This is a genomic window from Nocardioides sp. GCM10028917 (assembly GCF_042666175.1).
GTDB lineage: Bacteria > Actinomycetota > Actinomycetes > Propionibacteriales > Nocardioidaceae > Nocardioides.
Window position 1 is genome coordinate 281311 of the sequence record NZ_JBHTFL010000006.1, and the last position, 56658, is coordinate 337968.

Consider the following 56658-nt stretch of genomic DNA (forward strand, 5'->3'; position numbering starts at 1 on the left):
TCGGGGCCGGGCACCCCGCTGCCGACGCGGATCCTGCCTCGCAAGGTGTCCTGGTCGACCTACCGCGCCGCCGCCATCGCGGCCGCGACCGAGTGGCGCGAGGAGGTCGTTCGCGAGCGTCCACCGCTGGTCGGCCCCACCCCGCCGCTCCCCGCCTCGCTGGGCACCTCCCCCGCGGTGACCGTCGTGATGGCCGCGCAGGACGCCGGACCGCTCGTCCACCAGACGGTGGCGTCCCTGCAGGCCCAGTCCTTCACCGACTGGCACCTTGTCGCCGTCGACCGCGGGTCGGTCGACGACACCGCAGCCGTGCTGCAGGGCGTGGCTGCCTTCGACGACCGCGTCACCGTCGTGCGCGAGTCGCGGTGCGGGCTCGCCCGCGCCCTCAACGTGGCCCTCGAGCACGGCACCGGCGAGCACGTGGCGTTCCTGCCGCTCGGGCGCGAGTGGCTGCCCGAGATGCTGGGCGACCTGCTGGCGCACGCCCACCACAGCGGGGCTGCCGCGGTGGTGGCGGGCGCCGGGGCCGTCGGCCGATCCCGGCACGAGCTGCTCGGCGGGCGCCCCGTCGACCTCGCCACGGCGCTCCTGCGACGAGACTCCGTCAAGGACGTCGGGGGCTTCGACGAAGGCCTCGACGGGGCGGTGGAGCGTGACCTGCTGCTGCGGCTCACCCGCGACCACGAGCCGCTTGCCGTCGACGTACCCGTCCTGCGCCGGCCGGAGACCCCGCAGCCCGGCTTCGAGGACGACTGGGACTCCGTCGTCCTCGAGCGTCAGCTCGTCGACTGGGACGCGGCCGGGCGCCGGGAGACCGACGAGGCACTGGTCAGTCACGTCATGCCGCTGGGACCGGAGCCCCGACGCACGGTGGAATGGCTCGGCGCGGTGCCGCGCGAGGGCTCGGAGCTGGTGCTCGTCGGCGTCCGCATGCGCCGGGCGCACCACGTCCTGGCCGCCTCCATCGCGTCGGTGATCTCGGGCGCCCGCTTCATCTCGGTCCCTGCCCCGGTGTCCATGTCGGTCGCCACCAACGTCGGCGTCGTGGAGGCCGCGGGCAGCACCGTGGTGCTGGTCCGGCCCGAGGCCATGCCGCCACGCCAGCCCATCGCCGAGCAGCTCGCCGGGGTGCTGCGCGAGGCAGGGGCGGGGATCGCGCAGCCGCTGGTCGTCGATCTGGACGGCGTGGTCCTCAGCGCCGGTGCCCGCTTCACCACCGACAACCCGCACCCTGAGCTGTTCCTCGCCGGCCTGCCCACCAGCGACGCCGAACGGATCGGCCAGTGCGTGGTCGCCGCGCCCGCCTCACCCCTGGTGGCGCTGCGCACCGAGACCGCGGTCGCGCTGCGCGGCCTCGACCCGCGCTACCACTCAGTCCTCGCCGAGACCGACCTCGGGCTGAGGGCGCAGCGCGCGGGTCTCGGCGGATCGGTGCTCGTGCCCGAGGCGGTGATCACGTCCCGCACCGCCTACGCGGAGGCGGAGGCGCTGATCGGCGCGATGTCGTCGCTGCGCGCGACCGTGCTCGCCGGGCCCCGGCTGCCGGTCGACGACTCCCGCGCCCAGCTCGGCACCGCCGGGCTCGAGGTGACCGACGAGCGCAGCCGGATGGTGAGCGCCGACCCCGAGGACCGGAGCGCGCCGTCGGTCCTGGTGCCCGAGCTCGTCGTACGTGCCGTGGAGGGCATCCGCGAGTCGCCCCCGCGGCTGCGGTGGGCCGTCGACATCGCGGCGCCCGCCGCCCAGCGCGGCGACCGGTGGGGCGACACCTACTTCGCCCGGTCGCTGGCCGACGCCCTCGAACGACGCGGCCAGCACGTGGCCATCGACCGCCGCGACGCCCGGCACCGCGACTCGCGCGACCACGACGACGTGCTGCTGGTGCTCCGCGGCCTCGACCGCGTCACGCCTCGGCCCGGCCTGCTCAACGTCGAGTGGATCATCAGCCACCCCGACATGATCACGCCCGACGAGGTGGCCGGCTTCGACCTCGTCTACGCCGCCAGCACCAGCTGGTCGGAGCGGGTGAGCCGCGAGTGGGGCACCCCGGTCGCGCAGCTCCTGCAGTGCACCGACACGCGCTGGTTCCACCCCGACAGGGCCGAGCCCGACACCGGCCCCGCGCTGCTGTTCGTCGGCAACTCGCGTGGCATCTACCGCTACGCCGTCCGCAGCGCGCTCGCGATCGGCGCCGACCTCACCCTCCACGGCAACGACTGGACCGACTTCGTCGAGCGCGACCAGATCGCCTCCGGCGGTGTCGACAACCGCGAGGTCGGCGCGCTCTACGCCTCGGCGGGGATCGTGCTCAACGACCATCACCTCGACATGCGCCGCGACAGCTTCGCCTCCAACCGCCTCTTCGACGCCGCGGCCTGCGGAGCCCGCATCCTCAGCGACCGCATCGACGGCCTCGAGGAGATCTTCTCCGGCCTGGTGCTCCCCTTCGACAACGAGCACGAGCTGGCGCGCCTGGTGACGCCGCCGTACGACGCGTTCCCGGACGACGCGACCCGCCGTGAGATCGCGACCCGGATCATCGCCGAGCACAGCTTCGACAAGCGGGCCGAGACCCTCATCGACGACGCGGTGCGCGCGCTCCTCGCCCGCCGCTGACCGGCGACGCGCGCCGGGTCGTCAGCCGAGCAGGGCGTCCACGAAGGCGGCCGCGTCGAACGGCGCCATGTCGTCGGGACCCTCGCCGAGGCCGACGAGCTTCACCGGCACGCCGAGCTCGCGCTGCACCTGCACCACGATGCCGCCCTTGGCGGAGCCGTCGAGCTTGGTGAGCACGATGCCGGTGACGTCGACGATCTCGCTGAAGACGCGGGCCTGGATCAGACCGTTCTGGCCGGTGGTGGCGTCGAGGACGAGCAGCACCTCGGTGACGTCGGCCTGCTTCTCGATGACGCGCTTGATCTTGCCGAGCTCGTCCATCAGTCCGGCCTTGTTCTGCAGGCGGCCGGCCGTGTCGACGAGCACCGTGTCGACGCCGTTGTCCATGCCGTGCTTGACGGCCTCGAACGCGACGCTGGCCGGGTCGCCGCCCTCGGGACCACGCACCACCTCGACACCGACGCGCTCACCCCACGTGGCGAGCTGGTCGACGGCGGCGGCGCGGAACGTGTCGGCGGCACCGAGCGTGACCGAGAGATCCTCGGCGACGAGGATCCGGGCGATCTTGCCGACGGTGGTGGTCTTGCCGGCCCCGTTGACGCCGACCACGAGCACCACGCCGGGCTTGCCGCCGGTGCCGGTCACCTGCACGCGTCGGTCGAGGTCGGTGCCGACGAGCTCGATCAGCTCCTCGCGCAGCACCGCTCGTACGTCGGACGGCTGGCCACCCTCGACCCGCAGTCGGGTGCGCAGGCGCTCCACGAGCGCCTGGGTGGGCGCCACGCCGATGTCGGCGGTGAGGAGGGTGTCCTCGATCTCCTCCCACGTGTCCTCGTCGAGGCGTTCACGGCTGAGCAGGGCCAGCAGGCCCTTGCCGAGGCCGCCCTGGGAGAGGGAGAGCCGCTGGCGCAGGCGCACGAGGCGCGATGCCGTGCTCTCGGGCTTCTCGACGGTCGGGGCCTCGACGACGGGCTCGGCGGTGTCGACCGCCGGCTCCGGGGGCGCCCCGGTCGCGACCTCGCCCTCGGTCGGAGGCGGTGCGATGACGTCGGTGCGGCCGCTGGGCGGCGGCACCTCCTTCCGCCGTCGTCCGGAGGTCAGCAGCCCGGCGAGCGTGACGACGCCCACGACCGCGATGGCGATGATCAGATAGAGCCAGTCACCCATGGGGTCAATCCAATCAGAGGGGCACGGCGCGCCGAAGCCGGGTGAGCACACCGGCCGCGCGGCGGGCCTGCTCCTCGGCGAGACGGGCACGCAGGCCGTCGCGCTGGGCGACGAGTCGGGTGGCCCGCTCACGCTCGCGCGCCAGGCGGCCCTGCGCCTTCGCGAGGTCGGCGAGCACGGCGTCGAAGGCGGCGGTGAGGCCGGACCCGGCCCCATCTGCCAGCATCGGGGACGCACTCCCCCGGCCGGGGTGGGCGACCCACACCACCTCGTGGGGCATCAGCCGGAACCACCGCACCGCTGACTCCCCCACGAGCGCGGGCGGCGTGACCCGCACCGAGGCGAGGCCGGCGTCCGCGAGGCGGGTGTCGAAGTCGTCGCCGTACCAGCGCACGTGGTCGACCTGGCCGAAGCGGCGGATGCGCTCCTCCGGGGGCGCCGACGGGTCCTCCTCGGTCGCCACGCCCGTCTTGATCGGCACCTCGAGGAGCGCGATGCCGCGCGGGCTGAGCACCCGCGCGATCTCGCGCATCGCGGCACAGTCGTCCGGGACGTGCTCGAGCACGTGGTAGCAGACCAGGAGGTCGACCGAGTCGTCCCGCAGCGGGAGGTGGGTCAGGCTGGCCAACGCGTCGACGTCGCGGGCGTCGTAGCCGGCGTCCAGGCTGATCCGGCGCCGGGCCTCGAGCCGGTCGAGGAGCACCTTCGACTGGCGCGACGGCGCGATCTCGACCACCGTGTCGAGGTCGCGCAGCTCGGGCAGGAGGCTGCCGAGCAGCAGCGAGAGGAACCGGTGCCGCTCCAGGCTCCCGCACCTGGGGCAGGCCGCGTCGGGGCGACCGTCGGGTCCGGGCCGGAACTGGCGGGACACCGTCGCGCCGCAGGCCGCGCAGTAGCCCTTGGCGACGTCGTGGCGGGAGCCGGTCACCTCTCGCACGCTAGTCCGCGCGCGGGTCGGCGCGCGGCGCCACGCCGGAGTCACCCCCGGCTGGGGTCAGACGCGGGACTCCGAGTCCTCGAGGGTCGGCAGGGCGTCGACGCCCTTGCGCATGGCGTCGCCGAGCTGCGGCGCGACGGGCATCTCCTCGCCGCGGTGGGGGTAGGCGACGTAGACAGCCACGGCCGCGGCGACGAGCACGCCGAGGGACATCATCAGGATGATCGCGAGCACGGGTTTCCTCCGAGGTGGGCCGGTCGGGTCCCCTCCACGGTGGCACACGACGGCTGGCGCCCACGCATCCGCGGCCGCCACCGGCGGGTCGGGGTGAGGACGCTCACCCCTCCGGGCGGAGCAGGCGTAAGACGGCCGCGCGCACGACGTCGGGCATCGGGGTGACCGGCCGGGCGCCGGCGCCGTTCGAGTTGTCGACGTAGACGTGGACGAAGCGCCCCTCGGCTGCCGCCTCGTCCGAGGCACCCTGGAACAGGCCGATGCGGTAGACGATGGAGCTGGTTCCCACCTTGTCGACGACCAGACCCATCTCGATCGGCTCGGGAAAGCCGATCTCGCGGAAGTAGCGGCAGCCGGTCTCGGCGACGACGCCGATCTGCGGCAGGGCCCGGACATCGACGCCGGTCGCGTCGTAGAGGTAGGCGTTGACCGCCGTGTCGAACAGCTCGTAGTAGGTCGCGTTGTTGAGGTGGCCGTAGGCGTCGTCGTCGCGCCACCGGGTGGTCGCGGTGCGCCAGGCGACGTAGTCGGTCCGCGTGGGCCGCAGAGGACGCTCGCCCACGCCTAGGCCGACTCTGCGTCGCGGAGGCGCTGGCTGATGACGGCGGAGACGCCGTCGCCGCGCATCGTGACGCCGTAGAGGGCGTCGCCGACCTCCATGGTGCGCTTCTGGTGGGTGATCACGAGCAGCTGGGAGTTCTCGCGCAGCTCCTCGTAGATCTCCAGCAGCCGGCCGAGGTTGGTGTCGTCGAGCGCCGCCTCGACCTCGTCGAGGATGTAGAACGGCGAGGGCCGGGCCTTGAAGAGCGCGACGAGGAAGGCGACCGCGACGAGCGAACGCTCGCCGCCGGACAGCAGCGAGAGCCGCTTGACCTTCTTGCCGGGGGGCCGGGCCTCGACCTCGACGCCGGTGGTGAGCATGTCACCCGGGTTGGTGAGGACGAGTCGTCCCTCGCCACCGGGGAACAGCCGGGCGAAGGTCTGGTCGAAGGCCTTCTCCACGTCGGCGTAGGCCTCGGTGAAGACCTGCTCCACGCGGGTGTCGACCTCGCGGACGATGTCGAGGAGGTCCTTGCGGGTGCGCTTGAGGTCCTCGAGCTGCTCGGTGAGGAACTTGTGCCGCTCCTCCATCGCGGAGAACTCCTCCAGCGCGAGCGGGTTGACCCGGCCGAGCATCGACAGGGCGCGCTCGGCGGAGCGGAGCCGCTTGACCTGCTCCTCGCGCACGAAGGGCGTGGGGTCCGGCGGCTCCTCGCCCTCGGGCACCTCGCCGGTGAAGGGGATGGGCGTGCTGGGTCCGTAGTCGTCGACCAGGCCGGAGGGATCCAGGCCGAGCTCCTCGAGCGCCCGCTCCTCGAGCTGCTCGATGCGCATCCTCTGCTGGGCCCGGGCCATCTCGTCGCGGTGGACGGAGCTGACGAGCTCGTCGTGCTCGCGGCCGAGGTCGCGCAGGTGGGTGCGCACGGCCATGAGCTCCTGCTCGCTCCCTCGGCGGGACTCCTCCACCGCGGCGCGCTCGTCGGCGGCCAGCATGACCGAGCGCTCGAGCTGGTGGAGGACGACGCGGACGGCGGAGGACACCGCCGTCGCGGCGGCCCCCTCGCGGATCAGCCGCTCGCGGCGCTCGGCCGCGCGGGCGCGCGACTCGCGCTCGGCCTGCGCGGCGCGCAGGAGGGAGTCGGCGCGACCGTGCAGCGCCCGCGCCCGCTCCTCGGCGGTGCGCAGCGCGAGTCGCGCGTCCATCTCCGCCTGCCGTGCCTCTCGGGCGGCCTCGGCCAAGCGTTCTCGGTCGGCGGTGTCGGGCTCCTCGTCGGTGACGTCCTGGGCCGCGGCGAGGCGGGCCTGGAGGTCGACCAGCCCGGCGAGGTCGGCCTCCCGGGCCTCACGGGCGGTGGTGATGGCGCGCTCGAGCCGGTCGGCCTCGCCCTTGGCGGCGCGGGCCTGCGAGCCGTACTGCCCGAGCTCCTCGGCCACCGCGGCCAGCGTGGCGTCCGACTCGTGGAGCTTGGCGAGGGCGACGTCGACGCGCTGGAGGGCGTCGTGGCGGGCCGCCTCGAGGCGGGAGATCTCGAAGCCCAGCCGCTCCGCGGACGCGGTCGCCTCGGCGAGCTTGGCACCGGCCTCGTCGACGGCTGCCTGGATCTCGATCAGGCTCGGCTGGCTGGTGGATCCACCGGCCGCGAAGTGGGCACCGAGCAGGTCGCCCTCGCGGGTCACGGCGACGACTTCGGGACGATCGGCGACCAGCCGCCGGGCGGCAGGGAGGTCGTCGACGACGACGACCTGGTGGAGCAGGTGCGCCACCGCAGGGCGTACGTCGTCGGGCGCGGACACGACGTCGACGGCGTAGGCCGCTCCGTCGGGGAGCGGGGGCCGGTCGCGGTCGGCGGTCGGTGCGCCGCCCAGCAGCATCGCGGCGCGACCGAGGTCGTCGTGCTTGAGGTGGGCGATCGCCTCGACGGCCGAGGCGGCGTCGGAGACGACGACCGCGTCGGCCGCAGCGCCGAGCGCGGCGGCGACCGCGGTCTCGTAGCCGTGGTCGACGTCGAGGAGCGCGGCCACCGAGCCGAGCAGGCCGCCGACCTCGTCGGTCGCGGCGAGCAGCGCGCCGGCGCCGTCCTTGCGGTTGAGACCGATCTCGAGCGCGTCGCGGCGCGCGACGAGGCCGGCGCGCTCGCGCTCGGCCTGCTGGGCGTCCTCACGGGCCCGGGCGAGCTGCTCGTCGATCTCGTCCAGGGCGGACACGGCGCCCTCGTGCTCGGAGTCGAGGCCCTCCTCGCCGGCGTCGAGCCCGGCGACCCGGGTCTCGAGCGCGGTGAAGTCGCGCTGCGCCCGATCGGCACGGGCCACGGCTTCCTCACGCGCGTCGGTGAGCCGCTGGATCTCGGCGTCCGCCGCCTCCGCGCGGGACGTCAGAGCGTTGACCTGGCCGGTGAGGCGCGCGAGCCCCTCCCGCCGGTCGGCGGCCGCCCGCTGGAGACCCGCGATGCGCTTGTCCTCCTCGGCCGCGGCCTCCTCGGCCGCGCGCTTGGCGACCACGGCGGCGTCGAGGCCCGAGCGCTGCTGCTCGACCTGCTCGGCGATCTCGGCCTCCTGACGGCGCACCCGCTCGGCCTGGGCCTCGAGGTCGTCGGGGTCGCGGCCGGAGTCGACCGTGTCGCCCTCGGCCGCACCCGCCGCGTTGCGGATCCGCTCCTCGGCCAGCGACGCGGTGCCGCGCAGCCGCTCCTTGAGCCCGGACAGGGCGAACCACGTCTCCTGCGCCGCGGCGAGGCGGGGCAGGTCGTCGCGCAGCGTGGCCTCGAGCCGGGACTCCTTCTCGCGCCCGGCGGCGACCTGCGCCTCGACCTCCTGGCGCCGCTGCAGGAGCAGCGACTCGTCGGCCATCTCGGACTCGAGTGCGGTGCGGGCGGTGACGAGGTCGTCGGCGAGGAGACGCGCGCGGGCGTCGCGCACGTCGGCCTGGACCGTCTGCGCCTGCCGGGCGACCTCGGCCTGCCGGCCGAGCGGCTTGAGCTGGCGACGGATCTCCGAGAGCAGGTCGGCCAGACGGGTCAGGTTGCCGTCGGTGGCGTCGAGCTTGCGGAGCGCCTTCTCCTTGCGCTTGCGGTGCTTGAGGACGCCGGCGGCCTCCTCGATGAATCCGCGGCGGTCCTCGGGCGTGGCGTGCAGGATCGAGTCGAGCTGACCCTGGCCCACGATGACGTGCATCTCGCGACCGATGCCGGAGTCGCTGAGCAGCTCCTGCACGTCGAGCAGCCGGCACCCGGTGCCGTTGATGGCGTACTCCGAGCCGCCGTTGCGGAACATCGTGCGGCTGATCGTGACCTCGGCGTAGTCGATCGGCAGCGCGCCGTCGGAGTTGTCGATGGTCAGCTGCACCTCGGCGCGGCCCAGCGGGGGGCGGCCGGACGTGCCGGCGAAGATGACGTCCTCCATCTTGCCGCCGCGCAGGCTCTTGGCGCCCTGCTCGCCCATCACCCAGGCGAGCGCGTCGACGACGTTGGACTTGCCCGATCCGTTGGGACCGACGATGCAGGTGATGCCCGGCTCGAGCTGCATGGTCGTCGAGGACGCGAAGGACTTGAACCCCTTGAGGGTCAGGCTCTTCAGGTACAACGCGGGCTCCTCACCGGGTCGAGACGGCCACTGACAACTGGGGAAGCTCAGCGCGGCTCACCCTACGACACCCGCTGCCGCTGGCGGCCGTTGCACGCGGCGTGGCACCGGGCCATGCTGGGGCGATGCGGAGCCCGCTCGTCCCCCTCGCCGCGGCCCTGGCCGTCCTCGCCGCGCTGATCGCACCGTCGCCGGTGGTCGCCGCGCAGGCAACGCCCGAGCCGCTCACCCGGGAGCACCTCCTCACGCTCGAGGACCACGTCGTCGTCTACCCCGACATGCGTGATCCGCTGCGCACCGTGATGCGGTCCCCCGTCTTCGCGCCGCGGGGCTGCGAGGACCAGGGCATCGCGGTCCGCGGCAGCAGCGCGATCGAGGGCAGCGTCTCGCCCGACGGCCGACCGCGCTCCGTGGCGCTCGTCGACCAGAACCTCGTCCGGTTCGGCTCGGTGCGCAAGGCCCGCGCCCTCGTGCAGCGCTACCGCGACTTCAGCAAGCGCTGCGTCGGCGACGTCGACACCGACGACGGCGAGGGCGGCGACGTACATCTCAAGAACCGCGCGTGGTTGCCGCCGCTCGTGGGTGATGAGTCCGCCGGGATGCTGATCGGGTGGTTCCAGTCGGGCGTCGCCGACTGGCGCCGGGTGCTGGTGGTGCGGACGGGCCGCACGGTCTCGGTCCTCGACGTGAGCTTCACCGACGTGCGCCCGCCGATGCGGGGCGTCCTCGCGCTCGGTCGGCTGGCGGTCGAGCGGCTGGGCTGAGACTCCTGAGCCGTCAGAGGTCGCGCTTCATCTGCTGCGCCGTGACGACGTAGCCGAGGGAGTCGTAGAGCCGGATCGCCGCCGTGTTGTGGCCGAAGACGTTCAGCGCGATCGTCGTCGCCCCGAGGTCGCGTGCCGCGTCGTGCAGCGCCTCCATGAGCCGGCGACCCCACCCTTCCCCGCGGCGGCCGACGTCGACCTCTACGTCGTAGATCCACGCGGAGGTGCCGGACGCACGCCGGCGGAGCTCGATCCAACCCAGGCCGACCCGCTCACCCGCGCCGGTCTCCGCGATCCACAGGTGCATGCCGGGGCTGGCCGGCCCGTCGGGCAGCAGCTCGGCGAGCTCCCCCTCGGCGGTCGCGACGGCGTCCGCGGCGTCCAGGCCGCGCGCCTCGGCGATCTCGAGGGCGTACTCCTGCACGGACCGGGTGCGGTAGGAGTCGTGCTCCTGCTGCGTCATCGGACGCAGCACCAGGCCGTCAACCACGACCCAAGGCGTCCCGCAGCGCCGCGAGCACGAGCAGGACCGCGTCGGGTCGGGCGTTGCGGCCCATCAGGCCGATGCGCCACACGCTGGCGGCGTACGCCCCCGCACCGGCGCCGATCTCGATGCCGTGGCGCTCGAGCAGCTGCTTGCGGACGGCCGCGGAGTCGACGCCGTCGGGCACGTTGACCGTCGTGAGCTCGGGCAGGCGGCTGCCCTCGGCGGCGAACAGCTCGAGGCCCATCTCCTGGAGCCCCGCCTGCAGGGCGTCGCCGGCCTCCTGGTGGCGTGCCCACACGGCCTCGAGCCCCTCCTCGAGGATCCGGGTGAGGCCGCCGTGGAGGCTGGCGACCATCGCCGTGGGTGCGGTGTGGTGGTAGGTCCGTTGGCCGCCCTTGACGCCGGCCTCGCCGACGTAGCCGCCGAGCATGCCGAGGTCGAGGTACCACGAGCGGGGCGTCTCGACGCGGCGCTCGAAGGCACGGTCGTTGATGGTGAACGGCGCCAGGCCGGGGGCGACACCGAGGCACTTCTGCGTGCCGGCGTAGCCGATGTCGACGCCCCAGTCGTCGGCGCGCAGCTCGATGCCGCCGATCGAGGTCACGGCATCGGCGAGGAGCAGGGCGTCGCCCTTCCCGGCCCCCAGCGCGGCGATGTCCGATCGGACGCCCGTCGAGGTCTCGGCGTGGACCGCGGCGATGATCGCCGGGGACGGGTGCGCGGAAAGCACGCGGTCGACGTCGACCGGCTGCCCCCAGTCGTGCTCCACCGCCACGACCTCGGCGCCGCACCGGGCTGCGACGTCGGTCATGCGCTGCCCGAAGAGCCCGTTGACCGCGACCACGACGACGTCGCCGGGGTGCACGGTGTTGACGAACGCCGCCTCCATCCCGGCCGACCCGGTGGCGCTGAGCGGCAGCGTGCGGGCGTTGTCGGTGCCCCAGACGGTGCGGAGCATGTCGCAGGTCTCGTCCATGACCCGGAGGAACTCCGGGTCGAGGTGCCCGAGCAGCGGCTCGGCGAGCGCGCGCGTGGCCTCCGGGTAGGGGTTGGAGGGACCGGGACCGAAGAGGTGGCGCTCGCGGATCATGGCACCGACCGTAGACGACCACCCCACGACGTTCCTCTCCCCCGCTCCGCTCCCCCGAACAACGCCGCGGGGACCCCGGAAGGACGACCACCGGGCCTCAGAGCACCGCCCCCGGGTTGAGGATGCCGGCCGGGTCGAGGGCGTCCTTGATGCGCCGCGACAGCGCCATCACGTCCTCGCCGAGCTGGTCGGGCAGCGCCGCCTTCTTGGTGCGCCCCACGCCGTGCTCCCCGGTGATGGTCCCACCGAGGCGGATGGCCGCCTGGAGGATGTCGTCGAAGGCGGCGCGGGCCCGGCGCTCGGAGTCCGCGTCGGCAGCGTCGTACACGATGATCGGGTGGGTGTTGCCGTCGCCCGCGTGGGCGACGGTGGGGATCTCGACGTCGTGAAGCAAGGCGATCTCCGTCACTGCGGCGAGGAGGTCGGGCAGCAACGGCACCGCGGCGCCGACGTCCTCCAGCAGCAGGCTGCCGCGCGCCTCGACGGCCGGGAACGCCATCCGCCGGGCCTCGACGAACATCTCCCCCTCGGCCGGGTCGTCGGTGACCACGACCTCGGTCGCACCGGCGGCGACGCAGGCCGCCTCGACGGTGGCGATCTCCGCGACCCGGGCATCGCCCGGTGCGTCGGACTGGGCGACCAGCAGGGCGCCGGCGGTGCGGTCGAGGCCGCGGGGGCTGAAGTCCTCGACGGCGTTGATGGTGGCCCGGTCCATCAGCTCCATCATCGAGGGCCGCAGCGAGCGGCGTACGGCGACGACCGCCTCCGCCGCGGCCACCACCGACGGGAACGACGCCACCAGCGTCGCGGGCGGGAGCGGCAGCGGCACCAGCCGCAGGATCGCCCCGGTGACGATGCCGAGCGTGCCCTCGGACCCCACGAACAGCTTGAGCAGGGAGAGCCCGGCGACGTCCTTGATCCGCTTGCCGCCGAGGGTGATGAGGGTGCCGTCGGCGAGGACGACGTCGAGGCCCAGGACGTAGTCGGTGGTGACGCCGTACTTCACGCAGCACAGGCCGCCGGCGTTGGTGGCGACGTTGCCGCCGATCGAGCAGATCTCGTAGGACGACGGGTCGGGCGGGTACCAGAGGCCGTGCTCGCGGGAGGCGGCCTTCACCTCGGCGTTGAAGGCGCCGGGCTCGACGACGGCGACCTGGCAGCTGGTGTCGATCTCGATCGCCCGCATCCGCTCCAGGCTGAGGACGATGCCGCCGTCGACGGCGCTGGCGCCGCCCGAGAGACCGGACCCCGCCCCGCGCGGCACGACCGGTACGCCGTGGCGGGCCGCCCAGCGCACCGCGACCTGCACCTGCGCGGCGTCCTCGACCCGCACCACCGCCACCGGGGTGCCGGCGCCGACGTCGCGCGACCAGTCGTGGCGGTAGGTCTCGACGGTCGCGGGGTCCGTCGCGACGACACCGGCGGGCAGGGACTCCACGAGCTCCGCGAGGGCATCCACGCGCCCATCGTGGCACGGGCTGCGGAGCACCGGGGGGTGACGACCTAGGGTCGGCAGGCATGAGAGCCGCACGCCGTGCCCGGATCCTGGGGGACGCCGACCTCCGACAGGGGCGTTGCCTCGAGATCGGTCCCCTGGCCAACCCCGTCGTGGGCGCCGAGGCCGCCGACGTCCGCTACGTCGACGTCGTCGACCGGACCGGACTCGTCGCCCACTACGAGGGCGACCCGGCCGTCGACCCCGACGCGATCCCCGAGCAGCACTTCTGGCTCACCCGGCCCGACGGCACCGTGTCGACGCTCGCCGAGGCCGTCGCCGCCGACGCGCCCTACCAGCACGTCGTGGCCAGCCACGTCATCGAGCACGTGCCCGACATGGTCGGCTGGCTGCGCGACGTCGCGCAGGTGCTCACCTGGGACGGTGCCCTGCTGCTGGCCGTCCCGGACCGCCGCTTCTGCTTCGACGTGCACCGCACCCCGGCCACCGTGGGCCAGGTGGTCCAGGCCCACCTCGACGGCGACCGTACGCCGTCGGTGCGCGCGGTGCTCGACCACTTCATGCGAGCCGTCGACTACTCCGCCGAGCAGGCGTGGGCCGGGGAGCAGCCCCCGACGCAGGGGTCCCACCCGATCGATGCCGTTCGCGAGCAGGTCGCGCGGCAAACGGCCGGTGACTACGTCGACTGCCACGTCTGGCCCCTGACGCCGCAGGTCTTCGCCGGCCTGCTGGACGACCTGCTCGCCCTCGGGCAGGTCGACTTCGCCGTCGAGCGGATCACCGCGACGCGGGTGGGCGACCAGGAGTTCTACGCGACCCTGCGACGGCTCGACCGTCGGCGCGACCCGGCGCTGGCCGTCGACGAGGCGCGGGCGGCCCTCGGCCGGCTCCGGTCGGAGCTCCCGGACGAGGGGCCGCCGCGGTCCGGCGACGCGGACGTGGTGCCGGCCCACGTCGTCGCCGACCTCGAGCAACAGCTGGCGGAGACGCGGGAGCGTCTGGTCAAGGTGCGGTCGGCCCGCGACCGGGCGCGCCGGGAGCGCGACCGCGCGCGTGCCGAGGCGACGAGCTCCGCCCCCGCACGGGACGGCACCGGTCTCGTGGGTCGGCTCAGCCGCAGGCTGCGGCCCTGACGTCGGTCCGGAGCCGTCGTACGCCGGTCAGGCGTCCGCGGTCGCGGGCTCGTCGGCGTGCGCGATGCTCGACAACCGCGACCACACGAGCGCCAGGGTGAGACCGGAGCCGACGAACGCGAACCAGAACGGCGCCGCCAGGCCCCAGCGCTCGGCGATCACGCCGCCGATCCCCTGCCCGATCACCATGCCGCCGAAGACGAAGATCAGGTACACCGAGCCCACCCGGCCCTGGAACTCCATCGGCACGGACCGCTGGCGCACGACCTGCGAGACGTTGAGCCACACGAACGCGTAGGCGCCGAAGCCGAACATGATCAGCAGCGCGAGCCAGGGCACGGTGGTGAGAGCAAGCGCCAGGTGCATGAGGACCTCGAGGAGGAGGCAGGTCTTCATCAGCGTCGCGAGGTCGAAGCGCCGCTCGAGGCGACCGTAGAGGAACGTGCCGAGGATCCCGCCGAGTGCCGAGGCGGTGGTCAGCAGGCCGAAGCCCACCTCCCCCATGTGCACCCGGTCGAGCGACCAGAGCACGAGGATCGACCAGGCGGCGCCCCACGTGATGTTGAACGTCAGGATGACGATCGCGAGGGTGCGGATCGCCGCGTGCCCCCAGAGCCACCGGATGCCGTCCGCGATGTCCTGCCGCACATGGGTGTCCAGCGGGTCGCGCACCTGGTCGCGGGTCGAGCCGATGCGCGACACCAGCACCACGCCGAGCAGGACGCACACGAGCTGGCTCGCGAACGGCCACACCATCCCGGCCGCGAACAGGAACGCGCCCACCGGCGGGCCGACGAGCTGGTTGGCCGTGAGGAAGCCCGCCTGCATCCGCGAGTTGGCGATCCCGAGGTCGGGCTTGTCGACGAACATCGGGATGAGGGTGCTCGAGGTGGAGTCGGCGAACACCGCGGCCACGCCCAGCGCGAAGACCGACACGAGCACGACCGCGATGGACACGTGGCCGGTGGCGATCGAGGCGCAGAGGAGCGCCAGGACGACGGTGCGCACGAGGTCCGCGGTCACCACGACCGTACGCCGGTCGAGGCGGTCGGCCAGGGCGCCGGCGTGCAGCCCGATCAGCAGCCACGGCAGTCCACGCAGGAGCCCGGCCATCGCGACCAGGCGGGCGTCGTCGGTCTGCGACGCGACGAGCAGCGGCCCGGCCGCCATGGCGATCCCGTCGCCGATGTTGGTCGTCCACGACGAGGCGAGGAGCCACCGGAAGCGCCGGCCGAGACGCGCCGGCAGGACGGCCTCGACGAAGCGGCTCGTCCCGGGGAGGTCGCGCAGCGACCGTCTCGAAGGGCTCACAACGGCCAGACCCTACGCCGGGGGTCGGCGGGGTGCAGCGGGTGTGCGGCGACGCGACGGGGGTCGCGTCAGGCGGGCTGGAGGTCCTCGACCTTCAGCTCGTCGCGAGCAGCCGCGGCCAGGCGGTCGTTCTCGGCCTGGAGCCGGAGGACGAGTGACTCGAGGTCCCCGACCCGGCGGCGGAGCCGGCTGTTCTCGACTGCGAGGACCGAGGCGGTCCGGACGTCGTTGTTCAGATGACCCATCAGCGCCTTCGCCATGGGGTGCCTTTCCAGAAGGGGGTACTGGACCGCATAGCGGCCGTCTCCAAGCGTCCCACCGAGGTGGCGGCCGGTCAACGCCTACCGGCGCGCCGCGCACGCGGCGGTCGCTGGCAGGTCGGGCAGAAGAACGACGAGCGGTTCATGAAGGCCACGCGGCGGATGGGGGTGCCGCAGCGTCGGCACGGCTCCCCCTCCTGGCCGTAGGCGTCGAGGGAGCGGTCGAAGTAGCCGGACTCGCCGTTGACGTTGACGTAGAGGGCATCGAACGACGTGCCGCCCTGGGCGAGCGCTTGGCCCATCACGTCGCGGACGTGGCCGAGCAGCTCGCGCAGCACCGGGCCGGTGAGTCGGTCCCCCGCCCGCTCGCCGTGCAGCCGGGCACGCCAGAGCGCCTCGTCGGCATAGATGTTGCCCACGCCCGAGATGAGGCCCTGGTCGAGCAGCAGCCGCTTGACGGCGGACGTACGACGCCGCGCGCGACGCACGAACTCGTCGTCGTCGAACTCCGGGTCGATCGGGTCGCGGGCGATGTGCACGATCTCGGACGGCAGCTCCGCGCCGCCTGCCGAGACCACGAGGCCGCCGAACATGCGCTGGTCGACGAAGCGCATCTCGAGAGGTCGCACGACGGGTGCCGGGGCGCCCTCGACCTGCGGCGCGGGGGCGGCGAGCGTGAACCGGACCCGGAGGTGGCGCTCGTCGAGCGCACCCGGCTCGTGGAGGAGCATCTGCCCGCTCATGCCCAGGTGGCCCAGGAGGGCGTCACCGTTGGCGAGGGCGAGCCAGAAGTACTTGCCGCGACGGCGGACGGCCTCGATGCGCTGGCCCACCAGTGCGGCGGCGAATCCGGTCGGCCCGCGGTGGTCGCGGCGAACGGGCCGCGGGTGGAGCACCTCGACGGCGTCGATGGTCGCGCCGACGACGTGGCGCTCGAGGCCGGCGCGGACGACCTCGACCTCGGGGAGCTCGGGCACGTCTCAGGCGTCGGGGCCGGTGGCCGCGGCCGGTGCCACGACAGCCGCGGGAGCGGCCTCCGCCACGGGCTGGCCGTTGGCGTGGGCGGCCTTGATCTCGCGGTAGGCGGTCTCGGCGGCGCCCTGCTCGGCCTCCTTCTTGGAGCGGCCGGTGCCGTTGCCGAGGACCTGCTCGCCGACGCGCACGCGCGCGACGAACGTCTTCATGTGGTCGGGGCCGTCGTCCTCGATGAGGTACTCGGGGACGCCCAGACCGAGGTCGGCCGAGAGCTCCTGGAGGGAGGTCTTCCAGTCGAGGCCGGCGCCCATGGACGCCGCGGCCTCCATCACCGGGTCGAAGAGGAGGTGGACGACCTTGGCGGCCTCGTCGATGCCACCGCTGAGGTGGATCGCCCCGATGACCGCCTCGACGGTGTCGGACAGGATCGAGGCCTTGTCGCGACCCCCGGTGGTCTCCTCGCCGCGCCCGAGCTTGATGTGCTGGCCGAGCCCGATCTGCCGCGCGACGTCGGCGAGGGCGCGCGCGTTGACGACCGCGGCCCGCAGCTTGGCCAGCCGGCCCTCGCTGAAGTCCGGGTGGACGCGGTAGAGCGTCTCGGTGACCACGACCCCGAGCACGGAGTCCCCGAGGAACTCCAGGCGCTCGTTGGTCGGGAGCTGCCCGTTCTCGTAGGCGAACGAGCGGTGCGTCAGGGCACGCTGCAGCAGCTCGGGATCCAGGACCGGATCACCGAGCGCTGCGCGGAGCTCGTCGGTGGTCAGAGGACGATCAGAGAACTTGGCGACGGTCGGCCTTGGCGCCGTACTGGCCGCACTGGCCGCACGCGCGGTGCGGGAGGTGCTTGGCGCCGCAGGCGGGGTTGGCGCACGTCGCGAGGGTCGGCGCGACGGCCTTCCACTGCGAACGGCGGTGGCGCGTGTTGCTGCGCGACATCTTCCGCTTCGGAACAGCCATGGTTGTCTCCTGTTGCTTGTGTTGCTCGGCCGGGGATTCCCGGCGAGGTGGTCAGTCCTGGGGGTCCTGCTGTGTGTCCTGCGTGGTCTCTGCCTGGAGCTGTTGGAGCCCTGCCCAGCGCGGGTCGATCGGCGCGTCGTGCGCGTGGTCCGGGTCGTCCGCGAGTCGGGCACCGCACTCGATGCACAATCCGGGGCAATCGTCCATGCACAGCGGCTGGAACGGTAGTGCGAGCACCACCGCGTCCCGCAGCAGGGGCTCGAGGTCGAGCAGGTCGTCCTCGAGCAGGCTGGTCTCGTCGTCGAGGTCGCGGTCGGCGTGCTCCGCGGCCTTGTCGTGCTGGTCGGGGTAGACGTAGAGCTCCTGCAGCGTCACGTGGATCTCGTCCTCGATCTGCTGGAGGCAGCGTACGCACTCCCCCTCGAGCGCGGCCGTGGCCGTGCCCGTGAGCAGCACGCCCTCCATGACCGCCTCCAGCCGCAGGTCGAGCTCGACCGGCGATCCTTCGGGGACAGAGAGGACTTCGATGCCAAGTTCTGCTGGCGCCGGGACGGAGAGCTCGAGCTCACGCTGGGACCCCGGGCGGCGGCCGAGCTCGCGAGTATCGAGCACGAGCGGCGCCCTCGGGTCCAGGCTGTTCACGACGAGCTCCCACATCTGGACACCAACACAACCTCGGAATCGTATCCGCCGCCCCACCGGAGGGGCAAAACGAGTGACCGGTGGTGTCCGCCCGCGCCTCAGGCGCGGCGCTCGGCGAGCCGCGACACGAGCTGCTCGCGCACGGGCTCGGGGACCAGGCCGCGTACGTCGCCCCCGAGCGCCGCGACCTCCCTGATCAGGCTCGAGGACACGAACGCGTTGCCGACGGCACCGGGGAGGAAGACGGTCTCGACCGCGGTGAGGTGGGAGTTCATCTGCGCCATCGGCAGCTCGTACTCGTAGTCGCCGGCCCCGCGCAGGCCCTTCACGATCGCCACGGCCTCGATCTCGCGGCAGAAGTCGACGATGAGCCCGTCGAAGCCGGACACGCGCACGTTGGCGATGCCCGAGGTCGCCTCGCGCAGCATCGCGATGCGCTCGTCCGGGGTGAACAGCCGGTTCTTGCTCATGTTGACGCCGACGGCGACGACGACCTCATCGAAGAGCTTGGCGGCGCGACCGACGATGTCGAGGTGGCCGTTGGTCACCGGGTCGAACGACCCCGGGCAGACAGCGCGACGCACGGGCGTCCTTCCTTCAGGCTGGGACTGGGCGGGGGCTCTGGTCCCGTCTCGGGATCAGGAGGCCACGGTGGCGTGACCGTACCAAAGCGTGGTCTCGCCGTAGCGCCGCGTGCGGTCCTCCTCGATGCCCGGCGGCCAGGTGACGACCGTGCGCTTGGCCGCGCGTTCGACGACCACCAGGGCGCCCGGCACGAGCCAGCCGTGGTCCACCAGCGCGACCAGGTCGGCGTCGACGTCCAGGTCGGACATCGGGTAGGGCGGGTCGGCGAAGACCACGTCGTAGGGCGCGGCGGGCGGGGAGGCGAGGAACGACGCCACGGAGGTCGCGACCACGCGGGCGCGCGAGAAGCCGAGGGTGGCGGCGTTGCGGGCGATCAACGCTGCGGTGCGCCGGTCCTGCTCGACCATCGTCACGACGCCGGCGCCCCGCGACCACGCCTCGAGCCCCACGGCGCCGGAGCCGGCGTACAGGTCGAGGAAACGCAGCCCGTCGAGCGAGCCGGTGCGGGACTCGATCGCCGAGAACAACGCCTCGCGCACCCGGTCGCTCGTGGGTCGGGTCGTCTGGCCGCGCGGCGTCTCCAGCCGGCGGCCCCCCGCCGTGCCCCCGATGATGCGAGTCATGTGCCCGTGGTCAGCCCTTCTCCATGAACTCCGACGCCGCGGAGCGCTCCACCTCGGCGACGACGTCGGCCAGGGCGGGCGCGTGTGCGAGCGCCGGATCCTCGGAGAGTAGCGCCTCCGCTGCCTTTCGGGCACGGACGATCGTCTTCTCGTCGCGCAATACCCGAAGTGTGACGAGACCCGAGCGGAAGCCGGACTGGTTGGCGCCCAGCACGTCGCCCTCGCGGCGCTGCTCGAGGTCGACGCGGCTGAGCTCGAAGCCGTCGGTGGTCGCCGCCACGGCGTCGAGTCGCTCGCGCGCGGGAGTGCCGAGATCGGCGTGGGAGACCAGCAGGCAGAGCCCGGGGAGGCCACCACGGCCGACGCGACCGCGCAGCTGGTGCAGCTGCGAGACGCCGAACCGGTCGGCGTCGAGGAGCACCATCGTGGTGGCGTTGTGGACGTCGACCCCGACCTCGATGACCGTGGTCGACACGAGCACGTCGAGGTCGCCGGCGGCGAAGGCGCGCATCGTGCGGTCCTTGTCGTCGGGTGCCATGCGTCCGTGCAGGACGGCGGTGCGGAGCCCGGCGAGCGGCCCGGCCACCAGCTCGGCGTGGACGTCCTCCACCGCCGCGAGCGGACGCCGGGGGGTGATGTCGGCGCCGTCCTCGTCGAAGTCGAGCTGGTCGGTCTCACCCTCCTCCCCCGCGTCGCCCGAGATCCGTGGGCACACGACGTAGGCCTGGTGGCCCTGCTCGACCTCCTCGCGCACCCGCTGCCAGACCCGGTCGATCCACGACGGCTGGTCGGCCAGCGGGACGACGTTGGTCTGGATGGGCGCCCGCCCGGCCGGCAGCTCGGCGAGGACGGACGTCTCGAGGTCGCCGAAGACGGTCATCGCGACGGTGCGCGGGATCGGGGTGGCCGTCATGACGAGCACGTGGGGCGGCGTGCCGGCCTTGTCGGTCAGCGCGGCACGCTGCTCGACGCCGAAACGGTGCTGCTCGTCGACGACGACCAGGCCGAGGTCGGCGAACTCCACCTTGTCCTCGAGGAGGGCGTGGGTGCCGATGACGATGCCTGCCTCGCCCGTGACGATGCGCAGCATCGCCTCCTGACGGGCCGCCTTGCCCATCGACCCCGTCAGCAGCACGACCTGGGTGGCGTCGGCGTCGCCGCCGAGCATGCCGCCCTGGGCGAGGTCGCCGAGCATTGCGGAGATCGAGCGGTGGTGCTGCTGGGCGAGCACCTCGGTCGGGGCGAGCAGCGCGGCCTGTCCCCCGGCGTCGACCACCTGCAGCATCGCGCGGAGCGCGACGAGCGTCTTGCCCGAGCCCACCTCGCCCTGCAGGAGACGGTTCATCGGGTGGTCCCGGCCCAGCTCGTCGGCGACCAGGTCACCGATCTCGCGCTGACCACCGGTCAGCTCGAACGGCAACCGCGCGTCGAAGGCGGCCAGCAGGCCGTCGTCGCGGCGCGTGCGGGCACGGGCACCCTGGGCACGGTGCGCCGCCCGGCGCCGGGCGAGGACGAGCTGGAGCACCAGCGCCTCCTCGAAGCGGAAGCGCTTCTGGGCGGCGCCCACCTGCTTCCAGTCGTCGGGAGCGTGGATCCAGCGCAGCGCCCGCATCACGTCGAGCACCTCGAACCGCTCGCGCAGCTCGGGGGTGAGCACGTCGGGCACGCCGGTGACCAGGTCGAGGGCGGCGGCGACGACCTTCTGCAGGTCCCAGGAGTAGAGCTTGGCGGTGAGGGGGTAGATCGGGATGAGCTTGCTCATCGAGACCGCCTCGTCGCCGTCGAGGGCGAAGCCGTGGGGCTGCTCGAGCTGCCAGCTCCCCCGGTACTGCTTGACCTTGCCGGTGAAGATCGCCCGGCTGCCCGGCCGGAACTCGGCCTCGTGGCGTTCGGCCAGGCTGGCGTAGGGGCTGAACAGCGTGATGGAGAAGTCCGGCCCGTCGGTGCGGACCCGCACCGTCGTACGGAACTGGCGACGGTTGCCGCTGAAGAACGGGGCGCTCTCGCACGAGCGCACCTCGCCGACGATCGTCAGCTGTTCGCCGACGACGGGCGTGGCGACCTCGGTGAGCTCGGTGGCGGCGACGTAGCGGCGGGGGAAGTGGCGCAGGAGGTCGCCGACCGTCGTGAGTCCGAGGCCCTCCTCGGCGAGCTTGCGCTTCTTGTGGCTGTTGCCGAACACCGCGCCGATCGGGCTGTCCGGGGTGATCGCGACCATGAGGTGATCCTGCCGGTCACTCGACGCTGACGAGCAGCGGGTAGCGCGGCTGGCCACCGTCGTGGACGGCGACGTCGACGTGGGGGTGGCGTCGCTCGACGTGGGCGGCGACCCGCTGGGCGAGGTCCTCGCCGTCCTCGCCCGACACGATCGTCACCAGCTCGCCGCCACCGGCCAGGAGCCGCTCCAGGACGTCGGTGGCGACCTCCTCGAGGTCGGAGCCGACGACGGCGAAGTCGCCGGCGATCACGCCGAGCGCGTCACCGGGCTCGCACGCACCGGCCATCGTGATCGCGCGGCGGGCGGCGACGGTCACGGCGCCGTGACGGGCGTGGCGGGCGGTCGCGGTCATCTCCCGGACGTCGGCGTCGAAGGCGCGACCCGGCTCGTGCACGGAGACGGCGGCCAGGCCCTGCACCTGCGCGTGGGTCGGGATGACCTCGACGGAGACGTCGTGCTCGACCTCGGCCGTGCGGGCCGCGATCTCCGCGGCGCGCACGGTGTCGCCGTCGTTGGGGAGCACCACGACCTCGGCGGCACCGCAGCCGGTGATGGCCTCGAGGAGCTGGCCGGTGGAGGGACGCTGTCCCGGACCCCCGGTCACCACGACCGCGCCCGCCGACTCGAACAGCGCGGCCAGGCCCGGACCCGCGGCGACCGCGACGACCTTGCGGCCGGCGCGGGTCGAGACCCGCTGAGGGCCTGCTGCGTGCTGGTCGGCGAAGTGGGTGACCCGGATGCGGTGCGGGCGACCGGCGGTGATCCCGGCCTCGATGGCCGCGCCGACGTCGTCGACGTGCACGTGGACGTTCCACAGGCCGTCGCCGCCGACGACGACGAGGCTGTCGCCGAGCGTGGCGAGCGTCGCACGGAGGTCGGCGACGTGCTGGTCCTCCTCGTCCGGGCTGACGTCGAGGAGGTACATCACCTCGTAGCCCGGGCCGTCCTCGCTGAGGTCGTCGCCCGCCGGCGCTGCCGCGACCGGGATGAAGTGGGTGCCGATCGGCGCCGTCCACGGCGTCGGCCGGCGCCCGGTGGCCGTCGTCTCGACCGCGTCGAGCACGACGCACAGCCCCCGTCCGCCGGCGTCGACGACCCCGGCCAGGGCCAGCACCTCGAGCTGCTCCGGCGTACGGGCGAGGGCCGCGCGCGCCGCCGCGGCCGCCGCGGTGAACACGTCGCGGGTGCGCGCCCCACGGGCGGCCGTCTCCAGCGCCGCGTCGGAGGCGGCGCGTGACACGCTGAGGATCGTGCCCTCGACGGGCGAGCCGACGGCGGCGTAGCTGGCCTCCGTCGCCTCGGCCATGGCGGCGGCGATCGTCTCGGCCGGCTTGTCGGCGATCGCGGCGCCCGCGAGGTGATGCACGTAGGCGCGCAGCATCTGGCTGAGGATCACCCCGGAGTTGCCCCGCGCCCCCAGGAGCGCGGCACGGGCGAGCACCGCCATCCCGTCGCCCAGCGACAGCCCGGGGTCGTTCGCGAGGGCCTCCCGCAGCGCGTCGCGGGCCGCGGAGACGGTGAGGAACATGTTGGTGCCGGTGTCACCGTCGGGCACGGGGTAGACGTTGAGCGCGTCGATCTCCTCGCGAGCCGAGGACAGCGCGTCGGTCGCGATGTCGACGAACCGCGCGACGCCGTCCAGCGTGATGCCGTGGGTGACGTGCTCCATCGCGTCGGTCTGCTCCCGGGTGTCTGCTCAGTGCTGGCGGCCTGCTGTCCGCCTGCTGGATGTGGTGGTGCGGCTGCTTCGTCGTACGATGTGGTGCGCGCCACAGGGTAGTGCCCGGCACCCACGGCCCCTGCGATTTCATCTCGCCGCGGGTCCTCGGCTACTCTTGCGCGGTTGCCTGCTGCCGCCCCCTGGCGGGGTGCAGGCCTGATGAACATCTATCAATCTCGAACGGATCGGAGTGCACGGTGGCTGCCGTCTGCGACATCTGCGCCAAGAAGCCGGGCTTCGGAAACAACCGTCCCTGGTCGCGCAAGATCACCAAGCGTCGTTTCAACCCCAACATCCAGCGCGTCCGGGCGACCGTGAACGGCACGCCCAAGCGACTCAACGTCTGCACCGGTTGCCTCAAGGCCGGCAAGGTCTCGCGCTGACCTGACGTCTTCTTCGTCGAGCCCCCGTCGCCCTGCGGCGGGGGCTTCGTCGTTCCTGGCTCGGTCTGTGCGTCTGTCTGTCTCGACTGCCCGGTCGGAGTCCCCGCTCGAGCGGGGACTCTGTCACCTGGAGGCGGTTGCAACGGCCTCCAAGTGCGCGACTCGCCCTCCAAGTCGCCGTGAGTCTCCGGGAGACTCACGGCTGAACGGGTTCAGAAGTGGGTCCAGCCGGTGGGGCCGTCGTACGTCCCTCCGTCGACGGTGACGCCCTCGCCCTCGCTGACCTCGCCGATCACCTGCCACCCGGGCGGGACCGAGGCCTGGTCGGGGAAGGTCGCGAGCAGCGAGTGGTCGTCGCCGCCGCCGAGGATGAACTGCATCGGGTCGGCGCCCAGCGCGGCCCCGACGGCCTCGAGCGGCTGGGGGACCTCGAACGCCCCGGTGCGTACGTCGATGGCGACCCCGCTCGCGTCCGAGATGTGCCCGGCCTCGGCGAGAAGGCCGTCGGAGACGTCGATGAGGGCGGTCGCCCCGGCCTCGGCGGCCTCCTTGCCCGCGGCGTACGGCGGCTCCGGCCGGCGGTAGGCCTCGACGAGCACCCGCGGGGAGCGGAAGCCGCGCCCGAGGACCGCGAGGCCGCCGGCGGCCCACCCCTGGCGACCGGTGAGCGCGAGGACGTCGCCGGGCCGGGCGCCCGAGCGCAGGACGGGCGCCTGGGTGCACTGACCGAGGACCGTGACGGCGATCATCACCTGGTCGGCGCGCGTGACGTCGCCGCCCACGACGGTCGCCCCCACGCTCGCGCACTCCTCCGCGAAGCCGCGGGCGAAGTCCAGCGCCCACGCCACCGGAAGGTCCGCGGGAGCCGCGAGGCCGATGGTGAGGTGACGCGCGGTGCCCCCCATGGCGTTGATGTCGGAGAGGTTCTGGGCGGCGGCCCGGTGACCGACGTCGTCGGCGCCGGCCCAATCGCGCCGGAAGTGCCGCCCCTCGACCATCAGGTCGGTCGAGACGACGACATGGCCGTGCTTGACGCGCAGCACGGCGGCGTCGTCACCGGGTCCGACGAGCACGTTCTCGTCGCCCTCGAAGATCTCCACGAGCTGGGAGATCAGGCCGAACTCGCCCGCCTCGCCGAGGGTTGCGTCTGCTGCCGGTGCCATGCGCCCATCCCACCAGACCGGGGTGGTGACCACTGTCACCCATCCCCTGTCGGCGCCGCCGCGCGGCGCGGTAGGTTGTGCCGGTCACACCCGATGAACGAGACCGAGGAGTCCACGATGGTCGTCCAGGCCTACATCCTGATCCAGACCGACGTCGGCAAGGCCGCGGAGGTCGCCCGCGAGATCGCCCAGGTCAACGGCGTCACGCTCGCCGAGGACGTCACCGGTCCCTACGACGTGATCGTCCGAGCCGAGGCCAAGAACGTCGACGAGCTCGGCAAGCTCGTCGTCTCGAAGGTGCAGAACCTCGACGGCATCACCCGCACGCTCACCTGCCCGGTCGTCCACATCTGAGCCGCCCGGCCCACGTGCACCTGCGCCGACGCCTCGGTCCGTCCACGGGCCGGGGCGTCGTCGCGTCCGGGGCCGGTGCCGTCGTGCTCGCCCTCGCGGGCTGCAGCAGCACCCCGACGATCGACGACGTCGAGCTCTCCGCGGCCGACCGGGCCGCGTGCGAGTCGCTGGTCGCCGACCTCCCCGACACCCTCGCCGGTCTGGACCGGCGCGACGTCGAGCCGGACGACGCGCTGGGTGCGGCCTGGGGCGATCCGGCGTACGTCCTCACGTGCGGCGTGCCGGAGCCGGGCGACTACGAGGCGACCGCCGAGTGCAACGTCATCGCCGGCGTGGGCTGGTACGTCACCGACGACCAGCTCTCCGACCTGTCCGAGGACGCGACGCCGATCGCGCTCAGCCTGAAGCCCTATGTCGAGGTGTCGGTGCCGGCCGACTACCGCACCGAGGGCATCGACCGCGCGCTGGCCGACCTGGCGCCGGCGCTGAAGGAGCACCTCGGAGAAGGACTGTCCTGCCTGTAGCCGTGCCCGGCCTCAGCGGAGGCCGGTGTCGCGCCGCAGCGCGAGCTGGACGAGCCGGTCCACGAGGTCCGGGTACGACATGCCGGTCGCCGCCCACAGCTGCGGGTACATCGACGTCGGGGTGAAGCCCGGCATCGTGTTGAGCTCGTTGATGACCAGTGAGCCGTCGGGCATCACGAAGAAGTCCACGCGCGCGAGACCCTCGCACGACAGGGCCTCGAAGGCGCGCACGGCCATCGCGCGCAGCTCCTGCTCGATCGCCGCGGGCAGGTCGGCGGGGATGTCGATCTCGGTGTGCTGGTCGGCGAGGTACTTCGCCTCGAAGTCGTAGAACTCGTGGTCGCCGCCGGTGCGCACCTCGCCCGGCCGCGATGTCTCCGGCGGGCCCTCGATCGTGCCGAGCACACCGCACTCGACCTCGCGCGCTCCCTCCATCGACTGCTCGACGAGCACCTTGGGGTCGTGGCGGAACGCCTCCTCGAGCGCCGCGTCGACCTCCGAGGCGTCGTGCACCTTGCTGATCCCCATGCTCGAGCCGGCCCGGGCGGGCTTGGCGAACGACGGGAAGCCGAGCTCCTCGACCCGCGCACGGACGCCGATCGCGTCCTGCTCGAACGCGGTGCGGGTCACGACGATGCCCGGGGTGACGGGAAGGCCGGCGGCCTGCAGGACGACCTTCATGTAGGCCTTGTCCATGCCGATCGCGGACGCGAGCACCCCGGAGCCGACGTAGCGCACACCGGCCATCTCCAGCATCCCCTGCAGGGTGCCGTCCTCTCCCCACGGGCCGTGGAGGAGCGGGAAGACCACGTCGACCTCACCGATGACCGACGGGACGCTGGCCGGTTCGGCGACCACCAGGTGGGTGCCGGTGGCAGCACCCATCAGCGCCACCGGGGACCGACCCGCGTCGACCTGCGGCAGGTCGTTGCCGCGGATCGCGAGCCGGGTGGGCTCGTCGCTCTCCAGCACCCACCGGCCGTCCGGGGCGATCCCGACCGGCACGACGTCGTACGCCTCGCGGTCGATCGCGGCCAGCACGCTCCCGGCGGTCACGCACGAGATGCCGTGCTCGGAGGAGCGGCCACCGAAGACGACGGCGACGCGCGGCTTGCGGCTCGTGGCTGCTGAGGTCGGGTCCGAGACGGGGGCTGCGGTCTTGTCAGGGGAGGTGTCGTTCATCGCCTCGACCCTATCCACCTACGCTGGCGCGCATGGCTGCAGACTCACCGCTCAGGCCCGGCACGATCGCCGTCACGGCCGGCCGGCCGGACAAGGTCCCCGACGCCCCGCTCAACACGCCGATCACCATGGCGGCCACCTACGTGGCCGGCGGCGAGGTGGAGTACGGCCGCTACGGCAACCCCACCTGGACGGCGCTGGAGGACACGCTCGGTGCCCTCGAGGGAGGTCGGTGCCTGACGTTCGCGTCCGGGCTCGCCGCTGTCGCCACGGTGCTCGACCTGGTGGGCAAGGAGGGCAAGGTCCTGGTGCCGCAGCACGGCTACACCGGCACGATCATGCAGCTCGCCGACCTCGAGGCGCGCGGTCGGCTGACCGCCGAGATGGTCGACGTCACCGACACCGACGCGGTCGTCGCTGCCTGCGACGGCGCCGCGCTCGTGTGGCTGGAGTCGCCCACCAACCCCGCCCTCGAGGTCGCCGACATCGCGACGATCACGAAGGCCGCGCACGAGGCCGGCGCCTACGTCGTCGTCGACAACACCTTCGCCACTCCCCTGCTGCAACGCCCGCTCGAGGACGACGTCGACATCGTGGTGCACTCCGCGACGAAGTACCTCGCCGGCCACTCCGACGTGCAGATGGGCGCGATCATCACCCGCGACGACGAGCTGTACGCCGTGCTGAAGGGCCGTCGGGACCTCGTCGGCGCCATCCCCGGGCCGTTCGAGGCGTGGCTGACCCTGCGCGGGCTGCGCACGTTGCACCTGCGGGTCGAGCGCGCACAGTCCAACGCCCAGGAGCTCGTACGCCGCCTGGCCGAGCACCCCGCGCTGTCGGAGGTGCGCTACCCCGGGTTCGGCGCGATCGTCAGCATCGTCCTCGCCCAGGGTGAGATGGCCGCCGACCTGCTCAGCCGCAAGACGCGGCTCTGGATCCACGCCACCTCGCTCGGCGGCGTCGAGTCGAGCCTCGAGCGCCGCCGCCGCTGGAAGGCCGAGGCCGCCACCATCCCCGAGGGGCTCGTCCGGCTCTCCGTCGGCATCGAGGACGTCGAGGACCTCTGGGAGGACCTGCGCGCGGCGCTGGACGGCTGCGTCGGGTAGCCGCTCCGTTGGTCGAGGAGGTCGCGCAGCGACCGTCACGAGACCCGGAGCCGGACTGCACGCTGCTTGTCGGCTGACCGGATCTCGACGCGCTCGTGCGACTTCGTCGCCCGGTGCAGCAGGTCTCGGTACGGCTCCGTCGAGGCTTCGTTCCTCAGCCTCGGTCGCCACTCGACCACCGATGAGCTGCGCTGAGCTCCTTCGTCGCTCAGTGCAGCTCGGGCTTGGTGTCGCGGGCGATGAAGGAGTTCATCATGTCGAGGGCGGTCATCTTGCCGTCGACGACGGCGTCGACCGCCTCGGCGATGGGGGCGTCGACGCCGGTGCGGCGGGCGAGCTCCAGCAGGGACTTGCAGGACTTCGCGCCCTCGGCGACCTGCCGGGTGGAGGCATAGATCTCCTCGGTCGTCATGCCCTGGCCGAGGCGCTCGCCGAAGGTGCGGTTGCGCGAGAGCGGAGACGAGCACGTGGCGACGAGGTCGCCGAGCCCCGCGAGACCCATGAGGGTCAGCGGGTTGGCGCCCTGCGCCGTCGCCAGGCGCGCGGTCTCCGCGAGGCCTCGGGTGATGACCGAGGCGGTGGTGTTGTCGCCGAAGCCCAGACCGACCGCCATGCCGACGGCGAGGCCTACGACGTTCTTGTAGGCGCCGCCGATCTCGCAGCCCAGCACGTCCACCGAGGTGTAGGGGCGCCACGACGGCCCGTGCGTGAGGGCCTGGATGTGCTTGGCCCGGTCCTCGTCCAGGCAGGCGACGACGGACGCGGCCGGCTCGCGGCGGGCGATCTCGCGCGCGAGGTTGGGGCCGCTGACGACGGCGATGCGGTCGGCCGCGGCGTCGGTGACCTCCTGGATGACCTCGCTCATCCGCATGAGGGAGCCGAGCTCGACGCCCTTCATCAGCGAAACGAGCGTGGCCTTCTCGGGGAGGACCGGTGCCCACGCGGTGAGGTTCTCCCGGAGGGTCTGCGAGGGGACGGTGAGCACGACGACGTCCGCGCCGGCGGCGACCTCCTCCGGGTCCGTCGACGCCGAGATCGACGGCGGCAGCTCGATGCCCGGCAGGTAGTCGGTGTTCTCGCGCCGCTCGTTGACGGCCTCGACGACCTCCTCGCGCCGAGCCCACAGGGACACGTCGTTGCCGGCGTCGGCCAGCACGAGCGAGAAGGCGGTGCCCCACGACCCCGCACTGAACACTGCGATCTTCGTCATCGGGTGCGCTTCCTCTTCGTCCGGTGGGCCCCGTCGTGGGCGGTGTCCTGCGGGTTGCCGGTCTCGCGTACGCCGCTGCTGCGGGGGTCGTAGCGCTGCTCGGGAGCGGGCTCGTCACGGAGGTCGGCCACGAGCGCCGTGACCGCGGCCATGATGCGGTCGGTCGCGCGCGCCGTCGTCTCGGCCGACGCGGGGAGCCCGAGCAGGTCGTCGAGGTCCACCGGGTCGCCGGCCTTCATGACGATGTTCTTGCGCGGCACGAGGTGGAGCCGCTTCGTGTAGGGCGGGAGCACCTCCTGCGCACCCCACTGCCCCACCGGGATCACCGGGCAGCCGGTGGCCAGGGCGATGCGGGCCGCACCGGTCTTGCCCTTCATCGGCCAGAGGTCGGGGTCGCGCGTCAACGTGCCCTCCGGATAGATGATGATGCACTCGCCCTCGTTGATCGCCTTCACCGCGGCGTCGTACGCACCGATCGCGTTGCGGCTCAGCCGCTCGACGGGGATCTGGCCGGCGGAGGTGAGGAAACCCCCGAGGTACTTGTTGCTGAAGAGCCCGGACTTCGCCAGGTAGCGCGGGAGCCGGCCGTGGTCGTAGACGAAGTGCGCCGAGAGCAGCGGGTCGACGTGGGAGATGTGGTTGATGACCACGATGCATCCGCCAGAGGCCGGGATCTTCTCTCCGTCGATCCACGTGCGTGACGTCGCGCTGAGCAGCGTCGGCTTGAGGATCGACGCCGCCACGGTCATCGCCCAGCCGCGCTTCTGCTCGAGCCTCCTGACGCGCAACCGCCATCCCTCCCGATCGTGCTCTCCTCGCGGGCCGCGCCCGGACGCTGCCTGCGTCGCGAGCAGGCTACTCGGTCGACGGGGTGCAGGGACCCCACCGGCGCGCTGGTGGCGGATGGGAGGATCGGCGTGATGTCCGCCGATGCCCGACCCACGCGCTGCGTGGTCGTCGTACCCGTGAAGCCGCCCACCTACGGCAAGTCCCGACTGACCGGGATCGCCGACGAGCACCGCCGTGACCTGGCCGAGGCCTTCGCGCTCGACACCGTCCAGGCCGCCGCGGCGACACCCGGCGTGGACGCCGTCCTCGTCGTCACCGACGACCACCGCCTCGCTGCGTCCGTGCGCACCCTCGGGTGCGCGGTGATCCCCGACGGCGTCAGCGACGACCTCAACGCGACGCTCGTGCAGGCGATCGCGGAGGTCGCGCGACGCTGGCCGGGAGCAGTGCCCGTCGTGCTGTGCGCGGACCTGCCGGGGCTGCGGCCAGTCGAGCTGGCCGGGGTGCTCGGCGAGGTGCACGAACAGGTCGAGGCCGGACGCGCCGCGTTCGTGCGCGACCACACCGGCACGGGCACGACGTTGTACGCCGCCCCTGCCGACGGGTTCGACCCGTCGTTCGGTGTCGCGTCGGCGGCGCGGCACCAGGGCACCGGTGCCGTCGAGGTCGGCGCCACCGCGACGAGCGTGCGCACGGACGTCGACGATCCCGACGACCTGGATGCCGCGCTGCTGGCCGGCGTCGGTCCGCACACGACGCGGGCAAGCGTGGGGCGGGCCACCCCCTCGGGGTGACCCGCCCGTGCGACGCGGCGCCAGCGAGCTGACGCCTGCGTCAGGACTTCTTCGCGGTCTTCTTCGCGGTGGTCTTCTTGGCGGTACTCGTCTTGGCCGGCGCCTTCTTGGCCGTCGACGTGCTGGCGGGCGCCTTCTTGGCCGTCGACTTGCTCGCGGTCGACTTGCTGGCCGTCGACTTGCTGGCCGTCGACTTGCTGGCCGTCGACTTGCTGGCGGTGGACTTGCTGGCCGCCTTCGTGGCGGTCTTCTTGGCCGGCGCCTTTTTCGCGGTGCTCGCGCTGGACGACTTCTTGGCCGTCGACTTCTTGGCCGTGGTCGTCTTCGCCGCCGAGGACGTCGAGGACGCCTTCTTCGCCGGGGCTGCCGACTTCGAGGCCGTTGACTTCGCCGGCGCGGACTTCTTGGCGGCGGCACCCGTCACTGCTGCCGCGGCGGCCCGGACACCGGGCGGCTTGGGCATCGTGGCGGCAGTCAGCCTCGGCAGCTTCTTCGCACCCGAGATGACGTCCTTGAGCTCCTTGCCGGCCGAGAACTTCGGCACGGCCTTCTTCTTCGACTTCATCCGCTCGCCGGTCTGGGGGTTGCGCACCCAGCGGGCGTTGCGAACGGCCTTCTCGAACGACCCGAAACCGGTGATCGCGACCTTCTCGCCCTTGGCGACCTCGCGGGTGATGGTGTCGAGCACGGACTCCAGTGCGTGGGCCGCCTGCTTGCGGTTCCCCTCGTAACGCGCGGCGAGCGCGTCGATGAGCTCTGACTTGTTCACTAGCTTCCCTTCCCAATGAACCTGGAAGCCGAGCTCGTGCTCGACCCTCTGCAAGGCACGCTAGGCACATGGAAGGGTGAGGACAATCACCAAAGCCCCTGTTTGTAGGGGTTTTTCACGCAGTGACGGGCTTCCAGGTCGGTCGCTCCGCCTCAAAGGCGGTGATGTCCGCGTCGTGCGAGAGCGTGATGCCGATGTCGTCGAGCCCTTCGAGGAGGCGCCACCGCGTGTAGTCGTCGATGTCGAAGGAGTCCTCGACGGCGTCCTCGCCGGCACCCGCCCGGACGGTGCGGCTCTCCAGGTCGACGGTGATCTCACCGCCCGGGTTGTCCTCGAGCCAGTCCCACAGCCGCTGCACGACCTTCTCGTCGACCTGGGCCGCCACCAGCCCGGCCTTCCCGGAGTTGCCGCGGAAGATGTCGGCGAATCGCGAGGAGATGACGGCCTTGAAACCGTAGTTCTGCAGGGCCCACACCGCGTGCTCGCGCGAGCTGCCGGTGCCGAAGTCGGGACCGGCGACCAGCACCGACCCACCGGCGTACGTCGGGTCGTTGAGCACGAAGTCGGGGTCATTGCGCCAGGCCGCGAAGAGGCCGTCCTCGAAGCCCGTGCGGGTCACCCGCTTGAGGTAGACCGCGGGGATGATCTGGTCGGTGTCGACGTTGCTGCGCTTGAGCGGGACGCCGACGCCGGTGTGGGTGGTGAACTTGTCCATGGTCAGACCTCCTGCAGGTCGGCGGGGCTGGAGAGCGTGCCGCGCACGGCGGTGGCGGCGGCGACGGGCACCGAGACGAGGTGCGTGCGTCCGCCCTTGCCCTGGCGGCCCTCGAAGTTGCGGTTGGACGTCGACGCGCTCCGCTCACCCGGCGCGAGCTGGTCGGGGTTCATGCCGAGGCACATCGAGCAGCCGGCACCGCGCCACTCCGCACCGGAGGCGATGAACACCTTGTCGAGACCCTCGGCCTCCGCCTGGAGGCGTACGCGCACCGAGCCGGGCACGACGAGCAGGCGGGTGTCGGCCGCGACGGTACGACCCTCGAGGATCGACGCCGCCAGGCGCAGGTCCTCGATGCGGCCGTTGGTGCACGACCCCACGAAGACCGTGTCGACCTTGACGTCGCGCAGCGGCGTTCCGGCCTCGAGACCCATGTACTGCAGGGCCTTCTCGGTCGCCACCTTGTCGTTGGGCTCGTCGAAGTCGTCGGGGCTGGGGACGCTCGCGCCGAGCGGCGCGCCCTGGCCGGGGTTGGTGCCCCAGGTGACGAACGGCGTCATGGTGGAGGCGTCGAGCTCGATCACGTTGTCGAAGACCGCGTCGTCGTCGGTGCGCAGCGTCTTCCAGTGCGCGACGGCGGCGTCCCAGTCGGCGCCCTTCGGCGCCTCCGGCTTGCCCTCGATGTAGTCGAAGGTGGTCTGGTCGGGCGCGATGAGGCCGGCCTTGGCGCCCCACTCGATCGACATGTTGCAGACGGTCATCCGGCCCTCCATCGAGAGCTCCTCGATGGCCTGGCCGCGGTACTCCACGATGTAGCCCTGGCCGCCACCCGTGCCGGTGTGCGTGATCAGGGTGAGGACGAGGTCCTTGGCGGTGACGCCCTCGGGCAGGCTGCCGTTGACGGTGACGGCCATCGTCTTCGGCCGGGCCTGCGTCAGGGTCTGGGTGGCGAGCACGTGCTCGACCTCGGAGGTGCCGATGCCGAAGGCGATCGCGCCGAAGGCACCGTGCGTGGAGGTGTGCGAGTCGCCGCAGACGATCGTCATGCCGGGCTGGGTCAGGCCGAGCTGCGGACCGACGACGTGGACGATGCCCTGCTCGATGTCGCCGAGCGGGTGCAGGCGCACCCCGAAGTCGGCGGCGTTCTTGCGCAGCGTCTCCACCTGCGTGCGGCTCACCGGGTCGGCGATCGGCTTGTCCCAGTCGAGGGTCGGGACGTTGTGGTCCTCGGTCGCGAGCGTGAGGTCGGGACGGCGTACGGAGCGGTTCGCCAGGCGGAGGCCGTCGAAGGCCTGCGGCGAGGTCACCTCGTGAAGGAGGTGGAGGTCGATGAAGAGGAGGTCGGGCTCCCCGGGGGCACTCCGGACGACGTGCTCGTCCCAGACCTTCTCGGACAGGGTCTTGCCCATGACACAAACTCCTTCTGCGGCGTGCGGTAGGACGACGCTACATCTTGCATCCCACTCTCTGAGATGAGAATATCGGCATATGGACAACGGATCTGGCGTCGGCGTACTCGACAAGGCAGCGCTCGTGCTCGCAGCGCTCGAGGCCGGACCGGCCACCCTCGCCGGTCTGGTGGCCGGCACGGGCCTGGCCCGACCCACCGCCCACCGGCTCGCGGTCGCGCTCGAGCACCACCGCCTCGTGGCCCGCGACATGCAGGGCCGCTTCGTGCTCGGGCCGCGCCTGTCCGAGCTGTCCGCCGCCGCCGGCGAGGACCGGTTGCTCGCCGCGGCCGGACCCGTCCTCGCCCGGTTGCGCGACATCACCGGCGAGTCAGCGCAGCTGTGGCGCCGCCAGGGCGAGCACCGCGTGTGCGTCGCCGCCGCCGAGCGCCCCTCCGGCCTGCGCGACACGATCCCGGTCGGCTCGCAGCTGACCATGAATGCCGGCTCGGCCGCGCAGATCCTGCTGGCGTGGGAGGACCCCGAGCGCATGCACCGCGGTCTGCAGAACGCCGCCTTCTCGGCCACCGCCTTGTCCGGCATCCGCCGCCGCGGCTGGTCGCAGTCCGTCGGCGAGCGCGAGCAGGGGGTGGCCTCGGTGTCCGCGCCGGTCCGCTCCCCCGGCGGCAAGGTCATCGCCGCGGTGTCGGTCTCCGGTCCGCTCGAGCGGCTCTCCCGTCAACCCGGCCGGATGCACGCGCCCGCCGTGCTCGCCGCCGCTGACCGCCTCTCCGAGTCGCTGCGCCGGGCCGCCTCCGAGTAGCTCTCTGGCGACCTGCCCGGCACCTTCCCGCGGTCGGCGATCTCGGGCAGGGTGGGCGCATGGCAGACCTCGTGGACCTCGGACCGGCCGGAGAGCGGCTGGCCGCCGTGGCCGCCAACGTCACCGACGACCAGCTCGACGGACCGACGCCCTGCGAGGGGCGCACGGTCGGGCAGCTCGTCCAGCACCTCGTGGGACTGACGCGCGCCTTCCGCGCCGCCGCGGACAAGGACTTCGGTCCCCTCACCGACACCAGTCCCGACGAGGCCGGCTGGCCGGACGTCCGACCCGGCTGGCGCGAGGCCCTCGCCGAGCAAGTCCCGGCGCTCGCCGCGGCGTGGCGCAACCCCGAGGCGTGGGATGGCATGACGCGCGCCGGTGGTGTCGACCTGCCGGGCCAGGTGGGCGGTCTGGTCGCACTCGACGAGATCGTCCTGCACGGCTGGGACCTGGCGCGGGCCACCGGCCAGCCCTACGACTGCGACGACGCGACCGCCGGGGCGTGCATGGCGTTCGTCGGCGGCTTCGACGAGGGCGGCACGCCCGGTCTGTTCGGGCCCTCCGTGCAGGTCGGTCCCGGTGCGTCGGCCTTCGAGCAGGTGCTCGCCCGCTCGGGCCGCGACCCGGGCTGGTCGCCGGCCTGACCCCTCAAAAGAGTGCGTCCTGCTCCAGCTCCAGCAGCTGCTGCTTGCGCTCGAGCCCGCCGGCGTAGCCGGTCAACGTGCCGTTGGCGCCGATGACGCGGTGGCACGGCACCACGATCGGGATCGGGTTGCGACCGTTGGCCAGGCCGACCGCGCGCGAGGCGGCGTTGGTCATGCCCAGCCGGCCGGCGATCTGGCCGTAGGACGCGGTCTCGCCGTAGCCGATGAGACCGAGCTGGGTCCACACGCGGCGTTGGAAGTCGGTGCCGACGGGCGCGAGCGGCAGGTCGAAGTCGGTCAGCTCGCGCTCGAAGTACGCCGTCAGCTGCCGCACGGCCTCGGCGAGCACCGGGTCGTCGTCGGAGCGCGCGCCCAGGGGACGGCCGTCCACCGGCTGGCGGAACGGGGAGAACTCGATCGCCACGATCGAGCCGTCGCGCTCGACGATGCGCAGGTCGCCCACGGGCGAGGGCATCACGGTCCACATGTCAGTTCTCCTCATCAGCGCGGGACGGCGCAGGGGTGTCGGGCATCAGGGTGTTCCAGAGGTGCATCAGGGCGTAGGAGCGCCAGGGCCTCCAGCGCTCGGGGTCGGGGTCGCCGCGCTCGGGCGTGGCGAGGTCGGTCAGCAGCCGGCGCACCGCGAGGTCGGTGGGCAGGAAGACATCAGGATGTCCGAGCGCCCGCATCGCCACGTAGTCCGCGGTCCAGGGGCCGATGCCGGGCAGCTCCAGCAGCGCACGGCGTACGTCGTCGCGGTCGGGACCCCGGTCTAGCAGCACCCGGCCGTCGGCGAGCGCCGCGGCCAGCCCGACGAGCGCCCGGCCGCGGGCGCGTGGCATCGGCAAGGTGGTCGGGTCGGCCGCCGCGAGCGTCGCGGCGTCGGGGAAGAGGTGGGTCAGGCCCGGGACGTCGGACTGGACGAGCCGTCCGTGCTCGGCCACGAGCCGGCCCGCGACCGTGCGCGCGCCGGTGACGCTGACCTGCTGGCCGATGACCGTGCGGATCGCCGTCTCGTCGCCGTCGACCTGGCCGGGGACGCGCAGTCCCGGGGTGGCGCGGACGAGGTCGCCGAGCACCGGGTCGGCGGCGAGGTGCTCGTCCACCGCGCGAGGGTCGCAGTCGGCGTCGAGCAGGCGGCGTACGCGCTCGCTGGCGGCCGCGGTGTCGCGCAGGTCCTCGAGCCGGAACTCGGCGGTGACGAAGCCGGTCCCGCCGCCGGCGCGGTCGGACGTGTCGGGGAGGTCGGCCAGCTCGAGGCGCACGGTGCCGCTGCCGTGGGGCAGGTCGAGCGTGCGGCCGTACCAGCCGGGTCCGGCGACCTCGACGCCCGGCACGAGGTGGTAGGCGAGGAAGTCGAGCATCCGCCGCCCGGCGAACGGGGTGCGGACGGGCAGCCGCATGGTGACGGCACCGGCGCTGCGGGCGCCCGCCCGGCGACCGCGCAGCTCGCTGGGCGAGGAGGCATAGATCTCGCGCAGGGTCTCGTTGAACTGGCGGACGCTGGCGAAGCCGGCCGCGAAGGCGACGTCGGTCAGCGGCAGGTCGGTGGTCTCGATGAGCACCCGTGCGCTCTGCGCGCGACGCGCCCGTGCCAGCGCCAGCGGGCCCGCGCCCAGCTCCTGGGTCAGGAGGCGGCCGAGGTGGCGCGGGGTGTAGCCGACCCGGCGCGCCAGCCCGTCGACCCCCTCGCGGTCGACCAGCCCGTCGGCGATCAGGCGCATCGCCCGCCCGGCGACGTCGGCGGCGACGTCCCACTCCGGGCTGCCGGGCGTCGCGTCGGGCAAGCAGCGCTTGCAGGCGCGGTAGCCGGCGGCGTGCGCGCTCGCGGCGGTGGGGTGGAACGTGACGTTGCCCGGTGCGGGGGTCCGCGCCGGGCACGAGGGCCGGCAGTAGATGCCGGTGGTCCGGACCGCGGTGTAGAACACCCCGTCGAAGCGGCGGTCGCGGCTGCTGACGGCGCGGTAGCAGGCCTCGGTGTCGAGGTGCCCGGTCGGTGTCATGACCCGAGCCTGTCACCCGGGGGGACCCCGCACCAGCGGAAATCGGACACCGCCGTCGGGCGTCTCGCGCGGGGTTCGCCTAGCCCTGTCCGGCCGACCGGTAGCGGCGCTCGGGACGTCCGGCCCCGCCGTACTGCAGGCGTACGACGGCGGCCCCGCGGGCGACGAAGTGCTCGAGGTAGCGGCGCGCGGAGACGCGGGAGATGCCGACGAGGTCCGCACACTCCGCTGCGGAGAGCTCGCCGGCGCTGCGCAGCGCGTCCTGTACCGACTCGGCCGTCTCCGGGCTCAGTCCCTTGGGCAGGCTCACCGGCGGCGACGGGGCGGCCGAGGCGGCGCCGAACACCGCGTCGATGTCGTCCTGGCCGGGTGCACCCGATCCGGAGAGGGCGAGCTGCGCGGCACGGAACGTCTCCAGCCTGACCCGCAGGTCCTCGTAGTCGAACGGCTTGACGAGGTAGTGGACCGCTCCCCCGGACGCCGCGGCCCGGACCGTGTCGGCCTCGCGCGCGGCGGTCACCATCAGCACCCCGACGTCGTCGCCAACGCCCCGGAGCCGCCGCAGCACGTCGATGCCGGTCATGTCGGGCAGGTGCACGTCGAGCAGCACCAGGTCGGGTCGCAGGCGGGCGATGTCGTCGAGGGCGGCCTGGCCGCTGCTGGAGACCCCGACGACGACGAAGCCCTCGGTGCGCTCCACGAACTGCGTGTGGATGCGCGCGACCATGAAGTCGTCGTCGACCACCAGCACGGTGAGGTCGTCCGTCCCGCTCATCCGACCTCCACTCCCGGCAACCGCACCTCGAAGACCGCGCCCGTGCCGTCCTCTCCCGCACCGACGCCGACCGAGCCTCCCCGACGCTCGCAGACGACCTGCACGAGCGCCAGCCCGACACCGCGTCCTTCGGACGTCGGGGCCTTGGAGCTCCAGCCGCGGCGGAAGATCCGGCCCACCTCGTCCGGCGCCACACCGGGACCGGTGTCAGCCACCGCCATGTGGACGACGTCGCCGTCGAGGTCCAGCGACACCTCGACCGACGTGCCACCCACCGACACGGACGCGTCGACGGCGTTGTCGACCAGATTGCCCAGCACCGTGCCCACGTCGGTGGAGGCCTCCGGGTCGAGCCGGGGGAGGCTGCTGTCGGCTGCGATGCGGAGGTCGACGCCCCGCTCGACGGCGAGGCTCGTCTTGGCGATGAGCAGCGCCGCCACGGCCGGGTCCTCGACGTGCGCGAGCACCGCGTCGGAGATCTCCCGGCGGCGTCGGCTCAGCGTGCCGACGAGGCGCGACACCTCGTCGTACTCCCCGAGCTGAACGAGGCCGGAGATGGTGTGCAGCTGGTTGTGGAACTCGTGGGTCTGCGCCCGCAGGGTGTTCGTGATCGACTCGCGTGCGCTGAGCTCGCTCTGCAGCGCGAGCAGCTCGGTGCGGTCGCGCAGCGTCGTCACCGACGCGACCCGCCTCCCCCGCTCGACCACGGGGTTGCGGTTGACCACCAGGACCCGCTCGCCGAGCACCACCACGTGGTCGCGGATGGCGGTGTCGTCGGCGAGCAGGTCGCGCACGGCCGGGTCGAGGTCGAGGTCGTCGACCCGCCGCGACTCGACGTCCCCGTCGAGCCCGATCAGCTCGCGCGCGCTGTCGCTCATCACCGTGACGGTGCCGTCGTCGGCCACGGCGAAGACCCCCTCGCGGATCGAGTGCAGCAGGGCCTCGCGCTGGTCGGCGAGCGCGGCGATCGCGGCCGGCTCGAGGCCACGCGTGCGTCGCCGGATGAGCCGCGACAGGAGCAGCGACCCCGCCACGCCCAGGCCGAACCCCAGGCCGGCGAAGGTCACCAGGTCGGGCAGGACGCCGCGGGCGCGCTCGGCCCACGACGGGTAGGTCTGGGCGACCATCGAGATGCCGACGAGCTCGCCCTCGTCGCTGATGATCGGCACCTGGGCGGCGATCGCGCGGTCGCCGAAGTCGTCGACGTCGCCGGTCCACACGCGCAGCTGCTGGACAGTGCTGTCGTCGAGGTCGATCGGCTCGCCCCGCCCGGCGATGTCGCTGCTGACGAGCACCACGCCGTCGGGGTCGGTGAGGTACACCCCGCCGGCCTGGAGGTTGTTGCGGACCCGCTGGGTGTACGACGTCAGCGTCCCGCGGCTGCTCTCGACCCGGTCTGCGACGAACGCGTCGCGCACGGCCGCGGTGTTGGCCATCGACTCCGCGGCGGCGCGGAGCCGGGCGCCGCGGGTGTCACGGAAGTCGGCGTCGCTCTGCTGGACCGAGACCACGCTGGCGACCGCGACGACGACCAGCAGCACGGTCAGCTGGAGCACCAGGAACTGGCCGGCGAGCGTCGCCGGCCACCAGCGCGAGCGTGACCACAAGTTCCACAACCTCCATTGCTTACCCAAGCGTGACGGACGCCACAGGCAGTCTTCACCATCGTCTGGTCGGGCCCTGTCGGGCCCGGCGCACGAACCCTGACAGAGACCCGTGACAGAGATCGGAGTGCCCATGCTGCGCCAGAGGACGAGGCGGACAGCCGCCACCGTCGTGGCCCTCGCGAGCACGCTGCTCCTCGCGACGGGGTGCGGAGTCACCCGCGGTGCCGCGAGCAGCGACATGACGATGCTGATCCCCAACAGCCCGGGCGGTGGCTACGACCAGACCGGTCGCACGGCCATCGCGGTGATGGAGGAGTCCGACATCTCGGGCGGCTCGTTCGAGGTGACCAACGTGATCGGCGCCGGCGGCTCGGTCGCGATGGCGCGACTGATGAACGCGGAGGGCGACGAGCGCACCATGATGACGGCCGGACTCGGCGTCGTCGGCTCGCTCTACTCCTTCGCGGCGCCCTACAAGCTGCAGGACGCGACCCCACTGGCCCAGGTCATCGAGGACCAGGAGGGCGTGCTCGTCCCCGCCGACTCGCCCTTCGAGACCATCGACGACCTCGTGGCGGCCTGGCAGGACGACCCGGGCTCGATCGTCGTCGGCGGCGGCTCCTCCCCCGGCGGCCCGGACCACCTCTTCCCGATGCAGCTCGCGACCGCGATCGACATCGACGCCCGCGAGGTGCGCTACGTGCCGTACGACGGCGGCGGCCCGCTGACCAGCGCCCTGCTCGGCAACAAGATCGACGTCGGCTTCTCCGGCGTCGGCGAGTTCGAGGGGCCGCTGTCCGAGGGCGAGCTGCGCCTGCTCGCCGTGTCCGGCGAGGACCGGCTCGAGGGCGAAGGCATCAGCGATGCACCCACCCTGCAGGAGTCCGACATCGACCTGGTCTTCACCAACTGGCGCGGCGTCTTCGCGCCCCCCGGCATCAGCGACGAGCGTCGCGACGAGCTGATCGCGATGCTCGAGGAGATGCACGACACCCCCGAGTGGCAGCAGGCCCTCGAGGACAACGGCTGGATCGACGAGTTCAAGACGGGCGACGAGTTCACCACGTTCCTCCAGGAACAGGACGAGCGCGTCGCCACCACCCTCGAGGAGCTGGACCTGCTGTGAGCACACCACTCGACACCCCCGCCACCCCGGCAGCCCCGGGGAACGCCAACGGTCCCGACCGTGACATGGCCCAGCTCGGCCTCGCCGCGCTGCTCGTCGTGGTCGGCGCCTACACGCTCTACGACGCCACCACCTTGCGGGTCGGCTTCGGCGACCCCGTCGGCCCGCGGCTCTTCCCCTACGTCATCGGCGCGGTCACGGTCCTCCTCGGCCTGCTGCTCGTCGTCGCCACCCTCCGCGGCGACGTGCCGGAGGGCGAGGGCGGCGAGGACGTCGACCTGCGCCAGCCGGCCGACTGGGTGACCGTCCTCAAGCTCGTGGGCGTCCTGCTGTTCACGGTGCTGACGATCTCGTTCCTCGGCTGGGCGGTGAGCGGCGCGCTGCTCTTCGTCGGCGCCGCCTGGTCGCTGGGCAGCCGCACGCTGGTGCGGGACGTGATCGTCGGCCTCGTGATGTCGGTCAGCAGCTGGTACTTCTTCCACGAGGGACTGGGCGTCATCCTGCCCGCCGGGATCCTGGACGGGGTGCTGTGATGGAGAACCTCGGCCTCCTCGCGGACGGCTTCGCCGCTGTCCTCACCCCGGAGAACCTCCTGTACGCCGTCATCGGCGTGCTCCTCGGCACCTTCGTCGGTGTCCTGCCGGGCATCGGCCCGGCCATGGCGGTGGCGCTGCTGCTGCCCGTGACCTACGGCCTCGAGCCGATCTCGGCGTTCATCATGTTCGCCGGCATCTACTACGGCGGCATGTACGGCGGCTCGACGACCGCCATCCTGCTCAACACTCCCGGCGAGTCCGCCTCGGTGATGACTGCCCTCGAGGGCAACCTCATGGCGCGGGCCGGACGGGCCGCACAGGCGCTCGCCACCGCGGCCATCGGCTCCTTCATCGCCGGCACGATCGGCACCCTGCTCGTCGTGTTCTTCGCCCCGGCCCTGGCCTCGGTCGCCGTCGACATCGGGGCGCCGTCCTACTTCGCGCTCATGGTGCTCGCCATGATCATGGTGACGAGCGTCCTCGGCGGCTCGCCGCTGCGCGGCTTCATCGCGCTGTTCCTCGGCCTGACGATCGGGCTGGTCGGCCTCGACCTCAACACCGGGCAGACGCGGCTGAGCTTCGACCAGCCTCTGCTCGCCGAGCGGATCGACGTGGTCGTGGTCGCGGTCGGCATCTTCGCCCTCGGCGAGGCGCTCTGGGTGGCCGCCCACCTGCGCCGGACACCGGCCCACGTGATCCCGGTGGGCCGTCCGTGGATGAGCGGCGACGACGTGAAGCGGTCGTGGGGCCCGTGGCTGCGTGGGACGGCGTACGGCTTCCCGTTCGGCGCGCTGCCTGCCGGCGGCGCGGAGATCCCGACGTTCCTGTCGTACGTCACCGAGAAGCGCCTCGCGGCTCGCAAGGGACGCGACGAGTTCGGCGAGGGCGCCATCGAGGGCGTCGCCGGACCCGAGGCGGCCAACAACGCCTCGGCGGCGGGCACCTTCGTGCCGCTGCTGGCGCTCGGTCTCCCGGTCACGGCCACGTCGGCCGTCATGCTCGCCGCCCTCCAGGGCTACGGCATCGAGCCGGGCCCCGGTCTGATGACCGACCAGCCCGAGCTGGTGTGGGCGCTCCTGGCCAGCCTGCTCATCGGCAACGTCCTGCTGCTGGTGCTCAACCTCCCGCTGGCACCGCTGTGGGCGAAGCTCCTGCAGGTCCCCCGGCCGCAGCTCTACGCCGGCATCCTGTTCTTCGCCGCACTGGGCGCGTACGCCGCGAACCTCCAGTCCTTCGACCTGTTCCTGCTGCTGCTGCTCGGTCTGCTGGGCCTGATGATGCGCCGGTTCGGGCTGCCGGTGCTGCCGCTGATCCTCGGCGTCATCCTCGGGCCGCTGATGGAGTTCCGGCTGCGTGAGGCGATGGCGATCTCGGGCGGGGACGTGTCCGCCCTGTGGAGCGAGCCGCTCGCCATCGTCATCTACGTGATCGTCTCGATCGCCGTGGTGGCGCCCTTCGCGGTCCGCCGCATCCGCCCGACGCCCGCCGCGGTGGCCGAGGAGCTCAGCACACACACGCACGACACGGACGAGGAGAAGGTGCGATGACGACCATCGTGGTGGGCTGGACGCCCGACGAGTTCGGCGAGGTCGCGCTGGCGCGCGGCGTCGAGGAGGTCACCCTGCGCAACGGCCGGCTGGTGGTGGTCAACGCCACCCGCGGCGACGCGCTGGTGGACGACCGCTTCGCCGACGAGGAGCAGCTGGGCCGTCTGACCGCGGAGCTGGCCGGCAGCGGCATCGAGGTCGACGTACGCCGCTCGATGGGCGCCGACGTCGGCGACCAGGTCCTCGCGGTGGCCCAGGACGTCTCCGCCGACCTGGTCGTGATCGGCCTGCGCCGGCGCTCGCCCGTGGGCAAGCTGCTCATGGGCAGCGTCGCGCAGCGCATCCTGCTCGGTGCGGACTGCGCCGTGCTGGCGGTGAAGCCCGCCGGCTAGGTCCCGCTGGGGGCGCGACGCCGGTGCCGGATGGCCAGCGCGCAGGCTCCGGACAGCAGCACCACGCCGGCCGGCACGACGATCCCGCGGAGCACTCCGTCGGGATCGTCGCCGTCGGAGGACGAGGACCCCGCCGCTCCCACCTCGGCTGGCGTGCCGTCGCCGACCTCGAAGCGGACCTCGCCGGCCATCTCGTGGCCGTCGGAGGACACGACGTCGTAGGTCAGGGTGTAGGCGCCGTCCGGCCCCGACCAGAGGTTCTGGCGGACCTCGGGGCCGGTGGCCGTCGGGGCGCCGTTGGCGACGCTCCCGTCGGGCCCGGTGACGGTCACCTCGTGCACCTCGGCGACCGGACCGGTGAAGGTGAGGATCGCGCGCGAGGGCATCGCGCGGAGCACCCCCGACTCGGACGGGTCGGAGAAGAGGAGCTCGTCGTGGGCCGCTGCCGGCGGCACCGCGGGCCAGCACAGCAGCACCGCAACGCCTGCCAGGACGAGCCGGGCGACCCCTCGCCGAGCAGCGGAGCCGGTCATGAGCCGAGTCCCGCCCGCCATGCCACCAGGTCGTCCCACTGCTGGGCGAGGCGGTGCTCGGTGGCGCCGACGGGGTCCTTGAAGAAGAAGGCGAGAGCGGCGAGCGGACCGGCCCGACCGGCTGCGTGCGCGGCGGACACCAGACGCGCCAGGTCGAGGACGAGTGGCGCGGCCAGCGCGGAGTCGCACCCCTCCCACGTGAGCTGGAGCGTCATGCGGGTGCCGAGGAAGCCGTCGAAGCGCACGTGGTCCCACGCCGTCTTCCACTCCCCCAGGTCCTCGACCTGGTCGATGTGCATGGGCCCAGGGACGGGGCGGCCGACGATGGCGTCGAGCCCGCTGCGCTTCGCGACGGTCTTGCTGCGCGCGGCCTCGGGGTCGGCCAGGGTCGCCCCGTCTCCACCGCCGAGGAGGTTGACCGAGGTCCAGGACCGCAGCTCGAGGGCCCGCATCACGAACATGGGTGCGAGCGCGGACTTGAGCAGCGTCTCCCCGGTCTTGCCGTCGCAGCCGGCCCAGGGCAGGCCGCTGTGCCGCGCGGCCTCGACGACCACGGGGAGCCGCAGGCACGGGCTGGGCGTGAACGAGACGAAGGAGGCACCGGCGCGGAAGGCCGCCAGCGCGTAGACCGCGCCGACCGGGAGCGCGTCGTCGACCTCGGTCATCGAGTCGGGGTCCGGCACGGGAGGCTGGGTGCTGGCGACGTCGACGACGACCACCCGGTCGAGGTCGTGCCGGTCGCGGAAGTCGGTGATGTCGCCGGCGAGCCGCTCCACCGCCTCGGCAGCACCGGCCGAGCGTGCGACGTGGCCCGGGCGCACCTCGGCGTCGACGGCCTCGAGGTGGGCGCGGGCGGCGTCCACCAGGGCGGGCGGCACGACGCCGCCGGCGGCCAGCTCCTCGGCCCGCTTGGGCAACGAGTGGGAGCTGACGTCGTGGCCGCCGAAGACCAGCCCCGCGAGGGACGGCAGGCTGTCGGGCCGCAGCTCCGGCAGCTCGGTCACGAGAGCGGTGGTCGGTGCGATGCCATGCGCCACGGCGTACGCACCGACCACCGCTGTGGTGGCCACCGAGCCCCGCGCACCCACGAACCACACGCCTGTCCTGGCCGTCACCTCGGGCGTGTGGGTCATGTCGTCCTCCTCGGACGGATGGGCGGGGGCCCAGCGGACATCAGGGGGCCATCAGGGGGCCGTCAGGACGAGGTCGAGAACGCCGCGTCGAAGGCCGCTGTCGGCGCGTCGAAGGCGAGCCGGCGCACGAACTCCAGCGCCTCGGGGGCTCCGACGAGACGGTCCATCCCGGCGTCCTCCCACTCGACGGAGATCGGGCCGTCGTAGCCGATCGTGTTGAGCATCCGGAACGACGCCTCCCACGGCACGTCGCCGTGACCGGTGGACACGAAGTCCCAGCCGCGGCGCGGGTCGGCCCAGGCCAGGTGCGAGCCCATGCGACCGTTGCGGCCGTTGCCCACCTGGCGCTTCGCGTCCTTGCAGTCCACGTGGTAGATCCGGTCCTTGAAGTCCCACAGGAAGCCGACCGGGTCGAGGTCCTGCCAGACGAAGTGGGAGGGGTCCCAGTTGAGCCCGAAGGCCTCGCGGTGGTCGATGGCCTCGAGCGCCGCGACCGTGGTCCAGTAGTCGTAGGCGATCTCGGACGGGTGCACCTCGTGGGCGAAGCGGACGCCCTCGCTGTCGAAGACGTCGAGGATCGGGTTCCAGCGGTCGGCGAAGTCCTGGTAGCCCGCGTCGACGAGGGCCTGCGAGGCCGGCGGGAACATCGCGACGTACTTCCAGATCGAGGACCCGGTGAAGCCGACCACGACGTCGACGCCGAGCTTGCGCGCGGCCCGCGCGGTCATCTTCATCTCCTCCGCGGCGCGCTGGCGCACGCCCTCGGCGTCGCCGTCGCCCCAGATGCGGTCGGGAAGGATGTCGCGGTGGCGCGCGTCGATCGGGTCGTCGCAGACCGCCTGGCCCTTGAGGTGGTTGCTGATGGCGAACACCTGGAGGTCGTACTTCTTCAGCATCTCGAGCTTGGCCGGGACGTAGGACTCGTCCTCCACCGCCGCCCACGGGTCGAAGTGGTCGCCCCAGCAGGCGAGCTCGAGGCCGTCGTAGCCCCAGCCCGACGCGAGCTTGCACATCTCCTCGAACGGCAGGTCGGCCCACTGGCCGGTGAACAGGGTGACGGGGCGTGGCATGTGTGCTCCTCAGGGTGTGGTGGTGCGTTCGGCTGGTTCTGGTGGTTCTGGTCAGGTTTTCAGAGTGGTGGTCGTGTGGCTCGGAGGCCGCGCGGACCGGTGCCGGGACGGAGCGCCGTGTCCCGGCACCGGCCGCTGGGGGCGGCGCCTCGCGGCGTCACCCCCCGCCCGGACGGGGGCCCGGCCACCGGGGCGCACGCAGGGCCGATCCTGCGTGCGCACCGGGTCACCTCACCCGAGGGTGATGTGCTGGCCGAGCCGCCCGCCTGCGGACGTCTCGTGCTCGGACCGGCGCCTACAGCTGGGACTTCAGCGTCCGCGACAGGCGCTTGAGAGCGAGCTTCACCTCCTTGTCCTTCACCCGCGACGCGAGCCGCTCGAACTTCTTGAGAGCCTTGACTGCCTCCCGCTTCTCGTCGGCAACGTCAGCGCGCTTGGCGGCCTTCAGCTCGCCGACAAGCTTCTCGCCGAGCCGGGAGTCGATCACGCCCTCGTCGTCGAGTCGGGTGAGGAGTCGCTTTCCGCCCCCGTAGGTGGCGACCACCATGAAGTTGACCGTGCGAGACCCCTTGTTGCCGGCCGCGTCCAAGGCGATGACCTCGAGACTGTGCTTTCCGTTGCGCAGCGACAATGCGTCGATGCGCGTCGGCGAGCCCACCACCTCCCCGTCAAGACGGATGGTCCTCTCAGCGGCACCGGACGTGGCATCGGCCAGTGTGACCATGATCAAGGGGGTGCGGCCGGAGCCCATGTCCAGCCTGGCGTTGTCGGCGACGCCGCTGATGGTCACCGTCGGCGCGGTGGCGTCCATCTTGATGGTGGTCGTCTCGACCGCCGAGGCCCTGCCGGCCGCGTCCGTCGCCCTTGCCTGGACGAGGTTGACGCCGTCGTCGGACACCCGGAACGGCGTGGTGTACGCCGTCCACGGTCCGTTGCCGATGCGGTACTCCAGCGTCAGCTGGCCCTCGCCTCCGGAGCCCCCGAGGGTGACGGTCACCGGCGATGTGTACCAGTTGGCACGACCGTTCGCCGCCGCGGGTGCCGTGGTCAGGACGACGGTCGGCTTCGGGATCACGACCGGCCCGCCGGGTTCGGAGACGACGACCTCGAGCTGGCCGCTGTCTCTGTTGCCCGCCACGTCCGTGGCGCGGTAGCGCACGACGTGTGAGCCGGGCTCGTCGAACGCCAGCGCCGCGGAGTAGGCCGTCCACGTCGTGTCGCCGTCGAGCTGGTACTCGATGCTCGCCACGCCCGAGGTGGAGTCCGTGGCGGTCAGCGTGACGGTCTTGAGCCTGTCACCGTCGATCCTGGCCGCCACAGTCGGGTCGACTGTGTCGACCTTGACGGTCTGCGACCTGGTCGCCTCCACGTTGCCCGCCGTGTCGGTCGCCCGGTACTCGACCAGGACGGAGCCCTCACCGGGCACCGGGACCCCGATGGAGTACGGCTGCCAGTCCTCGCCGGGGAGGCGGTACTCGAGCTTGGCGATGCCCGACCCCGCGTCGGTGCCGGCCAGGGTGAACGTCGGACGGCTGGTGTGCCACCCGTCCTCACCCGTGGCTGACGGGACGGAGAGCGTCGCGGCCGGTGCGACCGTGTCGACCTTGACCGTCAGGGACTTGACTGCCTCGGCGTTGCCGGCCTCGTCGGTCGAGCGGTACTCGACCAGGCGTGAGCCCTCACCCGTCACCTGAACCGCCCCGGTGTAGGGCGTCCAGGCACCGCCGGCGATGCGGTACTCGGTCGAGGCGACGCCCGACCCGCCCGTCTCGTCGGTGGCGGCCAGGGTGAACGACGGCCGCGTGGTGTACCAGCCGGCCTGGCCGGTGGCATCCGGGATGCTGAGCGTCGTCGTGGGTGCCGTGGTGTCGGTCGGACCGCCACCGGGCTCGCACGTCTCGTCCTCACCCAGGGTGAAGAAGTCGAAGCTGGCGGTGATGCCGGCTCCGGCTGCCTGGTTGGCGGCGGAGAGGAGGCCGATGCGCGGGTTGGCGAGGTCGGCGATGCTGTAGCCGCCCGACATGTTCGTCCACGTCTCGCCGTCGGTGCTGTAGCTGCCGAGGACCTGCTCGCCGTCCTCGCTGGTCAGCCTCAGCCAGACCGTGCTCGGGAACGTCGCTCCCAGCCCGGACGTGTTGGTCTCGACGGCCGTGCCTGCGGTCTCCCGCGCCGTCTGGATGATGTTCGACGCCGCGTTCGGGTCCGAGCTGCGGCCCTGGAAGACGTGCTTCAGGTAGTTGTCGTCGTCTCCGTAGATCAGCAGGCCCGCCGACTGGTACTGGCGGTTGATCGGTGCGGTGACCTTGGTGGTCGCCACGAACGGGCCGTCCGGGAGGTCCGTCAGCACCAGGTCACGAGCGGTGTTCGTGGTCTGGTAGAGGTCGGTGCCCTCCATCGGGATCTTCACCGAGCCGCCGGAGACCGTGAGGTTTCCGCTGGGCCGCACGACGCTCCAGTCCGAGCTCAACGCACTGCCGTCGAAGTCCTCGACGACGCAGGGCGGGGTGCACTCGGCGGTGTCGTCCGGGGTGATGGCGAAGTAGTCGAACTTCGCGGAGATGTTGTCCGCAGCACCCGCTGCCGTGCTGGCCAGCGCGAGCAGCCCCACCTTGGGCGCCGTGATGCTGGTCAGGTCACGCGGTGCAGCCGTGCCCGACGACGTGGTGATCGGGAGCCAGGTGGTGCCGTCGATGCTGTAGGAGGGGGTGACGACGTTGCCGTCCGTGCTCGACAACCGCAGCCACACGGTGTCCGGGAAGGTCGCACCGAGGTTGGTGGAGTTGGACTCCGACGCAACCGCGTTGACCTCCTTGGCGAACTGGATGACGTTGGCCGCCTTGCTGCCGGCTGCCGCGGTGGAACGACCCGAGTAGACGAGCTTCAGGTAGTTGTTGTCGTCGCCGTAGATGATGAGGCCACCTTGCTGGTAGCCGCGTACTGCCGGCACCGTGACCTTGGTCGTGACCTCGAACGCACCGGCAGGCAGGTCCTGCAGGACGACGTTGGGCGTCGTGTTCGTGGTCTGGTAGAGGTCGGTCTGGGTGAGCGGGACCGTCAGGAACCCGTCCGCGACGGTGAGCGACTGGTTGACCCGGACACTCTTGTCCCAGCGCTCGGTGTCGAGGGCGTCACCGACGAAGTCGTCGGAGCGGCCGCTGAAGCAGATGTCCAGGGGCTGCCTGACGGTGATCTCCAGCGTGCGGGAGGTCTTTGCCCCGCGCGCGTCGCTGGCGGTCAGTGAGACGACGTACGTCCCGGGTGTGGTGTAGGTGTGGCTCGGGTCGGCCTCGGTGGAGGTCGTGCTGTCCCCGAAGTTCCACGCGTAGGTGACCGGGGTGTCACCGTCGGCGTCGGTCACCGTGCTGTCGAACTGCACCGGCAGGGGCGCCTCACCGGTGGTGGTGCTGGCGGTGATCGCCACGGTGGGCGGCTGGTTGTCAGTGATCCCACGACCGTTGAAGTCGAGGAAGTTGACGTTGGCACCACCGGTGGTGGCGACGAAGTACAACGGCTGACTGTCCAGGGAAGCCCCGGTGAAGGTGGTCGACACGTTCTGGTAGGTCTGCGCCCCACCCGTGTTCGGCACCGTCAGGGTGCCGATCGCGGTCCCCGTGGGGGAGCCCTGCCGGACCTCGAAGGTCGCGCCGGCCGTGGTGGAGGCTGCTCGCATCGAGACGCCGGTGATCCCCGTGAGGTTCATGACGTCCCAGGCGAACCAGTCGCCGGTCTCGACGCCGTTGACGTTCTGGCCGCCGCCGGTGTCGGTGGTCGGTTGGGTCGTGACGCCGGCCGTGCCGGCACCCGTGCCCACCCGACCGGTCTTGTCGAAGAACTCGGCCTCCTTGTGCTTGGTGTGCAGCACGATGCCGTCGACGCCCGTCAGCGCACCGGCGACGCCGTTGCCCTTGTCGGTGTAGGTCGCCTTGATGGTGCCGAAGATGTTGGCGCCCGAGTGGCCGGTGTCGCCGGGCAGCGCCAGCGCGCCGGTGCACCCCTGGTACTGCTCGTAGTCGTGCGAGTGCTGGTCGTGTCCGAGACCGGGCTGCACGACGACCTTGCTGCAGTCGATTGTCCCGTCCTCGGGGTCGGTGACCTTCACCTCGTACTTGACGTAGTCGCCGAAGTCGAAGAAGCCGCCGTCCTTCGGCAGGACCAGCTCGACGGTCGGGGCGGTGTTGCCCACGGTGATGTCGATGCTGGTCGTCCCCGTGCGGCCGTCTGCGTCGGTCACGGTGAGCTTGGCGGTGAAGTTGCCCGCGTTCGCGTAGGTGTGGCTGGCCTTCGCCGTGGTGGCGTCCACCGTGCCGTCGCCGTTGAAGTCCCAGGCGTAGGTCAGGCCCGTGGCGTCACCGGTGTCGGCGTCGAACGACGCGCTGCCGTCGAACTGCACGGTCAGCGGAGCCGCACCCGAGGTCTTGTCGGCCGTCGCGCGGGCAACGGGGGCACGGTTGCCCTCGACGTAGTCGATCCGGTAGACGCCGGAGTCGGCGTTGTTGCCGTTGAACCCGCTGCCCCACTCGATCATGTAGAGCGCGCCGTCCGGGCCGAACTGCAGCGCGTGCGGTCGGACCATGGGAAGAGAGGACAGGAGACGGTTGATGTCGGTGTAGTTCGTGCCGTCCTGGTTCATCTGGACGGTGAACAACCGGCTGTTGTTCCAGTCGGCCCAGATCGCCTTGCGGTCGAAGTACTCCGGCCACTTGCGGTCCGAGGCCAGCTCAGGGTCGAAGTCGTAGGTGCCCGAGGTCATCGGCGCGCCGCTGGCCCCGATCTCCGGGGTGCCGGTGAGCGAGGCGTTGTTGCTCTGCCAGATGACCGCGGCCTTCGCCGGCGGCAGGTTGGTCAGGCCCGTGTTGTTGGGCGAGTCGTTGACCGGGGCGGCACAGTTGAACGCCGCACCGGCGGTGCTGCTGGCGAAGTTGTAGTCGTTGTACGGGGTGTTGTTGCCGACGCAGTACGGCCAGCCGTAGTTGCCCGGCTCGTCCAGGACGTTCCACTCCACGCGACCGTTGGGGCCACGGGTGGCGCTCACCGAACCGGCGTCGGGACCGTAGTCGGCGACGAGGATGTTGTTGTTCTGCTCGTCGAGGCCGATCCGGAACGGGTTGCGGAAGCCCATCGCGTAGATCTCGGGGCGGGTCTTCTGGGTGGTGTCGGCAGCCTCGTCGAAGAGGTTGCCTTCCGGGACGGAGTAGCCACCGGCGGCCAGGGGCTTGATGCGCAGCACCTTGCCGTTGAGGCTGTTGGTGTTGCCGGAGGTGCGCTGCGCGTCCCAGGCGGACCGGTCGGGCCGCTCGTCGATCGGCGTGTAGCCGCCCGAGTCGAACGGGTTGGTGTTGTCACCGGTCGCGAGGTAGAGGTTGCCGTCGTTGTCGAACTCCATCGAGCCGCCCGCGTGGCAGCACTGGTCACGCTGCGTCGGGACGTCGAGGATCTTGACCTCGGAGTCGAGCTGAAGCGTGTCCCCCGACATCGTGAAGCGCGAGATGCGGTCGGTCGGCGTGGTGCCCGCCGGTGAGAAGTAGAGGAAGACGTGGTTGTTGGTGGCGAAGTTGGGGTCGAGCGCGATCCCGAGCAGGCCGAACTCCTGGCCGGTGTAGACCGGGATGGTGCCCGCCGTCACGACGGTGCCGTTCGGCTTGATGATGCGCACGGCGCCGTTGCGGTCGATGTAGAACACCCGGCCGTCCTCGGCGATCGCGAGCTCCATCGGGTTCGAGGTGTTCTCGTCGAGTGCCACCTTCTCGAAGCTGGGCGTCAGGGTCGCCTTGCAGTCCGAGTCGACGACACCTGCGGCGGTCTGGATGCCGCCGAGGATGTGGCCGAGGAACTTGGTGTCGACGAAGGACGCCTCTGTGTGCCCCATGCCGGTGTACCAGCTGCGACCGCCGTCGTAGTCCTGGCACCAGGCGATCGGGTGCTCGGCGCCCATCGAACCGGTGCCGGGGGTGTAGGTCGTCTCGTCCAGAGAGGCCAGGACGTGGAGCTTGGTGCGGGGGTTGGCTGCCGGGTTCGAGCGGAAGTTGTACCACTCGTCGGTGCGCTGCCAGCGCGGCTCGATGCCTGCGGTGGAGGCGTGTGCCGGGTCCTCGACCTTGACGGTCGCGGACGGCGTGCCCGGCGGGTGGTTGTTGAAGTAGGCACCGACCAGGTTGCCGTACCAGGGCCAGTCGTACTCGGTGTCGGAGGCCGCGTGGATGCCGGCGTAGCCGCCGCCGGCCCGGATGTAGCGCTCGAACGCGCCCTGCTGACTCTCGTTGAGGACGTCACCGGTCGTGGAGAGGAAGATGACGACCTCGTACTGCTCGAGGTTGGCGTCGGTGAACGCGCTGCTGTCCTCGGTGGTCGTCACGGTGAAGTTGTTGTCCGCGGCGAGCGCCTGGATCGCGGTCGTCGCCTCGTCGATGTTGGAGTGGCGGAACGCAGCCGTCTTGGAGAAGAGGAGCGCGTCGAACGACTCCTCCGCGGCTGCGGCGGCCGACGCCTTCGGGTCGGCGGTCCACGGGACCGCGTCGCCGAGGGTGCTCTCGGTCTCGGTCGTGGCGGACTTCTCCGACTTCTCGGACGTCGGAGAGGTCTTCGCCTTGTCGTCAGGGGCGGAAGCGGTGGCGGTCGCCGGGCTCGGCGCCGCTGTGGCCGTGGAGGCAAGCCCGATGGTCGCGCCCAGCGGCAGCGACACGATCAAGGCCATGGTGGAGCCGACTGCGACGCGTGAGCGCCTCTGCAGTCGCGTGATGAGTCTGTTCATCACGATCCCTTCTCTGGTGACGGATGTGCGCTCCATCAGTTCCGGGGCGGGTCCCCGGGCGTTCGGCCCTCGTCATGCGGTCGAGCGGTGCTGCGGTCGTGCGGGTGGTCGGGCGTGTGCCCGGCGGGTTCGGCGCCCGCCGGGCCCACGGTGGTCGGTCAGCGGACTCCCATCAGGTGCTCGAGGGCGAGCTGGTCGAGCGCCTCGAGGCCGACGCTGCGGGTGGCGAGGCCCTCGACGTCGTACGACGCCGCGCGGAGGTCGGCGAGCGACTCCCCCTCGCCGAGGGTCGGGGTGCGCAGGGTGCCGATCTCGGCGGCCTCGAGGGCCGCGACGACGTCGGGGTCCGCGCGGAAGGCCTGGACCTTGTCGCGCAGGATCAGGTAGTTGCGCATGCACCCGCGGGCGGACTCCCAGACACCGTCCTCGGCCTCGGCGCGCGGCGGCTTGAAGTCGAAGTGGACGTAGCCGTCGTACGCCTTGCCGGTGCCGGCGCCCATGAGCGCGTCGACGGTCCAGAAGGCCCCGCGCACGTTGCCCGCGCCGAAGCGCAGGTCCTGGTCGAAGCGCGGGCCGTGCTGGCCGTTGAGGTCGACGTGGAAGAGCTTGTCGTGCCACAGCGCCTGGCTGATGCCGTGGGCGAAGTTGAGGCCGGCCATCTCCTCGTGGCCCACCTCGGGGTTGAGCCCGACCATGTCGGGGTCGTCGAGCTCGGCGATGAGCGCGAGGGCGTGGCCGATGGTCGGCAGCAGGATGTCGCCGCGCGGCTCGTTGGGCTTGGGCTCGAGGGCGAACCGCATGTCGTAGCCCTGGTCCTTGACGTAGGCGCAGAGCAGGTTCAGCGACTCGCTGTAGCGGTCGAGCGCGGCCTGGACGTCCTTCGCGGCTCCGTGCTCAGCGCCCTCGCGGCCACCCCACAGCACGAACGTCTTGGCGCCCAGGGACGCCGCCAGGTCGATGTTGCGCAGCGCCTTGGACAGGGCGTAGCGGCGCACCTCACGGTTGTTGGCGGTGAGCGCGCCCTCCTTGAACACCGGGTGTCCGAACAGGTTGGTGGTCACCATCTCGACGGCCAGGCCGGTGTCGGCCAGCGCCTTCTCGAAGCGCTCCAGCACGGCGTCGCGCTGGTCGTCGTCGGGGACGAGGTCGTCATCGTGGAAGGTGACGGCGGCCGCGCCGAGCTCGGCGAGCTTGTACGTCGCGTCGACCGGGTCGAGGAGGGCACGGGAGCTGGGTCCGAACACGTCGGTGCCCTGCCATCCCACCGTCCAGAGGCCGAACGAGAACTTGTCCTCAGGGGTCGGGGTGTAGTCGGTCATGCGGGGATCTCCTGCCACGAATCGTTGTCAGAGCTGGTCTCGACCGCGGCCAGGACGCGTTGCACCTGGAGTCCGTCGGCAAAGGTTGGGGTGGGATCGGTGCCGTCCGCGATCGCGCGGACGAGGTCGACGGCCTGGTGGATGAAGCCGTGCTCGTAGCCGATGACGTGGCCGGGCGGCCACCACGCACCCACGTAGGGGTGCTCGGCCTCGGTGACGAGGATCCGGCGGAACCCGGCGGTGCCGGCGTCCTCGGTGCCGTCGAAGAAGTGGAGGACGTTCATGTCCTCGAAGTCGAACGCGATGCTGCCGCGCGAGCCGTTGATCTCGATGCGGATCGCGTTCTTGCGGCCGGAGGCGAAGCGGGTCGCCTCGAAGACGCCCATCGCTCCCCCGCGGAAGTCCGCGAGGAAGGTCGCGGCGTCGTCCACGGTGACCTTGCCGGTGCCGGTGCCCGCCGTGCCCGAGAGGCCGGCGTGCTCGCTGGGGAGCGGTCGCTCGTCGACGAAGGTGCGCAGCCGACCGGAGACCCGGGTGATGGTGTCGCCGGTGATGAACTGGGTGATGTCGATGATGTGGGCGCCGATGTCGCCGAGCGCCCCGGAGCCGGCCTTGTCCTTCTCGAGGCGCCACGACAGCGGGGCCTGCGGGTCGACGATCCAGTCCTGGAGGTACTGCGCCCGCACGTGGTGCAGGGTGCCGAGGCGTCCCTCGGCGACGAGCTGCCGGGCGAGGGAGATGGCCGGCACGCGCCGGTAGGTGAAGCCGACCATCGCGCGTACGCCGTCGGCAGCAGCCCGCTCGGCGGCGCGGGTCATCGCCTCGGCCTCCTCGACGCTGTTGGCCAGCGGCTTCTCGCACAGCACGTGCTTGCCGGCCTCGAGGGCAGCGATGACGATCTCGGCGTGGGTGTGGCCGGGCGTGCACACGTCGACGAGGTCGATGTCGTCGCGCTCGACCAGGGCCTGCCACGACGTCTCGGTGGACTCCCAGCCGAGGCGCTCGGCCGCGGCGCGCACCCCCGCGGCGTCACGACCGGCGACGGCGGCCATGCGGGGACGGAGCGGCAGGTCGAAGAAGCGGGGGGCGGTGCGCCAGGCGTGGGAGTGCGCGGCGCCCATGAAGGCGTACCCCACCATGCCGACCGACAGGTCGCGTCGGCCATCAGGGGCGTCGGAAGTGGTGGTCATCGGACCTCCTCGGGGGCAGGGTGCGGGGATCAGGGGCGCGCGAGGGCGCAGCCCGGAGACGCCCTGTCGCGTCGACCGGGGCGGCTGCTGACGTGCTGTGGGTGGCGCTGGGGGCCCGTCAGGGCGGTGGTGCCGCGGCGGCTCCCGGGTGGGGAGCCGCCGCGGGACCGATCAGGACTCGAAGGCCGAGTCGATGAACTCGTCGACGTTCTCGGACGTCACGACCGGTGCGTAGAGCTGGACGTTGCGGGGCACCTCGACCTCGACGAGGTCGCTCATCGCCTTGCCCTGCACCAGCAGGCGCGCGAGCTTGACGCCGTCGGCGCCCTGGGTGGACGGGTAGATGACCGTCGCCTTGAGCACGCCGTTGTCCTCCTGGATCGCGCGCATGGCGTTGGCCGAGCCGGCGCCACCGATCATGGTGAACTCGTCGCGGCCGGCGTTCTCGATGGCGGCGAGGACGCCGACACCCTGGTCGTCGTCGTGGTTCCAGAGGAAGTCGATCTTCGGCTCGGCCTGGAGCAGGTTCGCCGCGACCTCCTCACCGCTCTCGACGGTGAACTCCGCCGCCTGCCGGGCGTCCACGTCGAGGCCGCACTCGGACAGCGCGTCCTCGAAGCCCTGGCTTCGGTCCTGGGTCAGGGGCAGGGAGTCGATGCCCGCGATCTCGGCGACGATGGCGTCCTTGTTGTCACCGGCCTGCTCACAGACGTACTGCCCGGCCGAGACGCCCATGCCGTAGTTGTCGCCGAGGACGGTGACGCGGGCGGCGTTGGGGTCGTCGAACTCACGGTCGACGTTGATGACCGGGATCCCGGCCTCCATCGCCTTGAGCGCGACGGGCGTCATCGCGGCGCCGTCGAAGGGCAGCAGGACGATGGCGTCGACCTTGTCGTTGATGAAGGTCTCGACCTGGCTGATCTGCAGGTTGACGTCGTTGGTGCCCTCGGCGACCTGGAGGTCGATGTCGGGGTACTCCTCCGCGAGGTCGCGGACGTTGTTGGTGATGGCGGCCATCCAGCCGTGGTCGGCGGCGGGCGCCGAGAACCCGATGGTGACCTGGTCGCCCTCCTCGTCGTTGCTGCCGGCAGCGGCGGCCGGTGCGGAGTCGGAGCCGCTGTTGTCGTCCTCGGCGGCGTCCTCGGCGCTGCCGGTGCAGGCGGCCAGGGACAGGACGGCGACCGCGCCGACCACGATGCCGGTGTAGCGGCGGCTCTGGTGCCGTCGAAGGGGAGTGCGCAGTCGCATGTGTCGTGCTCCTTGTTCATCTCGATGGTTGTGGTGCGGCCGGCGCTCCTGGGGGTGCCGGCATGGTGGTGCGGTGGTCCGAGCTGGTGGGGACGCGGCGTTCGCTAGGTCGACGTCGCGTTGCGGGCCAGGCGCTGCTGGAGCAGCACGGCGACGATGATGATCACGCCCTTGGCGACGGCCTGGGTCGACGTGTCCTGGTTGTTGAGGGTGAACACGTTGCCCAGGGTGGCGAAGATGAGGACCCCGACGACGGTGCCGACGATCGTGCCGCGACCCCCCGTCAGCAGCGT

Annotated in this window: 51 protein-coding genes (2 of these 51 cut by a window edge); 14 read left to right on the forward strand and 37 right to left on the reverse strand. The window is 72.2% G+C overall.

The genetic code is table 11. The features are described from left to right. Nucleotides 1-2616 carry the 3' portion of a glycosyltransferase gene (locus ACFQW6_RS08970; protein ID WP_378543396.1) on the forward strand. Its footprint begins 375 nt before the window's first position, so only the last 2616 of its 2991 coding nucleotides appear in the window; its start codon lies off the left edge, out of view; the stop codon is at nt 2614-2616. Between the two features lie 21 nt (nt 2617-2637). On the opposite strand, the gene ftsY is transcribed toward ACFQW6_RS08970, so the two are convergent. From ftsY to smc, 5 genes are all read right to left on the reverse strand, one after another. Beyond that, nucleotides 2638-3783 carry a signal recognition particle-docking protein FtsY gene (ftsY, locus tag ACFQW6_RS08975; RefSeq protein ID WP_378543399.1) on the reverse strand — a complete coding sequence of 382 codons (1146 nt, stop codon included), beginning with the start codon at nt 3781-3783 and terminating at the stop codon, nt 2638-2640. A 13-nt stretch (nt 3784-3796) separates the two neighbouring features. Then, nucleotides 3797-4711 (reverse strand): class I SAM-dependent methyltransferase, encoded by a 915-nt coding sequence (locus ACFQW6_RS08980; RefSeq protein ID WP_378543402.1) that lies wholly within the window; start codon nt 4709-4711, stop codon nt 3797-3799. 66 nt (nt 4712-4777) lie between these two features. Further along, on the reverse strand, nt 4778-4954 hold the full coding sequence (locus tag ACFQW6_RS08985; RefSeq protein WP_378543405.1) for a hypothetical protein: 177 nt from the start codon (nt 4952-4954) through the stop codon (nt 4778-4780). Nucleotides 4955-5057: 103 nt separating this feature from the next. Beyond that, complete coding sequence (locus ACFQW6_RS08990) at nt 5058-5516, reverse strand: acyl-CoA thioesterase (protein WP_378543408.1); 459 nt, start codon at nt 5514-5516, stop codon at nt 5058-5060. A gap of 2 nt (nt 5517-5518) precedes the next feature. After that, nucleotides 5519-9073 carry a chromosome segregation protein SMC gene (smc, locus tag ACFQW6_RS08995; protein ID WP_378543410.1) on the reverse strand — a complete coding sequence of 1185 codons (3555 nt, stop codon included), beginning with the start codon at nt 9071-9073 and terminating at the stop codon, nt 5519-5521. 125 nt (nt 9074-9198) lie between these two features. On the opposite strand from smc, the gene ACFQW6_RS09000 reads away from it, so the two are divergent. Beyond that, nucleotides 9199-9837 (forward strand): hypothetical protein, encoded by a 639-nt coding sequence (locus ACFQW6_RS09000; RefSeq protein WP_378543413.1) that lies wholly within the window; start codon nt 9199-9201, stop codon nt 9835-9837. Nucleotides 9838-9850: 13 nt separating this feature from the next. Here ACFQW6_RS09000 and ACFQW6_RS09005 read toward each other — a convergent pair whose 3' ends face one another. From ACFQW6_RS09005 to ACFQW6_RS09015, 3 genes are all read right to left on the reverse strand, one after another. Continuing rightward, nucleotides 9851-10327 (reverse strand): GNAT family N-acetyltransferase, encoded by a 477-nt coding sequence (locus tag ACFQW6_RS09005; RefSeq protein ID WP_378543416.1) that lies wholly within the window; start codon nt 10325-10327, stop codon nt 9851-9853. Next, nucleotides 10320-11414, reverse strand: coding sequence for a pyridoxal-phosphate-dependent aminotransferase family protein (locus tag ACFQW6_RS09010; protein WP_378543419.1), 1095 nt, complete (start codon nt 11412-11414; stop codon nt 10320-10322). Before ACFQW6_RS09010 ends, ACFQW6_RS09005 begins: the two co-directional genes overlap by 8 nt. Before the next feature lie 97 nt (nt 11415-11511). Continuing rightward, complete coding sequence (locus ACFQW6_RS09015) at nt 11512-12873, reverse strand: FAD-binding oxidoreductase (RefSeq protein WP_378543422.1); 1362 nt, start codon at nt 12871-12873, stop codon at nt 11512-11514. A gap of 59 nt (nt 12874-12932) precedes the next feature. Between ACFQW6_RS09015 and ACFQW6_RS09020 the strand changes: the two genes are divergently transcribed. Beyond that, complete coding sequence (locus ACFQW6_RS09020) at nt 12933-14003, forward strand: class I SAM-dependent methyltransferase (RefSeq protein WP_378543425.1); 1071 nt, start codon at nt 12933-12935, stop codon at nt 14001-14003. A 27-nt stretch (nt 14004-14030) separates the two neighbouring features. On the opposite strand, the gene ACFQW6_RS09025 is transcribed toward ACFQW6_RS09020, so the two are convergent. The 10 genes from ACFQW6_RS09025 to ACFQW6_RS09070 form a co-directional block, all read right to left on the reverse strand. Continuing rightward, complete coding sequence (locus tag ACFQW6_RS09025; protein ID WP_378543428.1) at nt 14031-15314, reverse strand: MFS transporter; 1284 nt, start codon at nt 15312-15314, stop codon at nt 14031-14033. 68 nt (nt 15315-15382) lie between these two features. Further along, nucleotides 15383-15574, reverse strand: coding sequence for a hypothetical protein (locus ACFQW6_RS09030; RefSeq protein ID WP_378543431.1), 192 nt, complete (start codon nt 15572-15574; stop codon nt 15383-15385). Nucleotides 15575-15648: 74 nt separating this feature from the next. Beyond that, entirely contained in the window at nt 15649-16551 is a 903-nt protein-coding gene (mutM, locus tag ACFQW6_RS09035) for a bifunctional DNA-formamidopyrimidine glycosylase/DNA-(apurinic or apyrimidinic site) lyase (RefSeq protein ID WP_378543433.1), read from the reverse strand. Between the two features lie 3 nt (nt 16552-16554). Next, nucleotides 16555-17313 carry a ribonuclease III gene (gene rnc, locus ACFQW6_RS09040; RefSeq protein ID WP_378543644.1) on the reverse strand — a complete coding sequence of 253 codons (759 nt, stop codon included), beginning with the start codon at nt 17311-17313 and terminating at the stop codon, nt 16555-16557. A gap of 7 nt (nt 17314-17320) precedes the next feature. Then, complete coding sequence (gene rpmF / locus ACFQW6_RS09045; RefSeq protein WP_179617666.1) at nt 17321-17506, reverse strand: 50S ribosomal protein L32; 186 nt, start codon at nt 17504-17506, stop codon at nt 17321-17323. A 51-nt stretch (nt 17507-17557) separates the two neighbouring features. Then, complete coding sequence (locus tag ACFQW6_RS09050; protein ID WP_378543435.1) at nt 17558-18148, reverse strand: YceD family protein; 591 nt, start codon at nt 18146-18148, stop codon at nt 17558-17560. A 98-nt stretch (nt 18149-18246) separates the two neighbouring features. Then, complete coding sequence (gene coaD / locus ACFQW6_RS09055; protein ID WP_378543437.1) at nt 18247-18732, reverse strand: pantetheine-phosphate adenylyltransferase; 486 nt, start codon at nt 18730-18732, stop codon at nt 18247-18249. A gap of 54 nt (nt 18733-18786) precedes the next feature. Next, nucleotides 18787-19356 (reverse strand): 16S rRNA (guanine(966)-N(2))-methyltransferase RsmD, encoded by a 570-nt coding sequence (gene rsmD / locus ACFQW6_RS09060; RefSeq protein WP_378543440.1) that lies wholly within the window; start codon nt 19354-19356, stop codon nt 18787-18789. 10 nt (nt 19357-19366) lie between these two features. Continuing rightward, entirely contained in the window at nt 19367-21574 is a 2208-nt protein-coding gene (locus ACFQW6_RS09065) for an ATP-dependent DNA helicase RecG (RefSeq protein WP_378543443.1), read from the reverse strand. Nucleotides 21575-21590: 16 nt separating this feature from the next. Further along, nucleotides 21591-23243 (reverse strand): DAK2 domain-containing protein, encoded by a 1653-nt coding sequence (locus tag ACFQW6_RS09070; protein WP_378543446.1) that lies wholly within the window; start codon nt 23241-23243, stop codon nt 21591-21593. Nucleotides 23244-23491: 248 nt separating this feature from the next. Here ACFQW6_RS09070 and rpmB point away from each other — a divergent pair, with 248 nt between their 5' ends. After that, on the forward strand, nt 23492-23677 hold the full coding sequence (rpmB, locus tag ACFQW6_RS09075; RefSeq protein ID WP_056602600.1) for a 50S ribosomal protein L28: 186 nt from the start codon (nt 23492-23494) through the stop codon (nt 23675-23677). A 212-nt stretch (nt 23678-23889) separates the two neighbouring features. Here the strand turns inward: rpmB and ACFQW6_RS09080 are convergent, their stop codons facing one another. Continuing rightward, the gene (locus tag ACFQW6_RS09080; protein ID WP_378543449.1) at nt 23890-24840 is read right to left on the reverse strand and encodes a thiamine-phosphate kinase; all 951 of its coding nucleotides are present in this window, start codon (nt 24838-24840) and stop codon (nt 23890-23892) included. A gap of 117 nt (nt 24841-24957) precedes the next feature. On the opposite strand from ACFQW6_RS09080, the gene ACFQW6_RS09085 reads away from it, so the two are divergent. Together ACFQW6_RS09085 and ACFQW6_RS09090 are read left to right on the forward strand one after the other, a co-directional pair. Continuing rightward, nucleotides 24958-25194 carry an Lrp/AsnC family transcriptional regulator gene (locus ACFQW6_RS09085; RefSeq protein ID WP_090972075.1) on the forward strand — a complete coding sequence of 79 codons (237 nt, stop codon included), beginning with the start codon at nt 24958-24960 and terminating at the stop codon, nt 25192-25194. Nucleotides 25195-25208: 14 nt separating this feature from the next. After that, a complete protein-coding gene (locus ACFQW6_RS09090; RefSeq protein WP_378543452.1) occupies nt 25209-25718 on the forward strand; it encodes a DUF3515 domain-containing protein in 510 nt (169 codons plus the stop codon). Between the two features lie 12 nt (nt 25719-25730). Here the strand turns inward: ACFQW6_RS09090 and ACFQW6_RS09095 are convergent, their stop codons facing one another. Further along, nucleotides 25731-26900 (reverse strand): D-alanine--D-alanine ligase family protein, encoded by a 1170-nt coding sequence (locus ACFQW6_RS09095; RefSeq protein ID WP_378543455.1) that lies wholly within the window; start codon nt 26898-26900, stop codon nt 25731-25733. A gap of 32 nt (nt 26901-26932) precedes the next feature. On the opposite strand from ACFQW6_RS09095, the gene ACFQW6_RS09100 reads away from it, so the two are divergent. Continuing rightward, the gene (locus ACFQW6_RS09100; protein WP_378543458.1) at nt 26933-28006 is read left to right on the forward strand and encodes a trans-sulfuration enzyme family protein; all 1074 of its coding nucleotides are present in this window, start codon (nt 26933-26935) and stop codon (nt 28004-28006) included. A 208-nt stretch (nt 28007-28214) separates the two neighbouring features. Here the strand turns inward: ACFQW6_RS09100 and ACFQW6_RS09105 are convergent, their stop codons facing one another. Next, nucleotides 28215-29216, reverse strand: a complete 1002-nt coding sequence (locus tag ACFQW6_RS09105) for an NAD(P)H-dependent glycerol-3-phosphate dehydrogenase (RefSeq protein ID WP_378543461.1) — start codon at nt 29214-29216, stop codon at nt 28215-28217. Further along, nucleotides 29213-30004, reverse strand: coding sequence for a lysophospholipid acyltransferase family protein (locus ACFQW6_RS09110; protein ID WP_378543464.1), 792 nt, complete (start codon nt 30002-30004; stop codon nt 29213-29215). The genes ACFQW6_RS09105 and ACFQW6_RS09110 overlap by 4 nt, the downstream gene beginning before the upstream one ends. 132 nt (nt 30005-30136) lie before the next feature. Here ACFQW6_RS09110 and cofC point away from each other — a divergent pair, with 132 nt between their 5' ends. After that, nucleotides 30137-30799, forward strand: coding sequence for a 2-phospho-L-lactate guanylyltransferase (cofC, locus tag ACFQW6_RS09115; protein ID WP_378543467.1), 663 nt, complete (start codon nt 30137-30139; stop codon nt 30797-30799). A 40-nt stretch (nt 30800-30839) separates the two neighbouring features. Here cofC and ACFQW6_RS09120 read toward each other — a convergent pair whose 3' ends face one another. The 3 genes from ACFQW6_RS09120 to leuC form a co-directional block, all read right to left on the reverse strand. Next, nucleotides 30840-31568 carry an HU family DNA-binding protein gene (locus ACFQW6_RS09120; protein WP_378543470.1) on the reverse strand — a complete coding sequence of 243 codons (729 nt, stop codon included), beginning with the start codon at nt 31566-31568 and terminating at the stop codon, nt 30840-30842. 115 nt (nt 31569-31683) lie between these two features. Then, nucleotides 31684-32283, reverse strand: a complete 600-nt coding sequence (gene leuD, locus ACFQW6_RS09125) for a 3-isopropylmalate dehydratase small subunit (protein ID WP_378543473.1) — start codon at nt 32281-32283, stop codon at nt 31684-31686. Between the two features lie 2 nt (nt 32284-32285). Continuing rightward, nucleotides 32286-33692, reverse strand: coding sequence for a 3-isopropylmalate dehydratase large subunit (leuC, locus tag ACFQW6_RS09130; protein ID WP_378543476.1), 1407 nt, complete (start codon nt 33690-33692; stop codon nt 32286-32288). A 79-nt stretch (nt 33693-33771) separates the two neighbouring features. On the opposite strand from leuC, the gene ACFQW6_RS09135 reads away from it, so the two are divergent. Both ACFQW6_RS09135 and ACFQW6_RS09140 read left to right on the forward strand, forming a co-directional pair. Next, entirely contained in the window at nt 33772-34494 is a 723-nt protein-coding gene (locus tag ACFQW6_RS09135; RefSeq protein WP_191197589.1) for an IclR family transcriptional regulator, read from the forward strand. A gap of 59 nt (nt 34495-34553) precedes the next feature. Next, a complete protein-coding gene (locus ACFQW6_RS09140; RefSeq protein WP_378543479.1) occupies nt 34554-35138 on the forward strand; it encodes a TIGR03086 family metal-binding protein in 585 nt (194 codons plus the stop codon). Nucleotides 35139-35142: 4 nt separating this feature from the next. Here ACFQW6_RS09140 and ACFQW6_RS09145 read toward each other — a convergent pair whose 3' ends face one another. From ACFQW6_RS09145 to ACFQW6_RS09160, 4 genes are all read right to left on the reverse strand, one after another. Then, the gene (locus ACFQW6_RS09145) at nt 35143-35625 is read right to left on the reverse strand and encodes a methylated-DNA--[protein]-cysteine S-methyltransferase (protein WP_378543482.1); all 483 of its coding nucleotides are present in this window, start codon (nt 35623-35625) and stop codon (nt 35143-35145) included. A gap of 1 nt (nt 35626) precedes the next feature. Further along, complete coding sequence (locus tag ACFQW6_RS09150; RefSeq protein WP_378543485.1) at nt 35627-37141, reverse strand: AlkA N-terminal domain-containing protein; 1515 nt, start codon at nt 37139-37141, stop codon at nt 35627-35629. Nucleotides 37142-37220: 79 nt separating this feature from the next. Further along, nucleotides 37221-37916: a response regulator gene (locus ACFQW6_RS09155; RefSeq protein WP_378543488.1), complete on the reverse strand. Its 696-nt coding sequence runs from the start codon at nt 37914-37916 to the stop codon at nt 37221-37223. Then, nucleotides 37913-39523: an ATP-binding protein gene (locus ACFQW6_RS09160; RefSeq protein WP_378543490.1), complete on the reverse strand. Its 1611-nt coding sequence runs from the start codon at nt 39521-39523 to the stop codon at nt 37913-37915. The genes ACFQW6_RS09155 and ACFQW6_RS09160 overlap by 4 nt, the downstream gene beginning before the upstream one ends. Before the next feature lie 130 nt (nt 39524-39653). Between ACFQW6_RS09160 and ACFQW6_RS09165 the strand changes: the two genes are divergently transcribed. Genes ACFQW6_RS09165 through ACFQW6_RS09180 form a run of 4 tightly spaced genes read left to right on the forward strand, consistent with a single transcriptional unit; the run spans nt 39654 to nt 43124 of the window. After that, nucleotides 39654-40649 carry a Bug family tripartite tricarboxylate transporter substrate binding protein gene (locus ACFQW6_RS09165; RefSeq protein WP_378543493.1) on the forward strand — a complete coding sequence of 332 codons (996 nt, stop codon included), beginning with the start codon at nt 39654-39656 and terminating at the stop codon, nt 40647-40649. Then, complete coding sequence (locus tag ACFQW6_RS09170; protein WP_378543496.1) at nt 40646-41182, forward strand: tripartite tricarboxylate transporter TctB family protein; 537 nt, start codon at nt 40646-40648, stop codon at nt 41180-41182. Before ACFQW6_RS09165 ends, ACFQW6_RS09170 begins: the two co-directional genes overlap by 4 nt. Then, nucleotides 41182-42732: a tripartite tricarboxylate transporter permease gene (locus ACFQW6_RS09175; protein WP_378543499.1), complete on the forward strand. Its 1551-nt coding sequence runs from the start codon at nt 41182-41184 to the stop codon at nt 42730-42732. Before ACFQW6_RS09170 ends, ACFQW6_RS09175 begins: the two co-directional genes overlap by 1 nt. Further along, nucleotides 42729-43124, forward strand: a complete 396-nt coding sequence (locus ACFQW6_RS09180) for a universal stress protein (RefSeq protein ID WP_378543502.1) — start codon at nt 42729-42731, stop codon at nt 43122-43124. The genes ACFQW6_RS09175 and ACFQW6_RS09180 overlap by 4 nt, the downstream gene beginning before the upstream one ends. On the opposite strand, the gene ACFQW6_RS09185 is transcribed toward ACFQW6_RS09180, so the two are convergent. From ACFQW6_RS09185 to ACFQW6_RS09220, 8 genes are all read right to left on the reverse strand, one after another. Further along, nucleotides 43121-43657, reverse strand: a complete 537-nt coding sequence (locus tag ACFQW6_RS09185) for a copper resistance protein CopC (RefSeq protein ID WP_378543505.1) — start codon at nt 43655-43657, stop codon at nt 43121-43123. The two genes, ACFQW6_RS09180 and ACFQW6_RS09185, sit on opposite strands and share 4 nt — an antisense overlap. Further along, on the reverse strand, nt 43654-44790 hold the full coding sequence (locus tag ACFQW6_RS09190) for an inositol-3-phosphate synthase (protein WP_378543508.1): 1137 nt from the start codon (nt 44788-44790) through the stop codon (nt 43654-43656). The genes ACFQW6_RS09185 and ACFQW6_RS09190 overlap by 4 nt, the downstream gene beginning before the upstream one ends. Before the next feature lie 62 nt (nt 44791-44852). Next, complete coding sequence (locus ACFQW6_RS09195) at nt 44853-45860, reverse strand: sugar phosphate isomerase/epimerase family protein (RefSeq protein WP_378543511.1); 1008 nt, start codon at nt 45858-45860, stop codon at nt 44853-44855. 295 nt (nt 45861-46155) lie between these two features. Then, nucleotides 46156-52551: a ThuA domain-containing protein gene (locus ACFQW6_RS09200; protein WP_378543514.1), complete on the reverse strand. Its 6396-nt coding sequence runs from the start codon at nt 52549-52551 to the stop codon at nt 46156-46158. Nucleotides 52552-52766: 215 nt separating this feature from the next. Then, nucleotides 52767-53927 carry a xylose isomerase gene (gene xylA / locus ACFQW6_RS09205; RefSeq protein ID WP_378543517.1) on the reverse strand — a complete coding sequence of 387 codons (1161 nt, stop codon included), beginning with the start codon at nt 53925-53927 and terminating at the stop codon, nt 52767-52769. After that, entirely contained in the window at nt 53924-55117 is a 1194-nt protein-coding gene (locus ACFQW6_RS09210) for a Gfo/Idh/MocA family protein (RefSeq protein WP_378543520.1), read from the reverse strand. The genes xylA and ACFQW6_RS09210 overlap by 4 nt, the downstream gene beginning before the upstream one ends. A 171-nt stretch (nt 55118-55288) precedes the next feature. Continuing rightward, entirely contained in the window at nt 55289-56365 is a 1077-nt protein-coding gene (locus ACFQW6_RS09215) for a substrate-binding domain-containing protein (RefSeq protein ID WP_378543523.1), read from the reverse strand. Between the two features lie 104 nt (nt 56366-56469). Continuing rightward, nucleotides 56470-56658: the 3' end of an ABC transporter permease gene (locus tag ACFQW6_RS09220; RefSeq protein WP_378543525.1), read on the reverse strand. The gene runs 888 nt beyond the window's last position; 189 of the gene's 1077 nt are visible here — the last part of the coding sequence; its start codon lies beyond the right edge, outside the window — the gene reads right to left on this strand; it ends in the stop codon at nt 56470-56472.

Coding starts and splice junctions, on each gene's coding strand:
- ftsY (WP_378543399.1), bottom strand. CDS start 3,783: ATGGGTGACTGGCTCTATCTGATCATCGCCATCGCGGTCGTGGGCGTC.
- ACFQW6_RS09000 (WP_378543413.1), top strand. CDS start 9,199: ATGCGGAGCCCGCTCGTCCCCCTCGCCGCGGCCCTGGCCGTCCTCGCC.
- ACFQW6_RS09010 (WP_378543419.1), bottom strand. CDS start 11,414: ATGATCCGCGAGCGCCACCTCTTCGGTCCCGGTCCCTCCAACCCCTAC.
- ACFQW6_RS09020 (WP_378543425.1), top strand. CDS start 12,933: ATGAGAGCCGCACGCCGTGCCCGGATCCTGGGGGACGCCGACCTCCGA.
- ACFQW6_RS09030 (WP_378543431.1), bottom strand. CDS start 15,574: ATGGCGAAGGCGCTGATGGGTCATCTGAACAACGACGTCCGGACCGCC.
- rpmF (WP_179617666.1), bottom strand. CDS start 17,506: ATGGCTGTTCCGAAGCGGAAGATGTCGCGCAGCAACACGCGCCACCGC.
- rsmD (WP_378543440.1), bottom strand. CDS start 19,356: ATGACTCGCATCATCGGGGGCACGGCGGGGGGCCGCCGGCTGGAGACG.
- ACFQW6_RS09065 (WP_378543443.1), bottom strand. CDS start 21,574: ATGGTCGCGATCACCCCGGACAGCCCGATCGGCGCGGTGTTCGGCAAC.
- ACFQW6_RS09070 (WP_378543446.1), bottom strand. CDS start 23,243: ATGGAGCACGTCACCCACGGCATCACGCTGGACGGCGTCGCGCGGTTC.
- ACFQW6_RS09080 (WP_378543449.1), bottom strand. CDS start 24,840: ATGGCACCGGCAGCAGACGCAACCCTCGGCGAGGCGGGCGAGTTCGGC.
- ACFQW6_RS09085 (WP_090972075.1), top strand. CDS start 24,958: ATGGTCGTCCAGGCCTACATCCTGATCCAGACCGACGTCGGCAAGGCC.
- ACFQW6_RS09095 (WP_378543455.1), bottom strand. CDS start 26,900: ATGAACGACACCTCCCCTGACAAGACCGCAGCCCCCGTCTCGGACCCG.
- ACFQW6_RS09100 (WP_378543458.1), top strand. CDS start 26,933: ATGGCTGCAGACTCACCGCTCAGGCCCGGCACGATCGCCGTCACGGCC.
- ACFQW6_RS09105 (WP_378543461.1), bottom strand. CDS start 29,216: ATGACGAAGATCGCAGTGTTCAGTGCGGGGTCGTGGGGCACCGCCTTC.
- cofC (WP_378543467.1), top strand. CDS start 30,137: ATGTCCGCCGATGCCCGACCCACGCGCTGCGTGGTCGTCGTACCCGTG.
- leuD (WP_378543473.1), bottom strand. CDS start 32,283: ATGGACAAGTTCACCACCCACACCGGCGTCGGCGTCCCGCTCAAGCGC.
- leuC (WP_378543476.1), bottom strand. CDS start 33,692: ATGGGCAAGACCCTGTCCGAGAAGGTCTGGGACGAGCACGTCGTCCGG.
- ACFQW6_RS09135 (WP_191197589.1), top strand. CDS start 33,772: ATGGACAACGGATCTGGCGTCGGCGTACTCGACAAGGCAGCGCTCGTG.
- ACFQW6_RS09140 (WP_378543479.1), top strand. CDS start 34,554: ATGGCAGACCTCGTGGACCTCGGACCGGCCGGAGAGCGGCTGGCCGCC.
- ACFQW6_RS09145 (WP_378543482.1), bottom strand. CDS start 35,625: ATGTGGACCGTGATGCCCTCGCCCGTGGGCGACCTGCGCATCGTCGAG.
- ACFQW6_RS09150 (WP_378543485.1), bottom strand. CDS start 37,141: ATGACACCGACCGGGCACCTCGACACCGAGGCCTGCTACCGCGCCGTC.
- ACFQW6_RS09155 (WP_378543488.1), bottom strand. CDS start 37,916: ATGAGCGGGACGGACGACCTCACCGTGCTGGTGGTCGACGACGACTTC.
- ACFQW6_RS09165 (WP_378543493.1), top strand. CDS start 39,654: ATGCTGCGCCAGAGGACGAGGCGGACAGCCGCCACCGTCGTGGCCCTC.
- ACFQW6_RS09175 (WP_378543499.1), top strand. CDS start 41,182: ATGGAGAACCTCGGCCTCCTCGCGGACGGCTTCGCCGCTGTCCTCACC.
- ACFQW6_RS09180 (WP_378543502.1), top strand. CDS start 42,729: ATGACGACCATCGTGGTGGGCTGGACGCCCGACGAGTTCGGCGAGGTC.
- ACFQW6_RS09185 (WP_378543505.1), bottom strand. CDS start 43,657: ATGACCGGCTCCGCTGCTCGGCGAGGGGTCGCCCGGCTCGTCCTGGCA.
- ACFQW6_RS09190 (WP_378543508.1), bottom strand. CDS start 44,790: ATGACCCACACGCCCGAGGTGACGGCCAGGACAGGCGTGTGGTTCGTG.
- ACFQW6_RS09195 (WP_378543511.1), bottom strand. CDS start 45,860: ATGCCACGCCCCGTCACCCTGTTCACCGGCCAGTGGGCCGACCTGCCG.
- ACFQW6_RS09200 (WP_378543514.1), bottom strand. CDS start 52,551: ATGGCCTTGATCGTGTCGCTGCCGCTGGGCGCGACCATCGGGCTTGCC.
- xylA (WP_378543517.1), bottom strand. CDS start 53,927: ATGACCGACTACACCCCGACCCCTGAGGACAAGTTCTCGTTCGGCCTC.
- ACFQW6_RS09210 (WP_378543520.1), bottom strand. CDS start 55,117: ATGACCACCACTTCCGACGCCCCTGATGGCCGACGCGACCTGTCGGTC.
- ACFQW6_RS09215 (WP_378543523.1), bottom strand. CDS start 56,365: ATGCGACTGCGCACTCCCCTTCGACGGCACCAGAGCCGCCGCTACACC.